Origin of the sequence: Streptomyces sp. A012304, from assembly GCF_026008495.1 — a bacterium.
In the GTDB taxonomy this organism is placed as follows: Bacteria; Actinomycetota; Actinomycetes; order Streptomycetales; family Streptomycetaceae; genus Streptomyces.
Window position 1 is genome coordinate 55,981 of the sequence record NZ_BQUN01000005.1, and the last position, 46,537, is coordinate 102,517.

48 protein-coding genes (1 of these 48 cut by a window edge) are annotated in these 46,537 nt (G+C 73.4%); 22 read left to right on the forward strand and 26 right to left on the reverse strand.

Translation table 11 applies throughout. From position 1 onward, the window contains the following. Window positions 1-510, reverse strand: the 5' portion of a protein-coding gene (locus tag ALMP_RS02275) for a type 1 glutamine amidotransferase domain-containing protein (protein WP_264924269.1). The gene continues 186 nt to the left of window position 1, outside the view; the window shows 510 of its 696 coding nt (coding positions 1-510); it begins with the start codon at window positions 508-510; its stop codon lies off the left edge, out of view. Window positions 511-638: 128 nt separating this feature from the next. On the opposite strand from ALMP_RS02275, the gene ALMP_RS02280 reads away from it, so the two are divergent. Continuing rightward, entirely contained in the window at window positions 639-1,583 is a 945-nt protein-coding gene (locus tag ALMP_RS02280) for a LysR family transcriptional regulator (protein ID WP_375803414.1), read from the forward strand. A 97-nt stretch (window positions 1,584-1,680) separates the two neighbouring features. Here ALMP_RS02280 and ALMP_RS02285 read toward each other — a convergent pair whose 3' ends face one another. Next, on the reverse strand, window positions 1,681-3,177 hold the full coding sequence (locus tag ALMP_RS02285) for a glycoside hydrolase family 6 protein (RefSeq protein WP_264924271.1): 1,497 nt from the start codon (window positions 3,175-3,177) through the stop codon (window positions 1,681-1,683). A 315-nt stretch (window positions 3,178-3,492) separates the two neighbouring features. On the opposite strand from ALMP_RS02285, the gene ALMP_RS02290 reads away from it, so the two are divergent. Continuing rightward, a complete protein-coding gene (locus ALMP_RS02290; RefSeq protein ID WP_264924272.1) occupies window positions 3,493-4,485 on the forward strand; it encodes a nitronate monooxygenase family protein in 993 nt (330 codons plus the stop codon). Between the two features lie 21 nt (window positions 4,486-4,506). Here ALMP_RS02290 and ALMP_RS02295 read toward each other — a convergent pair whose 3' ends face one another. Then, window positions 4,507-5,877 (reverse strand): deoxyribodipyrimidine photo-lyase, encoded by a 1,371-nt coding sequence (locus ALMP_RS02295; protein WP_264924273.1) that lies wholly within the window; start codon window positions 5,875-5,877, stop codon window positions 4,507-4,509. 177 nt (window positions 5,878-6,054) lie between these two features. Here ALMP_RS02295 and ALMP_RS02300 point away from each other — a divergent pair, with 177 nt between their 5' ends. Continuing rightward, window positions 6,055-6,255, forward strand: a complete 201-nt coding sequence (locus ALMP_RS02300; protein ID WP_264924275.1) for a hypothetical protein — start codon at window positions 6,055-6,057, stop codon at window positions 6,253-6,255. Window positions 6,256-6,343: 88 nt separating this feature from the next. Here the strand turns inward: ALMP_RS02300 and ALMP_RS02305 are convergent, their stop codons facing one another. Further along, a complete protein-coding gene (locus tag ALMP_RS02305; RefSeq protein WP_264924276.1) occupies window positions 6,344-7,381 on the reverse strand; it encodes an acyl-CoA dehydrogenase family protein in 1,038 nt (345 codons plus the stop codon). A gap of 400 nt (window positions 7,382-7,781) precedes the next feature. On the opposite strand from ALMP_RS02305, the gene ALMP_RS02310 reads away from it, so the two are divergent. From ALMP_RS02310 to ALMP_RS02325, 4 genes are read left to right on the forward strand one after another with little or no spacing between them, the layout of a single operon-like run. Further along, window positions 7,782-7,946, forward strand: coding sequence for a hypothetical protein (locus ALMP_RS02310; protein WP_264924277.1), 165 nt, complete (start codon window positions 7,782-7,784; stop codon window positions 7,944-7,946). Further along, window positions 7,943-8,509: a sigma-70 family RNA polymerase sigma factor gene (locus ALMP_RS02315; RefSeq protein WP_264924279.1), complete on the forward strand. Its 567-nt coding sequence runs from the start codon at window positions 7,943-7,945 to the stop codon at window positions 8,507-8,509. The genes ALMP_RS02310 and ALMP_RS02315 overlap by 4 nt, the downstream gene beginning before the upstream one ends. Then, entirely contained in the window at window positions 8,506-9,372 is an 867-nt protein-coding gene (locus tag ALMP_RS02320; protein ID WP_264924280.1) for a hypothetical protein, read from the forward strand. Before ALMP_RS02315 ends, ALMP_RS02320 begins: the two co-directional genes overlap by 4 nt. 52 nt (window positions 9,373-9,424) lie before the next feature. Continuing rightward, window positions 9,425-10,339 carry an aldo/keto reductase gene (locus ALMP_RS02325; protein WP_264924281.1) on the forward strand — a complete coding sequence of 305 codons (915 nt, stop codon included), beginning with the start codon at window positions 9,425-9,427 and terminating at the stop codon, window positions 10,337-10,339. Between the two features lie 93 nt (window positions 10,340-10,432). Here the strand turns inward: ALMP_RS02325 and ALMP_RS02330 are convergent, their stop codons facing one another. Then, a complete protein-coding gene (locus ALMP_RS02330) occupies window positions 10,433-10,891 on the reverse strand; it encodes a pyridoxamine 5'-phosphate oxidase family protein (protein ID WP_264924283.1) in 459 nt (152 codons plus the stop codon). 164 nt (window positions 10,892-11,055) lie between these two features. Here ALMP_RS02330 and ALMP_RS02335 point away from each other — a divergent pair, with 164 nt between their 5' ends. After that, window positions 11,056-11,451: a VOC family protein gene (locus tag ALMP_RS02335; RefSeq protein ID WP_264924284.1), complete on the forward strand. Its 396-nt coding sequence runs from the start codon at window positions 11,056-11,058 to the stop codon at window positions 11,449-11,451. A 33-nt stretch (window positions 11,452-11,484) separates the two neighbouring features. Then, window positions 11,485-12,549: an adenosine deaminase gene (locus ALMP_RS02340; RefSeq protein WP_264924285.1), complete on the forward strand. Its 1,065-nt coding sequence runs from the start codon at window positions 11,485-11,487 to the stop codon at window positions 12,547-12,549. On the opposite strand, the gene ALMP_RS02345 is transcribed toward ALMP_RS02340, so the two are convergent. Then, entirely contained in the window at window positions 12,531-13,046 is a 516-nt protein-coding gene (locus ALMP_RS02345) for a DinB family protein (RefSeq protein WP_264924286.1), read from the reverse strand. The genes ALMP_RS02340 and ALMP_RS02345 overlap by 19 nt on opposite strands. Window positions 13,047-13,071: 25 nt before the next feature. Continuing rightward, entirely contained in the window at window positions 13,072-13,953 is an 882-nt protein-coding gene (locus ALMP_RS02350) for a LysR family transcriptional regulator (protein WP_264924287.1), read from the reverse strand. A 125-nt stretch (window positions 13,954-14,078) separates the two neighbouring features. Here ALMP_RS02350 and mgrA point away from each other — a divergent pair, with 125 nt between their 5' ends. After that, on the forward strand, window positions 14,079-15,071 hold the full coding sequence (gene mgrA / locus ALMP_RS02355) for an L-glyceraldehyde 3-phosphate reductase (protein ID WP_309299415.1): 993 nt from the start codon (window positions 14,079-14,081) through the stop codon (window positions 15,069-15,071). Here the strand turns inward: mgrA and ALMP_RS02360 are convergent. Next, the gene (locus tag ALMP_RS02360) at window positions 15,061-15,348 is read right to left on the reverse strand and encodes a DUF1905 domain-containing protein (protein ID WP_264924289.1); all 288 of its coding nucleotides are present in this window, start codon (window positions 15,346-15,348) and stop codon (window positions 15,061-15,063) included. The genes mgrA and ALMP_RS02360 overlap by 11 nt on opposite strands. Before the next feature lie 290 nt (window positions 15,349-15,638). Between ALMP_RS02360 and ALMP_RS02365 the strand changes: the two genes are divergently transcribed. Continuing rightward, a complete protein-coding gene (locus ALMP_RS02365) occupies window positions 15,639-16,049 on the forward strand; it encodes a hypothetical protein (protein WP_264924291.1) in 411 nt (136 codons plus the stop codon). 57 nt (window positions 16,050-16,106) lie between these two features. Further along, window positions 16,107-18,443 (forward strand): FHA domain-containing protein, encoded by a 2,337-nt coding sequence (locus tag ALMP_RS02370; RefSeq protein WP_264924292.1) that lies wholly within the window; start codon window positions 16,107-16,109, stop codon window positions 18,441-18,443. 22 nt (window positions 18,444-18,465) lie between these two features. Here the strand turns inward: ALMP_RS02370 and ALMP_RS02375 are convergent, their stop codons facing one another. Further along, window positions 18,466-19,731, reverse strand: coding sequence for a streptophobe family protein (locus ALMP_RS02375; RefSeq protein ID WP_264924321.1), 1,266 nt, complete (start codon window positions 19,729-19,731; stop codon window positions 18,466-18,468). Between the two features lie 171 nt (window positions 19,732-19,902). Between ALMP_RS02375 and ALMP_RS02380 the strand changes: the two genes are divergently transcribed. Further along, window positions 19,903-20,370, forward strand: coding sequence for an ATP-binding protein (locus ALMP_RS02380; RefSeq protein ID WP_264924294.1), 468 nt, complete (start codon window positions 19,903-19,905; stop codon window positions 20,368-20,370). A gap of 33 nt (window positions 20,371-20,403) precedes the next feature. Here ALMP_RS02380 and ALMP_RS02385 read toward each other — a convergent pair whose 3' ends face one another. Beyond that, window positions 20,404-21,291 carry an RNA polymerase sigma factor SigF gene (locus ALMP_RS02385; protein WP_264924322.1) on the reverse strand — a complete coding sequence of 296 codons (888 nt, stop codon included), beginning with the start codon at window positions 21,289-21,291 and terminating at the stop codon, window positions 20,404-20,406. A gap of 47 nt (window positions 21,292-21,338) precedes the next feature. On the opposite strand from ALMP_RS02385, the gene ALMP_RS02390 reads away from it, so the two are divergent. Both ALMP_RS02390 and ALMP_RS02395 read left to right on the forward strand, forming a co-directional pair. Continuing rightward, entirely contained in the window at window positions 21,339-21,524 is a 186-nt protein-coding gene (locus ALMP_RS02390; protein WP_264924295.1) for a DinB family protein, read from the forward strand. A gap of 111 nt (window positions 21,525-21,635) precedes the next feature. After that, window positions 21,636-22,043, forward strand: coding sequence for a helix-turn-helix domain-containing protein (locus ALMP_RS02395; protein WP_309299416.1), 408 nt, complete (start codon window positions 21,636-21,638; stop codon window positions 22,041-22,043). 21 nt (window positions 22,044-22,064) lie between these two features. Here ALMP_RS02395 and ALMP_RS02400 read toward each other — a convergent pair whose 3' ends face one another. From ALMP_RS02400 to ALMP_RS02410, 3 genes are all read right to left on the reverse strand, one after another. Next, window positions 22,065-22,667, reverse strand: a complete 603-nt coding sequence (locus ALMP_RS02400; protein ID WP_264924297.1) for a ClpP family protease — start codon at window positions 22,665-22,667, stop codon at window positions 22,065-22,067. 1 nt (window position 22,668) lies between these two features. Beyond that, window positions 22,669-23,322 carry an ATP-dependent Clp protease proteolytic subunit gene (locus ALMP_RS02405; protein WP_264924299.1) on the reverse strand — a complete coding sequence of 218 codons (654 nt, stop codon included), beginning with the start codon at window positions 23,320-23,322 and terminating at the stop codon, window positions 22,669-22,671. A gap of 114 nt (window positions 23,323-23,436) precedes the next feature. Beyond that, on the reverse strand, window positions 23,437-24,645 hold the full coding sequence (locus tag ALMP_RS02410) for an epoxide hydrolase family protein (RefSeq protein WP_264924300.1): 1,209 nt from the start codon (window positions 24,643-24,645) through the stop codon (window positions 23,437-23,439). 123 nt (window positions 24,646-24,768) lie between these two features. On the opposite strand from ALMP_RS02410, the gene ALMP_RS02415 reads away from it, so the two are divergent. Then, window positions 24,769-25,251, forward strand: coding sequence for a VOC family protein (locus ALMP_RS02415; protein WP_264924301.1), 483 nt, complete (start codon window positions 24,769-24,771; stop codon window positions 25,249-25,251). Between the two features lie 16 nt (window positions 25,252-25,267). Here the strand turns inward: ALMP_RS02415 and ALMP_RS02420 are convergent, their stop codons facing one another. Beyond that, window positions 25,268-26,158, reverse strand: coding sequence for an aminoglycoside phosphotransferase family protein (locus ALMP_RS02420; RefSeq protein ID WP_264924302.1), 891 nt, complete (start codon window positions 26,156-26,158; stop codon window positions 25,268-25,270). A 171-nt stretch (window positions 26,159-26,329) separates the two neighbouring features. Here ALMP_RS02420 and ALMP_RS02425 point away from each other — a divergent pair, with 171 nt between their 5' ends. Both ALMP_RS02425 and ALMP_RS02430 read left to right on the forward strand, forming a co-directional pair. Continuing rightward, window positions 26,330-27,127, forward strand: coding sequence for a VOC family protein (locus tag ALMP_RS02425; protein ID WP_264924303.1), 798 nt, complete (start codon window positions 26,330-26,332; stop codon window positions 27,125-27,127). 29 nt (window positions 27,128-27,156) lie between these two features. Then, complete coding sequence (locus tag ALMP_RS02430; protein WP_264924304.1) at window positions 27,157-27,864, forward strand: ribonuclease H; 708 nt, start codon at window positions 27,157-27,159, stop codon at window positions 27,862-27,864. Window positions 27,865-27,879: 15 nt separating this feature from the next. Here the strand turns inward: ALMP_RS02430 and ALMP_RS02435 are convergent, their stop codons facing one another. The 3 genes from ALMP_RS02435 to ALMP_RS02445 all read right to left on the reverse strand — a co-directional run bounded on the left by ALMP_RS02435 (window position 27,880) and on the right by ALMP_RS02445 (window position 29,658). Continuing rightward, window positions 27,880-28,332 carry an SRPBCC family protein gene (locus ALMP_RS02435; RefSeq protein ID WP_264924305.1) on the reverse strand — a complete coding sequence of 151 codons (453 nt, stop codon included), beginning with the start codon at window positions 28,330-28,332 and terminating at the stop codon, window positions 27,880-27,882. A 76-nt stretch (window positions 28,333-28,408) separates the two neighbouring features. Continuing rightward, window positions 28,409-29,233: a tyrosinase family protein gene (locus ALMP_RS02440; protein WP_264924306.1), complete on the reverse strand. Its 825-nt coding sequence runs from the start codon at window positions 29,231-29,233 to the stop codon at window positions 28,409-28,411. A gap of 32 nt (window positions 29,234-29,265) precedes the next feature. After that, window positions 29,266-29,658 (reverse strand): tyrosinase cofactor, encoded by a 393-nt coding sequence (locus ALMP_RS02445; protein ID WP_264924307.1) that lies wholly within the window; start codon window positions 29,656-29,658, stop codon window positions 29,266-29,268. A gap of 356 nt (window positions 29,659-30,014) precedes the next feature. On the opposite strand from ALMP_RS02445, the gene ALMP_RS02450 reads away from it, so the two are divergent. Continuing rightward, window positions 30,015-31,226: an FAD-dependent monooxygenase gene (locus ALMP_RS02450; RefSeq protein WP_264924308.1), complete on the forward strand. Its 1,212-nt coding sequence runs from the start codon at window positions 30,015-30,017 to the stop codon at window positions 31,224-31,226. On the opposite strand, the gene ALMP_RS02455 is transcribed toward ALMP_RS02450, so the two are convergent. After that, window positions 31,227-32,954, reverse strand: a complete 1,728-nt coding sequence (locus tag ALMP_RS02455) for a cholesterol oxidase substrate-binding domain-containing protein (RefSeq protein ID WP_264924310.1) — start codon at window positions 32,952-32,954, stop codon at window positions 31,227-31,229. 136 nt (window positions 32,955-33,090) lie between these two features. Between ALMP_RS02455 and ALMP_RS02460 the strand changes: the two genes are divergently transcribed. Both ALMP_RS02460 and ALMP_RS02465 read left to right on the forward strand, forming a co-directional pair. Further along, on the forward strand, window positions 33,091-34,074 hold the full coding sequence (locus tag ALMP_RS02460) for an aldo/keto reductase (RefSeq protein WP_264924312.1): 984 nt from the start codon (window positions 33,091-33,093) through the stop codon (window positions 34,072-34,074). Between the two features lie 168 nt (window positions 34,075-34,242). Next, entirely contained in the window at window positions 34,243-34,674 is a 432-nt protein-coding gene (locus tag ALMP_RS02465; protein ID WP_264924324.1) for a DUF6328 family protein, read from the forward strand. A gap of 61 nt (window positions 34,675-34,735) precedes the next feature. Here the strand turns inward: ALMP_RS02465 and ALMP_RS02470 are convergent, their stop codons facing one another. Beyond that, a complete protein-coding gene (locus tag ALMP_RS02470) occupies window positions 34,736-35,707 on the reverse strand; it encodes an LLM class F420-dependent oxidoreductase (RefSeq protein WP_264924313.1) in 972 nt (323 codons plus the stop codon). Window positions 35,708-35,804: 97 nt separating this feature from the next. On the opposite strand from ALMP_RS02470, the gene ALMP_RS02475 reads away from it, so the two are divergent. After that, window positions 35,805-37,250 carry a serine hydrolase gene (locus tag ALMP_RS02475; protein WP_264924314.1) on the forward strand — a complete coding sequence of 482 codons (1,446 nt, stop codon included), beginning with the start codon at window positions 35,805-35,807 and terminating at the stop codon, window positions 37,248-37,250. A 12-nt stretch (window positions 37,251-37,262) separates the two neighbouring features. On the opposite strand, the gene ALMP_RS02480 is transcribed toward ALMP_RS02475, so the two are convergent. From ALMP_RS02480 to ALMP_RS02510, 7 genes are all read right to left on the reverse strand, one after another. Then, complete coding sequence (locus ALMP_RS02480; protein WP_264924315.1) at window positions 37,263-38,921, reverse strand: serine/threonine-protein kinase; 1,659 nt, start codon at window positions 38,919-38,921, stop codon at window positions 37,263-37,265. Window positions 38,922-39,178: 257 nt separating this feature from the next. Continuing rightward, window positions 39,179-40,147, reverse strand: a complete 969-nt coding sequence (locus tag ALMP_RS02485) for a threonine/serine dehydratase (protein WP_264924316.1) — start codon at window positions 40,145-40,147, stop codon at window positions 39,179-39,181. A gap of 108 nt (window positions 40,148-40,255) precedes the next feature. Beyond that, window positions 40,256-41,314 (reverse strand): polyprenyl synthetase family protein, encoded by a 1,059-nt coding sequence (locus tag ALMP_RS02490; protein ID WP_375803413.1) that lies wholly within the window; start codon window positions 41,312-41,314, stop codon window positions 40,256-40,258. Continuing rightward, window positions 41,311-42,384 (reverse strand): tetratricopeptide repeat protein, encoded by a 1,074-nt coding sequence (locus ALMP_RS02495; protein ID WP_264924326.1) that lies wholly within the window; start codon window positions 42,382-42,384, stop codon window positions 41,311-41,313. The genes ALMP_RS02490 and ALMP_RS02495 overlap by 4 nt, the downstream gene beginning before the upstream one ends. Window positions 42,385-42,567: 183 nt before the next feature. Then, entirely contained in the window at window positions 42,568-43,887 is a 1,320-nt protein-coding gene (locus ALMP_RS02500) for a CAP domain-containing protein (protein WP_264924317.1), read from the reverse strand. Window positions 43,888-44,013: 126 nt separating this feature from the next. Further along, window positions 44,014-45,273 carry a serine hydrolase domain-containing protein gene (locus ALMP_RS02505; protein ID WP_375803415.1) on the reverse strand — a complete coding sequence of 420 codons (1,260 nt, stop codon included), beginning with the start codon at window positions 45,271-45,273 and terminating at the stop codon, window positions 44,014-44,016. 145 nt (window positions 45,274-45,418) lie between these two features. Then, window positions 45,419-46,537 (reverse strand): response regulator transcription factor (locus tag ALMP_RS02510; RefSeq protein ID WP_264924319.1); only part of this gene is annotated, 1,119 nt, incomplete at its 5' end.

Below are 46,537 nucleotides of genomic sequence, written 5' to 3' on the forward strand. Positions count from 1 at the left end.
TTCCTCGGCGTTGGTGAAGGCGGCGACCCGATAGCCCGCGAAGGCGTTGAAGCCGTCCTCCGTCACCGCCGCCAGCAGCGCGGCGGGGCCGTGGCAGACGACGCCGAGCGGCTTGCCCGAGTCCAGCGCGTCGATCAGCAGCCGGCCGGAGGCGGCGTCGACGGCCAGGTCCTCCATCGGGCCGTGGCCGCCCGGGTAGAAGACGGCCGCGTAGTCGTCGAGGTCCACGTCCTCCAGCCGGATCGGGTGCTGGAGTTCGGTCATCCCGGCCAGCGCGGCGGCGACCCGGTCGGCGCCCTCCTGCCCGCCGTTCGCCTCGGCGGCGAGGCTGCCCTTGTCGACCGGCGGGACGACACCGCCGGGCGTCGCGACGACGACCTCGTGACCGGCCGCGCGGAACGCCTCCCAGGGGGCGACGGCCTCCTCGGCCCAGAAGCCGGTGGGGTGCAGGGTGCCGTCGTCGAGCGTCCAGTGGTCGGCGCCGGTCATCACGAAGAGGATCTTGGCCATGGTGTGTCTCCGAGGTGTCGTTCCTGACGCTCCGTGAGTGGGGCGTCAACGGGTCGGTGTTCTCGAACCTACGCCGTCGTCGGCATGGGAAACCAATGGGGATACCAATGGCAGGCATGGGAACGCCAATGCCGCCGGGTACGCGGGAGGGGATACTCGGTCCGGTGGAGCAAGCCCCTCACCTGGACCTCAACCTGCTGCGCACCTTCCTGGCGGTGTACCGCTCGGGCTCGTTCACCGGTGCCGCGCACCTCCTCGGCCTGTCCCAGCCCACGGTGACGACCCAGATGCGCACCCTGGAGCGGCAGACCGGACGCGAACTGTTCGAGCGGCTCCCCCGGGGGGTCGCGCCGACGGCCGTGGCGGACGCCCTCGCGGCCTCCGTCGCCGGGCCGCTCGACGAACTCGCCGCGGTGGCCGGCCCGGACCTCACCGCGACCCGCCGGGCCGACCCGGTGCACCTCGCCGGGCCCGCCGAGCTGCTGTGCACGCGCGCGCTGCCCGCCCTCGCGCCTCTGGTCGCGGAGGGTCTGCGGCTGCGGGTGGCGACCGGCCTGACCGACGCGCTGCTCGACGAACTGCGCGCCGGGCGCCACGACCTGGTCATCGCCACGGCCCGGCCGCGCGGTCGGGCACTGCCCTCGGTGCCCCTGACCGACGAGGAGTTCGTCCTGGTGGCCGCCCCGCTGTGGGCCGAGCGGCTCAGGGGGAGACCGGCCGCGGAGCTGCCCGTGGCGCTCCACTCCGTGCCGCTCGTCTCCTACGCGGAGGACCTGCCGATCGCCCGCCGCTACTGGCGGCACGTCTTCGGGCGGCGGCTGTCGGTCGTCGCCGCGGTGACCGTCCCGGACCTGCGGGGCGTCCTGGCCGTGGTGACCGCCGGCGCCGGCTTCACCGTGCTGCCCCGCTACCTCTGTCAGGACGAGCTGGCCTCGGGCACCCTGGTCGCGCTCCACGAACCGGACGACGCGCCCATCAACACGGGCTTCCTCGTCCAGCGCCCCGGCACCGTCGACAACCCCGACGTCACCCGCGTCCGCGACGCCCTGCTGGCCGACGCCCGGACCTGGTGAGACACGCGGCTCCCGACGACGGCGACGACGGCACCGGGCTCCCCGGCCGGGCGGACGCCCCGCCGGGGGATGTGGCACCCGTCGTTGGAGCGGCTGCTCAGGCGCCGTCGATCAGGGCCTCGGCCAGGTCGGGGGAGAAGCGGCCGGCCGGCGGGGAGCCCGCCGGGCACTGGTCCGAGTCGCCGTCCGAGTCGCCCGGGTTCTTGATCCACAGCTGGTACTCGGCCCCACCGGCGCTGCCGGCCCGGGAGGTCACGCCGAGTCTGCGCTGCGGCGGGTTGCAGAAGCCCACGTGGCCGCTGTCGGGCGAGCCGGGGACCACCCAGCCGCCGTTGCCGTTGCGGGAGGTGTCGACCACCCATCGGCTGGTGACGCCGAAATCGGACCGCAGCCGGGCGGTGAGCCGCGCCGCGTAGTCATCGGAGACGGGGGTGTCGTCGAAGTTGGACACGTTGACCGAGATCCCGCGCGCCATGGAGATCCCGGAACGGTTGAGCAGGTACGCCATCCGCTCCAGGCCGATGCCCTGCGTGCCGCTGAGGTCCGCGCCCAGCGTCCAGGTGGCGTTGCCGGCGTCCAGGTACGTCCGCACGGACGGGCCCTGCTGCTGGAGGTGCTGGGTGGCGTACCAGAGCATGTCGAAGCGCTGCTCGGCGGTGCCCTTCATACAGGCGTCGTCCGAGGCCTGGGCCACCGCGTCCGGCTCCAGCACGACGATCGCCGGACGGCCCGCGATGCCCTGGGTGAACTGGTCGATCCACGCCTTGTACAGGTCGGGGGACCCGGCGCCGCCGGAGGAGGCCCCGCCGCAGTCCCGGCCGGGGATGTTGTAGGCGACCAGCACGGGCAGCCGGCCCTGGTCGGCGGCGGCGCCGACGTAGTTCGACACCTCGGTCCGGATCGCGGTCGTGGGGTCGCCGTCGGCGTCCCAGTCGCCGAACCACTTCACCGTGTTGTGGTCCGCGACGGAGGCCTTGATCCTGGCGGCGCGCGGGTCCAGCGGATTGTCGCCGACCCAGGTCGCCGCGGTGTTGTCGGGGTCGGTGTAGAAGCCCTCGCGGGCGGTGGAGGTGGTCAGGGACACGTTGTCGAGGACGAAGTCCGTGGGCACCGGCTGCCCGCCCAACTGGAAGTTGAGCGCCCCGGTCGTGGTGTCGATCCCGGAGGTGAACGTCCAGGAGAAGCGCTGCGAGGTGGTCGTCAGGGCGACGGTCCGGTCCAGTGTCGCGGTGTACGGCTCGCCCCCGAGCTGCGCGGTCGCGCGCAGTGTCGCCGCCACGGAGGCCCGGGCGTCGAAGGAGAGCGTGTACCTGACGCCCGGCCGGAACCGGAGAGCGTCCTGGCCGACGATGGCGTCCCACGGGTCGGCCGTTGCGCCGTCGACGCTCGCGACCAGCTCTCCGCCGGTGGCGGTCATGGCGGCGCCCGAGGACCACCAGCCGGTGGTGCCGGCGGCGAAGGTGCCGTTGGCCGCCAGCTCGCCGTAGACCGGCTGGGGGTCGGCCGCGACGGCGGACGGGGCGGTGGGCGTCAGGAGGGCGAGGGCCAGTGCGGGGGCGGCGGCCGCCCGCAGCAGCCCGGATCTCATGATCATGGAGAAAGGGTCCTTCTTCACTCGTGAGGGGGCCGGCCGGGAAACGACACGGAGCCACGCCCGAGGAAGGTCCCCCTTCCGTACGGCCGATCGGCGAACGCACGGACCAACGCCTCATGATCCCCTGACAGTGGATCACGCGGCCATCGGGCGGCTGGAGTTGTGATGTGCACCATACCTCGTGCCGTCGTGGCCGGGACGGGACGCCCGGTCCCGCGCTGCGGCCGTGGCGTCGGCGGTGCAGGATGGGCGCGGACAGGCCCCCTCGACCGACGAGGGCATGTCCGTTCGAATCAGGCACCGACGGGAGGCGAAATGCTGCGGACCGCTCTGTGCGACCTCTTGGGCGTGGACGTGCCGGTCATCGGCGCGCCGTACGGCCCCTTCGAGCAGGTCGAGCTGGCCGCGGCGCTGTGCGGCGCCGGGGCCCTGGGCAGCCTCGGGACGGCGGTGCGTCCGCTGCCCGACCTGCGGCGCCAATGGGCGCGGATGCGGGAGCTCACCGACCGCCCGTTCGCCGTCAACCACACGCTGCGCCCGCTGAACGAGGAGGCGTTCCGGGCGACGATCGAGGAGCGCCCCGCCGCGATCTCCTTCCATCTCGGCGTCCCCGCCGACCTGGTCGCACGCGCCCACGACGCGGGCATCCTGTGGATCCAGCAGGTCATGGACGTGGAGCAGGCCGAGGAGGCCGTCCGGGCGGGGGCGGACGTCATCGTCGCCCAGGGCGGCGAGGCGGGCGGCAACGGCGGCGAGGTGGCCACCATGGTGCTGGTTCCGCAGGTGGTGGACATCGCGGGGGACATTCCCGTCGTCGCCGCGGGCGGGATCGCCGACGGCCGGGGTCTGGCGGCCGCGCTGGCGCTCGGCGCGCAGGGAGTCGTGCTCGGAACGCGGCTGCTCGCCTCGGTGGAGATGGGCATCGCCGAGGAATGGAAACAGCGGATCGTCGCGGCCGGGGCGACGGACACCGTCAAGCTGAGGCACGGCGACAGGGTCCTGCCCCCGTACTCGCGCCCCGGCCGCCACCCGGGCCGGCCCCGGACCCTGCGCACCCCCTTCCTCGACGAGCTCGAAGCGCATCCCGAACGGGTGGACCCGGCCGAGGCCGGGCCACGGCTGGTGGAGGCGGTGCTGTCCGGCCGGGGGCACGAGTTCCTGCCGTTCACCGGCCAGTCGGCCGCCCTCGTCCACGACGTCCTCCCGGCGGCCGAGATCGTGCGGGGGATCGTGGCCGACGCGGAGCGCGTCCTGCGCGGGATCACCGATGCCACCGGACCGCCGCGCCCCGCGGGGACGCCCCAGTAGTAGCCCGAGCGTGGCTCCCCGTCAGCGGTCCTGGACGCTCGCGGCCCGTCGGAACCGGGCGAGCCCCTCCGACAGCTCGATGATCCGATCCGGATAGCCGGTCGCCGCCCGCTCGGCGTCCGGCAGCTTCCACGGCTCGTGCACCGCCGGACCCCCGATCCCCGCCAGCTCGGGCACCCACCGCCGCACGTACGCCCCGTCCCGGTCGTGCCGCTTGGCCTGCGCGACCGGGTTGAGGACCCGGTTGGGCCGGGTGTCGCTGCCCGTCCCCGCCACCCACTGCCAGTTGAGCTGGTTGTTGGCCACATCCCCGTCCACCAGCAGCTCCAGGAAGTGGCGCGCGCCGATCCGCCAGTCGACGTACAGCGTCTTGGTGAGGAAGCTCGCGGTCAGTAGCCGGCCCCGGTTGTGCATCCACCCCTCGTGCCGCAGTTGCCGCATCGCCGCGTCCACCACCGGACAGCCGGTACGGCCCTCCCGCCACGCCTCGATGTCCGCCCGGGCCGTCCGCTCGGTCCGCCACCGGTGGCCGCGGCTCCGGTAGTCGGCGTGTGACGCCTCCGGGCGGGCCGCCAGCAGCTGGCGGTGGAAGTCGCGCCAGGCGAGCTGCCGTACGAACGCCTCGGCGCCCGGGCCGCCCGCCGCGCGCGCCCGGTGCACGAGTTCGACGGGGGAGACGGTGCCGAAGTGCAGATGGGGCGAGAGCCGGGAGGTGGCGTCACCGGCCAGGTCGTCGTGCCGGTCCTCGTAGGCGGAGATCCCCTGGCGCAGCCAGGCGGTCAGCCGTCCGCGGCCCTCCGCCTCACCGCCCGGGCCCAGTCCCGGCGACTCCCCCCGGTACGAGGGCGGCTCCAGCGAGCCGACAGCGTCCGGCACCCGTACGGTCCGGGGCGCGCCGAGCGGCTTGCGCGGGGTCTCGCCCGACCAGCGGCGTAAGTACGGCGTGAAGACGGCGAAGTGGTCCGCACCGGACGGGGTCACCGCACCGGGGGCCAGGACGGTCGTCACCGTGTCGTGGACGTGCAGCCGCACGCCCTGGGCCGCCAGGGCGTGCCGCAGCCGTTCCTCCCGGCGCTGCGCGTACCCGCTCACATCGGCCGCCAGGTGCACCGCGCCGGCCCCCGCCTCGGCGGCCACCCGGCACACCTCGGCGACCACGTCGCCCGAGCGCAGGACCAGCCGCCCGCCCCGCCGCCGCAGGCCCGCGTCCAGGTCGCGCAGGCAGTCGGAGAGGAACGCCAGCCGGTTGGGCGTGGCGAACCCGGCGCCGTCCACGGCCCGGTCGCGCACGAACAACGGGACCACCTCCCGGCTCGAGTCGAGGGCGGCGCGCAGCGGCGGATGGTCGTGCAGACGCAGGTCGGAGGTGTACAGGACCAGCGAGACGTTCATGGCGCTGACTTTCGGACGAGCGGTGGCGGCACACCTGCTTCGGTACCGCGGACCGCGTTCCGCCCCGGTGCCGCCGCGCCCGGCGCGGGTGCGGATCCCTCGGTCGGACGGGTGAGCCCCGGCGGGTGAAACATGAACATGTCCAGGCCGATCCGGGGCACACGACCTGTACGGGAAATGTCCGTCATACGACAGGAGGTGCCGACCGCTATGGGCGCGAGGGTGTTGGAGCGTTTTCCCGCTGGAGCTCCGCGCGGATCGTGGCCGGCGGAGGAGTACGCGGCACGGCGGCGGGCCGAGGGACTGCCGGCGACCGTGGTCATGGACCTCAAGTCGGACGCCTTCCTCGTCGTGGTGCGGTCGGGCGACGAGGAGTGACCCGCCCGGGGCCCAGGGTGCCCCGCACATCGTGCCGCCGGTCGGAAGTCACCGCCACTCGGAGCCGGCCTGATCCACGGCACACCGCCTAGCGCGGGCCACCCGTGAGCGCGTCGAGATGCGCCGCCCGGGACTCCGGGGTCTGACCCTGCACCAGGAGGAACAGTCCCTCCCTCGCCAGGCGCTGGGCCCTGCTCGTCAGCAGCATCGAGCGGCCGCCGCCGGCCACCACCGCCGCCGTGGTCGCCGCCCGCAGCAGCTCGTAGGACTGGATCCGCAGCGACAGGCGCTCCTCCAGGCGTTCGTCCGGCACCGGGTGGTCGGCCAGGGCGTAGGCCCGGCCGCGGACCTCGGTCAGGCGGGCGCGGAACGGGGCCGCCGTGTCCTCGTCCAGCAGGGTCAGGGCGGCCTCCGCGAGACCGAAGACCGCCGGACTGGCGCTCACCGCCTTGGTGCGGTCCGCCGCCGCCCACCGGTCGAGCGGCGTGCGCAGGGCCACCGCCTCCTCGGGCAGCCGGAAGCCGTCCAGGTCCAGGGAGACCGTGCGGGCGGCGGTGAGGGCCGCCAGGCGCAGCGGCCGTGAGGCGCGCAGACCCGGCTGCTCCCGCGACTCGGTGAAGGCGAAAAGGGCCTCGCCGGCGTCGGTGACCCCGGCGAGGAGCATCACGTCGTTCAGACCCCACCCCGTGTACCAGGGCACGGTCCCGTCGAACCGCCAGCCGTCCCGCTCCCGGGTCACCCGGACGGGGACGCGCGGGTACGCCCGCAGATGGGCGTAGGCCACCCCGGACAGCAGTTCTCCCCGGGCCAGTGGCCCCAGCAGCCGGTCGCGCACCGGACCCTCGCTCCGCGCCAGCGTCAGCACGGGCGTGTGGTGCTGGGTCTGGACGAACCAGGTCGAGCAGCAGGCCCCGGCCAGGATCTCCGCCGTCTCGCGCACCACCTCCGCCGGGGCCGCCGCACCGCCGTACTCCTTCGGCGCGTTCAGCCCCAGCAGGCCCGACCGCCTGATCTCCGTGAGGTGGCTCGCGGGAACCCCCTCCTGGTCGACGCGTTCCGCGTGGGGTGCGAGGAGGGTGTCGGCCAGGTGGCGGGCGCGGGTGACGAGGAGGTGCGGTGCGGTCATGCCCGCGATTCTCCCGGACCCGTCCGTCGAGGTCGGGAGCGGTGCGGAGCCAGCTCCGTGACCACGTCGAAGTCCAACCCGTCGTCCACCTACCTCACCCCGCTCGGCCAGGACCACTGGCGGCTGAGCCGGTGAACCGCTGGGCCCGTGATCGGCTGAGAGCCCGGCGGTGGGCGGACGCGGGCAGGAGCGGACGGAAGTAGTCCGCCAAGTGGCAGCAAAGGCGCGGCTCTTAGTCCGGAACGACAAGGTCCGTAGTCCGAAACGGCCAATTCCGGCGGACTTTCGAATCCGGCATGCACGAAACGGCACCGCCGGACGCCGTGGGGGCAGAAGGTGTAACCGTCGCCTTCCGGGGCTCAAGGGCCCCGAACAGCCAGCGGAGAGGACCGAAGGGTCCGTGAACGACCAGTTCGAACAGCTCGCCCGGGACGTGGCGTTGTCCCTGCTCGCCCTGCGGGTCTTCGGACCCGCCGCCGTCGCCCTCGCGCGCCGGGTCGTCGCCGCACTCGTGCGGGTCGGCGTCCGGGAGATGGATCACCGGCTCCCGGGAGGCGATCGGTGACCCAGGAGGAGTTGCGACCCGCCGGAAAACCCCGGGCGGCGGAGAAGCTGCCGCTGGACTTCACGGCCTTCCACCAGATGCATCGCCCGATCTACGTCCGCGAGGCCGAGCGCTGTCTGCGCTGCCGCGCGGACGCCGAGGAGGCCGTCGACGAGGCCTTCGTCCAACTCGCCCGCGACTGGGCGCAGATACTCCGGACCGAGAACCCCGCCGCCTACGCCTGGCGGGTGATGAAGAACCGCGTCATCGACCACGCCCGCGCCCGCGGCCGGCGCGCCACCCTCATGGACACCGCCGTCTTCGAGACGGTGACCCTCCAGGGCGCCGAGGACGCGTTCGAGGTGATCGAGCAGAACCTGCGGCTGTTCCGCGCGATCTCCGACCTCCCCGAGCGGCAGCGCGACGTCATCCGGCTGCGCTACTGCGAGGGGTGCAGCACCGCCGAGGTGGCGTTCCACCTGGGCATCACCGAAGCCGGGGTCCGCTCCATCGAGCGCTACGCCAAACGCCGGCTGCGGGAGATCTACGCATCGTGCGCCAAGGAGGAGGCGGAGCGTTCATGACCTTCGACACCACGAACGACATCGACCGCCTGCTGGCAGGGGCGCGTCTGGTGCCCATGGCCCCCTACAGCCACGCGGACATCGAGGCCGCCGAGGCCCGCGTCGCCGCCCGGGTCGCGGCCCGCGGCGGCGACGAGCCCACGGCCTCCGCCTGCCCCCGGCACGCCCTGGCGGCCCGCCGTCCCGCACGGCCCCACCCCGCGGCCCGGGACCTGAGGGTGCTGTGCGAGGCGCTCCTGACCCGCGCCGGCGCCCTGCACGGCCTCGGCAATTTCCTCGGCAGCGCGCTGCCCGAGCCGTCCGGCGCGCGGATCCTCGGTGCCCTGCTCTTCCTGGCCGGCTGCGAGGACAGCGCCCGCTTCTGGTGGCAGTACGGTGCCGGCGCCTCCGACACCGTCTCCTCGTACTGCCTCTACCTGCACCACCGGTCGGTCGGGGAGGACGAGGAGGCCGACTGGTGGCTGCGGCACACGGAGATCACCCCCGCCACGCTGAACCGGGAGGCCACCGAACTGGAGATCGCCACCGCCCTGCACGTGCTCACCGCCCTGCGACGCGGCCGCAAGGGGCTGCCGAAGGCGCTGCGGGCGCTGGTGGAGTACGTGCCGGCCGTGGTCGGCTTCGTCGACGACGACCTGGAACTGCCCCTGCCCGACGGTGATCTGGCCGACATCGTGGAGGAGGTCGTCGCCCATGGCACCCGGCCCGCCGCCGAGCGCCGGCGCACCCGGTCCGGCGCGCTGCCCGCCCGCCGGGAGCCGGCCGTGCACACGGTCTCGTCGGCCACCCCTTGGACGGTCCGCGAATGGAGCCGCGACGTCCAGGAGGCTTTGCGCAAGTGCGAGGAGACCGTGGCCTGTTGAGCCGCCCGCGGCTGCCCGTCCCGGTGCCCGCGGCGCGTGCGAGACTCCCCGGATGACCACCCACGCGATCACCGCGGACTCCGCGGGCACCTGGACCCTGGGCGATCTGCCCGTCAACCGCGTCGGTCTCGGCGCGATGCGGCTGACGGGCAGCGCCGCCTTCCACCTCGGGGCGCCGAGCGACCGGGAGCGCTCGATCGCCGTCCTGCGCAAGGCGATCGACCTCGGCGTCAACCACATCGACACGGCCGCCTTCTACTTCTCCTCCCTCCGCTCCGCCAACGAACTGATCAACAGCGCGCTGTCGCCGTACCCGGACGACCTGCTCATCGCCACCAAGGTCGGCCCGTTCCGCGACTGGTCGGGGGAGTGGGGCACCTCGGCCCGCCCCGAGGACCTGCGCGGTCACGTCGAGGAGAACCTGCGCCAGCTCGGCGTCGACCATCTCGACCTCGTCTACCTGCGCCGGATGCGCCAGGACTCGATCGCCGAGCACTTCGGAGCCCTCGCCGAGCTGCGCGAGGCCGGCCTGATCCGCCACCTCGGAGTCTCCGACGTCGAGTCCCGCCATCTCGCCGAGGCGCGGGCCATCGCCCCGGTGGTGAGCGTCCAGAACCGCTACGGGCTGGGCGACCACCGGCCCGGGACCGAGGAACTCCTGCGCATCTGCGGCGAACAGGGCATCGCCTTCGTGCCCTTCTACGCCATCGCCGGCGAGGCCGGACCGCAGGGCGCGACCACCGCGCACGACGAGGCGGTGCTCGCGGTGGCCGCCGCCCACGGGGCGAGCCCCGCGCAGGTCCGGCTGGCCTGGAGCCTGGCCCACGGCCCGCACGTGCTGGCCATCCCGGGGACGGGCGACCCCGACCACCTCACCGAGAACGTGGCCGCCGGCGCGCTGCGCCTGACCCCCGAGGAGCTGAACCGGCTGAACGAAGCCCACCGCAGGGCCACTCCGCCGAGCTGACGGAAACCCACCGCGGGGCCACGCGGCCGAGCTGATGGCGGCCACCGCAGGGCGGCCGTGCGGGCCGCGCCCTCCGGCCGGCCCGCGCCGGGCTCACACGATCCACGCCCCGTCCCGCATGATGTGCCGACGCGGCAGCTCCCGCGACTCGCACCAAGCCTGCACCGCCCACGGCCGCACCCGGAAGAACGCGTACGGTGCCGGGTCCGCGCGCGGGTCCCAGCCGGTCTTCGCGTGGAACGCGTCCGCCGCCGCCGACGGCACCTCGGACGCCGTGAACATCTCCACGGCGCCGTCGATGAGGACCACGTCCCGGGTGTCCCCGAAGGCCAGTCGGGCGCGTCCGCCGTCACGGAGGTTGCGGCCGGTGGGGTTGGCGGGCCGGGTGGCCAGCCACAGGTGCTTCCCGTCCCACACGAACCACAGCGCGACCAGACACGGCAGCCCCTCGGCGTCCGCCGAGGCCACCCACACGTCCATCTCCCGCTCCAGGCGTCCCAGGACGTCGTGCTTGCGCTGCGCGGCGGTTCGAGGCGGCTTGGTGATCTCCATGCCCGGGACGCTAACGGCACGGACGGACACCGCGCCTCGGGCCGCGGACCGACCCCCCGACCGACCCTCGACCTAGGCCACCCCCCGAAGCCCGGGCCCGAACTGGCGTCTGGGAAGTTTTACGTATAACCTCTCCCGTCAATCGCACGCTCCGAAAGGCACCGATGGCACACATCGCCCTGGTCACCCTCGTCGTCGACGACTACGACGAGGCGATCCGCTTCTACACCGAAGCCGCCGGCTTCCGCCTCGTCGAGGACGAGCCGCGGCCCGACGGCTCCCGCTGGGTCGTCGTGCGGCCGGGCGGCGAGGGCGCCGGGACCGGGCTGCTCCTGGCCCGGGCCAAGGGCGACGCCCAGCGGGCCAGGATCGGTGACCAGACCGGCGGCCGCGTCGGCTTCTTCCTGCACACCGACGACTTCGCCCGCGACCACGCCCGGATGCTCGCCGCGGGCGTGACCTTCCTGGAGGAGCCCCGCCATGAGGCGTACGGATCCGTCGCCGTCTTCCGGGACCCGTACGGAAACCGCTGGGACCTGCTCCAGCCCGCCACCGCCTGATCCACCGAACCACCCCTGCCGAGGAACCACGCCATGACCGCGCCCCGCATCGACACCCTCCGCCGCCTCCCCAAGGCCGTGCTCCACGACCACCTGGACGGCGGCCTGCGCCCCGCCACCGTCGTCGAGCTCGCGGAGGCCGTCGGACACACCCTGCCGACCACCGATCCGGACGAACTGGCCGCCTGGTACTTCGAGGCCGCCAACTCCGGCGACCTGGTCCGTTACATAGCCACCTTCGAGCACACCCTCGCCGTGATGCAGACCCGTGAGGGCCTGCTGCGCACCGCCGAGGAGTACGTCCTCGACCTGGCCGCCGACGGCGTCGTCTACGGCGAGGTCCGCTATGCCCCCGAGCTGATGCTGAACGGCGGGCTGACTCTCGCCGAGGTCGTGGAGACCGTCCAGGAGGGCCTCGCGGCCGGCATGGCGAAGGCGGCCGCGGCCGGTACGCCCGTCCGTGTAGGCACCCTGCTGTGCGGCATGCGCATGTTCGACCGCACCCGGGCCACCGCCGACCTGGCGGTCGCCTTCCGGGACGCGGGCGTGGTCGGCTTCGACATCGCCGGCGCCGAGGACGGCTTCCCGCCCGCCGACCACCTCGACGCCTTCGCGCACCTGCGCCGCGAGAACGTGCCGTTCACCATCCACGCCGGCGAGGCCCACGGCCTGCCCAGCATCCACCAGGCGCTCCAGGTGTGCGGCGCCCAGCGCATCGGCCACGGCGTGCGCATCACCGACGACATCGTCGACGGCAAGCTCGGCCGCCTGGCCGGGTGGGTGCGCGACCGCCGTGTCGCGCTGGAGATGTGCCCCACCTCCAACCTCCAGACCGGCGCCGCGACCTCCATCGCCGAGCACCCGATCACCGCGCTGAAGGACCTCGGCTTCCGGGTCACCCTCAACACCGACAACCGTCTGGTCTCCGGCACGACGATGACCCGTGAGATGTCCCTGCTGGTGGAGGAGGCCGGCTGGACCGTCGAGGACCTGCGCACCGTCACCGTGAACGCGCTCAAGAGCGCCTTCATCCCGTTCGACGAGCGCAACGCCCTCATCGAGGACGTCGTCCTGCCGGGTTACGCGGCCGCGCTCTGAAGCAGCCCGCGCACATAGGCGGCCTGTCCGACGTGCTGGAGATCGTCGGACAGGACGCTGACCAGCCGTACGCCCAGAGTGACCGGCGGATCCCAGCGCTCGTCCACGACGCGCTCCAGGTCCGCCGCCGTCACACCGCGCAGCGCCGTCAAGGTCCGGGCGTGCACGGCGTCGTAGTAGCCGGTCAGCAGGCCGCCCTCGGCGACCCGCACCTTCGCGACCTTCGCGGCGCTGTGCCCGTAGCCGGTGTCGTGCCGCGGCAGGTCCAGGTCGAACCGTTTCGCCCAGTCCTGCGACAGCCACACCTGGTCGAGCCCGAAGGCGTCCGCCACATGGTCGTCCTGGACCCGGGTGAGATGCCAGACCAGCCAGGCGACGGAGTTGGTCTCGGCGGTCGGGCGGGCGTTGAGGTCGTCGGCGTCCAGGCCCTCCACGGCGGCGTGGACCTCTTCCCGGATACGGCCGTAGCCGTCGATGAGGATGTCCTTGGCGTGCATAGGTCCACCATCGCGCACCCGCCGCTCAGCCGCCCCCCGATTCCAGCAGCGCCATCAGCGCCCGCGCCGCCGGACTGGTCGCCCGCTCCGGCGGCAGCAGGGCGACCGTCTCGTACACCACCTCGCCGGTGCCCTTGAGCGGCAGCGCGCACAGCGCCTCCCGCTTGTGCCGGAAGTGACGCGGTACGACGGCGATCCCGAGGTTCTCGTCCACCAGGTCCAGCAGGGTGTGCACGTCGTTGACCTCCAGGGCGACCGTACGGCGGACACCAGCGGCGGCGAAGGCGGCGTCGGTGGCCGGGCGCGGACCCCAGTCCGGGTGGAAGTCCACGAACACCTCGCAGGCGACGTCGGCCGGGGTCAGCGCCGCCGACCCGGACAGCCGGTGGTCGGGATGGCACAGCACGTACATCGGCTCACCGGCCAGCGGGGCCGAGCGCAGCTGGTCGTCGTCGGCCTGCGTGCGATAGGCGAAGGCGAGGTCGAGCCGGCCGGCCGCCACCTCCTCGGCGAGCGCGCCCGAGCCGGACTGGCGCAGCCGGATCTCCACATCCGGATGCCGCCGCCGGAACGCGGCCAGCAGCCCCGCCACATGCACCCCGGCGATGCACTGCTCGGTGCCCACCGTCAGCGTGCCCCGGACCACGCCCTGCACGGCGGCCACCGCCTCGTGCGCCGCCCGCACCTGCGCGAGGATCCGCTCCGCCTCCGCCAGCAGTGCCCGGCCCGCCTCGGTGAGCGTCACCCGGCGGGTGGTCCGCACGAACAGCGGGGCCCGCAGCTCCCGCTCCAGGGCCCGGATCGACGCCGACAGGCCCGACTGCGAGACCATCAGGCGTTCGGCGGCCCGGGTGAAGTGCTGGTCCTCGGCGACCGCGACGAAGTGCTGGAGGTGGCGCAGTTCCATGATTGAGAAGCCTATCCGCTGAATTCCATCGGATTCTTCTGTTGGACCACTACCCGCAGGTGGGGCCAGAGTGGGATGCGGTTCCGATGAACCGATCTTCCGTGCCAACCCTTCATGGAGTCGCGTTGTACACCGCACACCCCGACCGCTACTCGGCCATGCCCTACCGGCGCACCGGGCGCAGCGGCCTGAAGCTCCCCGCGCTCTCGCTCGGACTGTGGCACAACTTCGGCCCGGACCGCCCGGTCGAGACCCAGCGTGCCATCCTGCGCCGCGCCTTCGACCTCGGCGTCACCCACTTCGACCTGGCCAACAACTACGGCCCGCCGCCCGGCGCCGCCGAGTCCGCGCTGGGCGGGTTCCTGAAGGCGGACTTCGCGCCGTACCGCGACGAGCTGGTCATCTCCACCAAGGCCGGCTACCTGATGTGGCCCGGCCCGTACGGGGAGTGGGGCTCGCGCAAGTACGTGCTGTCCTCGCTGGACCAGAGCCTGAAGCGCATGGGCCTGGACTACGTCGACATCTTCTACTCGCACCGCCCGGACCCCGAGACGCCCCTGGAGGAGACGATGGGCGCCCTGCACTCCGCGGTGCAGCAGGGCAAGGCGCTGTACGTCGGCGTCTCGAACTACTCGGCCGAGCAGACCCGTGAGGCCGCCCGCATCCTCGGCGAGCTGGGCACCCCGCTCCTCATCCACCAGCCGCGCTACTCGATGCTCGACCGCCGCCCCGAGAGCGAGGGCCTGCTCGACACACTCGACGAGCTTCAGGTCGGTTCCATCGTCTTCTCCCCGCTGGAGCAGGGGCTGCTCACCTCCCGCTACCTTGACGGCATCCCCGAGGACTCGCGCGCCGCGAGCGACAGCCCCTTCCTGAACTCCGACGCCCTCACCGAGGACCTGGTGGCCAGGCTGCGCGCCCTCGACGAGATCGCCAAGTCCCGTGGTCAGTCCCTGGCCCAGCTCGCTCTGGCCTGGGTGCTGCGCGGCGGGCGCGTGACCTCCGCCCTGGTCGGCGCGAGCAGCGCCCGGCAGATCGAGGACAGCGTCGGCGCCCTGGACAACCTGGACTTCGACGCGGACGAGCTGGCCCGGATCGACGCGGTGATCAACGGCTGAGCCGCTCCGTCAGCCGGACGGTGACGACGTCGCCCTCCTCCTTCCCGACGGCCCCGCGCACCTCGGCCTTGACCGGGAGCTTGTGGGTGCCGTCCCCGAGGGCCATGAACGAGCTGCTGAACGGATGTCCGTCGATCGTCCCGCGGACCTTGACCAGTCCGCGGGTGCCGAAGAAGTCGACGGACTCCGGCCAGACGACATAGGTCCAGCCACCCTTCTCCGGGCTCTTGCGCAGCACCGCGGTGAATTCCGCTTCCACTCTCTGCGGCGTGGTCATGGTGTCCTCCGCTCGCGGCGGTCTTCCGCTCTTCCCAGGATGGACCGCCGCGCACCGCGGAATTCATCGCCGGGCCCGACCCCGGCCTTCCCCGGCGGGGACATTCCGGGCGAAGAGGGGTCGCTGACTTTCGGCCAAGAGTGGCGCCGAATATGCCAGGAGACTGGCCAAAAAGTCGTGGTGACACTGTTTCAGTAGTCAACATACTCGAACGACAGGGGGCAGTTCCCCCCACAGGAGCCGCACGGAAAGCGAGGCCGCACCGGCAGCGAGCGACGGGGGAGAAGCGCGTGCACGACGAATTCCTGTGCCATGTCACCGCATACGGGGTCTGCGACGGACGGCGCATCGGCGTACCGCTGGGCACCTACCGGGCCCCGACGCTGGCCCTCGCCCTGTGGTGGCTGCGGGACCGGGCCTCCTGGATCGCCGAGCGGCTCGACCCACGGCCCGACGGCCCGCACTTCCCGCCGAACGCCCTGGTCCCGGTCGCCGACACCGTGCCGGACGTGCCCGGGGTGCTGCGGTCCTGGTGCGCCGACATGGACCAGCAGGAACTGGTCGCGGACGAACTGGCCGCGGGACGTCTGGTGCGGATCGCCGCCAGCGACGAAACCACCGAGTACGAACTGCTCGCCGAGTCCGTCGACGCCCTGCGCATGCAGCGGACCATCCCGGCACTCGTCCTGCCCGTCGGCTGACCGGACCCGCGGCCCCGCACGCGGGCGTACAGGGGTGCGAATCTATAGAATTCCGTCATGGCGGAGCGGCCGGTCGCCTCGACTGCGCCCGAACTCGTGCTGGAGACCGAGACGGGTTCCACGGTGATGATCCCGCGCCACGCCTACCACGTCGGCCGGGACCCGCTCGGCGACATCGTCCTCGACGACCCCCGCGTCTCCTGGCACCACGCGGTGCTGCGGCCCGACGGGGACCACTGGACGCTGGCGGACAGGCACAGCACCAACGGCACCTACGCCGACGGCCACCGCGTCCACGAGTGGGGCGTCGGCCCCGGCACCGTCATCCGCTTCGGCAGCCCCGACGACGGGCCCCGCGCCGTCCTCACCGCCCGCCCGCCGCCCGCCCGGCGACAGCCGTCCACGGTGGCGAGCCCGGCTCTGACCGCGACGTTCCGGCGACCGACCACCGTCCACCCGCTGCCCACCCGCACCGTCCGCATCGGCCGCGCCCCCGACAACGACCTCGTCCTCGACGATCTGGTCGTCTCCCGCCGGCACGCCGAGCTGCGCGCCCTGCCCGGCGGCTACGAGATCGCCGACCTCGCCAGCCACAACGGCACCTACCTCAACGGCCTGCCCGTGACCGTCGCCCCCCTCCGCCCCGGTGACGTCGTCGGCATCGGCCACTCGGCGTTCTGCCTGGTCGGCGACCAGCTCCAGGAGTACGTCGACACCGGCGAGGTCTCCCTCGACGTGCAGGGCCTCACGGTCGCCGTCGACCACGGCCGCAAAGTGCTCCTCGACCACGTGTCCTTCCCGGTGGGGGAGAAGTGCCTGCTCGCGGTCGTCGGGCCCAGCGGCTCCGGCAAGTCCACCCTGCTGAACGCCCTCACCGGCCAGCGCCCCGCCGACCACGGCACCGTCGTCTACGACGGCCGCGACCTCTACCGCGACTACGCCGAACTGCGCCAGCGCATCGGACTGGTCCCGCAGGACGACATCCTGCACACCCAGCTCACCGTGCGCGGAGCCCTCGGCTACGCCGCCGAACTGCGCTTCCCGCAGGACACCGCGAAGGCGGAACGCCGCGAGCGCGTCGAGGAGGTCGTCCGCGAGCTGGGCCTGCACCAGCGCGCCGACCAGCCCGTGCACCGCCTCTCCGGCGGCCAGCGCAAACGCGTCAGCGTCGCCATGGAGCTGCTGACCAAACCCTCGCTGCTCTTCCTCGACGAGCCGACCTCCGGCCTGGACCCCGGCATGGACCGCTCGGTGATGCACATGCTGCGCGGTCTCGCCGACGACGGCCGCACCGTGGTGGTCGTCACCCACAGCGTCCTCAGCCTGGACGTCTGCGACCGCCTCCTCGTCCTCGCGCCCGGCGGCCGGGTCGCCTACTACGGGCCGCCCGGCGACGCCCTCGCCTTCTTCGGGTTCCGGCAGTGGCCGGAGGCCTTCGAGGCGTTCGAACACGACCGGCACCGGGACTGGGCGGCGGAGTACGCCGGCTCGCCGTTCCACCGCCGGTACGTCGTCGAGGCCGGGACCCAGCCGCCGCTGCCCCGCGCGGGCCCGGTGATCATGCTGCCGCCGGCCCGGCCCCGTAGCCGCGCTGCCCAGCTCGGCACCCTGGTCCGCCGCTACACCGCGGCGCTGAGCGCCGACCGCGCCTTCCTCGCCGTCATGATCGCCCTGCCGTTCGTGATGGGCGCCATGGCCCGCGCCCTCGCCGGCCGCGAGCTGACCCGGGACACCGCGATGAACGCGCTGCTGATCCTGTGCGTCGGCGGCGTCCTCACCGGGGCGGCCAACGCCGTGCGGGAACTCGTCAAGGAACGGGTGATCTACCGGCGGGAGCGGGCCGTCGGCCTGTCCAGATCGGCGTACCTGCTGTCGAAGGTCGTCGTCCTCGGCACGGTGACCGTCGTCCAGGCGGTCGTGCTGACCCTCGTCGCCCTGCTCGGCGTCGACCTGAACGCGCCCGACGGCCGGGGCGTGCTGCTGCCGCCGCTGGCCGAGATCACCGTCGCCGTCGCCCTGCTGGCCTTCACGGCGATGATGCTCGGCCTCGTCGTCTCCGCGCTGGTGCGCAAGGAGGAGGTGACGATGCCGCTGCTGGTGCTGCTCGCCATCGTCCAGGTGGTGTTCTGCGGCGCGCTGCTGCCGCTGGACGGCGTGCCCGGCCTGGAGCAGCTCGCCTGGCTCGTGCCCGCCCGCTGGGCGCTCGGCGCGATGGCCGCCACCCTCGACCTGTCCCGTCTGGTGCCCGGCGACATCACCGGCGATCCCCTCTTCGCCCACACGACCGCCGTCTGGCTGCTCGACGTGTCGATGCTCCTCGTCCTCTCGGCCGCCTTCGGACACGCCGTCACCCGCCTGCTGCGCCGCCAGGAACCCACCGTGATCCGCGGGTAGCGCACCGTCGGCGCGGGACCGCTCAGGGCACCCGCCCGTGCCCCGCCCCGCCGTGCGCCATCAGACCGCCCAGGAAGCCGGTGGCCAGGCCCCACAGTGCCGCAAACCCCAGGGACGTCCACAGCACGGGGCGCAGGAACAGCTCTCCGGACAGGCCGAGGCCGCCCAGGTCGCCGACGCCCAGCACGGACAGGCCGTATCGCGCGGAGATCCGGCCGACCAGGCAGATCATCAGCACGGTGAGGACCAGCGCCACCGCCATGCGCACCGCGTGCCGCCAGGCGGGTGTCCCGGCCGGTGAGCGGACGGCCATCACGAACGCCGCCGCCAGCAGCATCCCCGCGTCCGCCACCAGCAGCCACCACACCCGGCCGTCGTGCTCGGCGAGCGTGCCCAGGCTCAGCGTGGCGGTGTCCGGACCGCGCAGCACCTCGTCCAGGACGTGCGGCATCGGCAGCCCGAACGGGCCCTCGACCCGGCCCTCCCACCGCGCGCCCAGCCCGATCGTGAACGCGAGCCACACCAGGTTGGGCAAGCCCAGCAGCACCACCGCGAGGGTCTCGGCGGCACGGCCCCGCGTCACCGCCACCCCGAGGCCGATCAGCACGCCCAGGGCGACGCAGACGAGGAGCAGCACGACCATCGCGTACGCGGCCGGCCGCACCGACTCCTGGAAGCGCAGCAGACGCGGCGGAAGCGGCGCCCCGCGCGCGACCAGCAGCGCCAGCGCCAGCACCCCGGCCAGCCACACCAGGCCCACCAGCAGCGTCGGCGGCACGTCCGTGGTGAAACCGACCTGCGGACGCACCCCGAACAGATCACCCAGGTCGTCCAGCGTGTCGTCGCCGAGGGAGAGCGTGAAGGTCTGGCGCGCGGCCAGGGACAGACCCAGCAGGGCCGCCAGCCACACCACGGCGATCCGGGCCGCCCAGCCCGCCAGCTCCGGCCCGCCGGCGACAGCCCGGTGGCGCAGCGGCCGCAGGAACCCGGCGGCGGTCACCAGGGCGCCGACGAGCGTCACGGACAGCGGGATCACGGTCATCCCCGCCCGTGTCCCGGCGAGCCCGCCGGCGTCGCCCGACAGTTCGACGCGGCCCCCGACGGCCGTGACGACCGTCGCCGCGACCACCCGGGGGAACGCGCCGTCGGGCAGGTCCGCGGCGCCCGCCCCCCACAACCCGAGCGCCGCGGTCACGCCCATGGCGATCAGCGCGGCCAGTGCCGTGGCGACCGCCCGCACCCAGCCGTGACGGGCCGCCGCAGGGCCGGAGGGGGTGTGCGGAATCACCCTGCCCACGCTAAGCAGCGTCCGGTCGGCCCGCCCGCCGGGACGTCCGTCCGCGCCCGCTCGCGGCAGGCGCGGCCGGGCCCGCGAAGGCGGGGGACTGCCCGGCCCGGCACGGGGTACGAGCACTGGTGCAGCAGCGTCCGGCCAGTCCGGCCTCCGAGAGAGAAACGCATGACCGAGCACCTGGACGGGGCAGTGATACCGACCGGTTTCGACGTACCCGTGGAACCGCTCAGGCGAGCGGCGCACTACACCGGTGAACCCGGCTCCATCGCCGAGGCGCGCGCCTTCGCCGCGCACTTCGTCGAGCAGCTCAGGACTGAGTGGTGCGCCACCGTCGACGACCGGGTGAGCGGAGCGGTGATGCTGGTCGTCAGCGAACTCGTCACCAACGCCGACCGGCACAGCAACGGCCCGTACATCCTGGAACTGGAGGGCACCGACGCCTCGGTGACCGTCTCCGTCTACGACAGCAGCGACGCGCTGCCCCTGCGGTTCCCGAAGGACCCGCAGCGCATCGGCCGGCACGGTCTGGAGATCGTGCACGCGCTCGCGACGGAGGTCACCGCGGAGCGCGTCCCGGTCGGCAAGCGGGTCCGCGCGGTGCTCGGCTTCGAAGACGGGCCAGCGCACAGGTGAGCCGTGGAGCGGAGCGCCCCACGGCGTCCTGTCTCAGGCGCAGCCGAGTTCCCCCAGCATTCCCTTGCGCAGCCGGGTGATGATGCGCTTGATGAGCCGCGACACGTGCATCTGGGAGCAGCCGAGCCGCTCGCCGATCTCCGCCTGCGTCGCCTCCTCCACGAACCGCAGATGAAGGATCTGCCGGTCGCGTTCACTGAGCTCGGCCATGAGCGGGGCGAGTGACTGGAAGTCCTCCACGAGCCGCAGCCCGTCCTCCTCCACGCCGATGAAGTCCGCCAGCACCGCCTCGCCGCTCTCCGGCCCGTCGCCGGTGAGCGCGGCGTCCAGCGAGGAGGAGTTGTAGCCGTTGGAGGCGATCTGCGCCTCGACGACCTCGTTCTCGGAGAGGTTCATCAGGGTGGCCAGCTCCGCGACCGTCGGCTCCCGGTCCAGCCGGCTGGCGAGCTCGTCGCGCGCCTTGGCCAGCTCGACCCGCAGCTCCTGAAGCCGCCGCGGCACGTGCACCGCCCACGTCGTGTCCCGGAAGAACCGCTTGATCTCGCCGACGATGTACGGCAGCGCGAAGGAGGTGAACTCCACCTCCCGCGAGATCTCGAACCGGTCGATGGCCTTGATCAGGCCGATCATGCCGGTCTGGACGATGTCCTCCATGTCGTCGCCGCGGCCCCGGAACCGGCCGGCCGCGAACCGCACGAGCGACATGTTCATCTCGATCAGCGTATTGCGCGCGTACTGGTACTCGTGCGTGCCCTCCTCGAGCTCCGCCAGCCGCTGGAAGAACTGACGGGACAGCTCCCGCGCGTCGCGCGGGGCCACGCTCCTCGGGTCCTCGACTCCCGGCAGCGGTCCGCCACCCGTGCTGGTCCCGGCGGTGTCCTCGACGACCTGTGCCTCCGACCCGATCACGGCGGTGTGCATTACCTCTCCCACGAAAGTCACGGTTCGACGTCCTGCGGTCTCGTTCCGTGAGCGGACCGGACGCGCGCGTGCCCGCTCACCCGGCCGACTACCCCGACTTCGCCGGCCCATGCCTCCCTCGGTGCGCCGGCCTGGACGCCGCGGCGGTCGTACGCGTGATCGAGGAGTACGCCCGGCGCAACGGCCACGCCGACTTCCCGCGCGAACGTGTCGACGGACGGATCGGTCGGTAGGGCTCACCCGCGGCAGCCGTCCGCCCGCCGGGCTCCTGACCCGGGCCGGATTCCCCTGAGGGCGGAATGCCGCGCCCTTCCCGTGCCGGCCCGCGCTCCTAGGCTGGGAGGGTGAGCAACCAAGCGCCGAACCACGCCCGCGTGATCCCGCTGCGCCCCTCGGCCGAGCGCCCGGGACCCGTCCGCCCCGCCGACCGGCCGCCCGCCCCGAGGGAGCCGCTCTGGCGTGACCTGGTGGGCGACGTCCTGCGCCGCGAACGCCAGGCGCAGGAGCGCACGTTGAAGGACGTCGCCGACGCCGCCCGTATCTCCATGCCCTACCTGTCGGAGGTGGAGCGCGGCCGCAAGGAGGCCTCCTCGGAGGTCCTCGCGGCCGCCGCCCACGCCCTCGGCCTGACCCTCGGCGACCTGCTCGGCCGGGCCCAGGGCGAACTGGTCCGGCTCACCGGCCGACACCCCGTCAGCAGCCGTGCCTCGACAACCGGTTCGTCGTACGACGGGCTCTGCCTGGCCGCCTGACACGGGGCGCGGGCCGGCGTCTCACACCCGCGTGGGACGCCGGCTGAGCACCTCGTCGGCGAGGCCGTAGGCCACCGCCTCCCGGGCCGTGAACACCTTGTCGCGGTCCATGTCCGCGCGCAGCGTCGCCGGCTCGTGGTGGGTGTGCCGGGCCAGGACCTCCTCGACCTGGGCGCGGATGCGCACCATCTCCTTGGCCTGCAACGCCAGATCGGAGACCGTGCCCTGCCGGCCGCCGCTGGCCGGCTGCCCGAGCAGCACGCGCGCGTGCTCCAGCACGAACCGCCGCCCGGGATCGCCGCCCGCCAGCAGCACGGCCGCCGTCGAGGCGGCCTGCCCCACGCAGAACGTCGAGATCGGCGCCTGCACGAACGTCATCGTGTCGTAGATCGCCATCAGCGAAGTGAACGAGCCGCCGGGCGAGTTGATGTACAGCGCGATCTCGCTCTCCGGAGCCGCCGACTCCAGATGGAGCAGCTGCGCGATGACCACATTGGCGACGCCGTCGTCGATCTCGGTGCCGAGGAAGATGATCCGCTCGGCCAGCAGCCGGCTGTACACGTCGTAGGACCGCTCGCCCTGCGGGGTGCGCTCGACGACGTTCGGAATCGTGTAGGTCCCCATGTCACAACCCCATCCGTCGCTTCGAGGCGGCCGGCCGGACGTCGGCCAGCGACCGGACGACCTGGTCGACCATGCCGTACTCCTTGGCCTCCTCGGCGGTGAACCAGCGGTCGCGGTCGCCGTCGCGGGAGATGGTCTCCACGCTCTGTCCGGTGTGCTCGGCGGTGATCCGCTCGATGGTCCGCTTGGTGAACTCCAGGTTCTCCGCCTGGATCTCGATGTCCGCGGTGGTGCCGCCGATCCCGGCCGACGGCTGGTGCATCATGATCCGCGCGTTCGGCAGCGCGTACCGCTTGCCCGGCGCGCCGACGCTCAGCAGGAACTGGCCCATGCTGGCCGCGAATCCCATGACGAGCGTCGAGACGTCGTTGGGGATGAGCCGCATGGTGTCGTAGATGGCGAGGCCCGCGTGGACCGACCCGCCCGGGCTGTTGACGTACAGGCTGATGTCGGTGCGCGGGTCCTCCGCCGACAGGATCAGCAGCTGCGCGCAGACCCGGTTGGCGGACACCTCGTCGACCTGGGTGCCGAGCAACACGATGCGCTGGCCGAGGAGTTGGGCGGCGAGCTGGTCGTCGAAGCGGGAGGCGGGGGTGTCGCCCTCCTCGGCCCGGGGCAGCCGGGCCGGCGCGGGACCGGCGGTCAGTGGGGTCATGGACACTCCTTTTCGGACGTGGCGCGTGCGATCGCGCTCGTCCCCACCATCGGCCCGCAGCCGGCCCCGCGGCGGTTTTCCCTGCCCTCGGCAGATTCGCCGAGAGCAGAGCGGTCAGGCCCCCTGCTCGCGCAGTTGCCGGAAGAACGCCCGCACGTCACCCACCAGCAGGTCCGGCTCCTCCATCGCGGGGAAGTGCCCGCCGCGGTCGAACGACGTCCACCGCACCAGGTTCTCCGTGCGCTCGGCCTTGCGCCGCAGCGGGATCTGAGGCTCCGCCGGGAACAGCGCGAGGGCCGTCGGCGCGCTCGACGGCTCCTGCGGCGCGGCGACCCGGCCGGTGGTGGTGTGCTGCCGCTCGTAGTAGATCCGCGCGGACGAACCGGCCGTCCCCGTCAGCCAGTACAGCATCACGTTGGTCAGCAGCAGGTCCCGGTCGACGGCCTCCTCCGGCAGCTCCTCGCAGTCCGTCCACTCGCGGAACTTCTCCACGATCCAGGCTAGTTGACCGACCGGCGAGTCGCTCAGCCCGTACGCCAGGGTCTGCGGCCGGGTGGCCTGCTGGTAGTAGTAGCCGATGCCCTCCGTCGAGTACGTGGCCCACCGGCGCCAGGAGGCCAGCGTCCGCTCCCGCTCCTCGGGGCTCAGCGCGTCCAGTTCCTCCGTGGTGGGCTCCCGGGTGGCCTGCGCGCCCGGCAGCAGGTTGAGGTGGACGCCGATCACCCGGTCCGGGTGGGCGCGCCCCAGCTCCCGGGAGATCGCCGCGCCCCAGTCGCCGCCCTGCGCCCCGAACCGCTCGTACCCGAGCCGCGACATCAGCTCGGCCCACGCGTCCGCGACCCGGCCCGCCTCCCAGCCGCCGCCCGTGACCGGCCCGGACAGCCCGAACCCCGGAACGCTCGGCACGACGACGTGGAAGGCGTCGGCCGGATCCCCGCCGTGCGCCGCCGGATCCGCCAACGGGCCCACCACGTCCAGGAACTCGACGATCGACCCCGGCCAGCCGTGGGTGATCACCAGCGCGGTGGCGTCCGGCTCGGGGGAGCGGATGTGCGCGAAGTGGACGTTCGCCCCGTCGATCGTGGTCTTGAACTGCGGCCACGCGTTCAGCCGGGCCTCCGCCGCCCGCCAGTCGTAGTCGTGCCGCCAGTGGCGCACCAGCTCCCGCAGGTAGTCCGTGGGCACCCCGTATGCCCAGCCGGTGGGCGAGGATCCCGCGGGCCAGCGGGTCCGGTCGAGACGGTCGTGGAGGTCGTCGAGATCGCTCTGGGGCACGTCGAGGCGGAAGGGCCGGATGCCGTGGCCGGCGGTGGATGACGTCATGGACCGGATGCTAGTTCGGCGCGCCCGCGCGGCCATTCGGAGCAATCCGCGGTGCGAGCGATGAGTTTCGGGGCCCCGGCCGGTCGACACTGATGACCGCGCTCCACCCTCCAGGAGGAACCCATGACCACCGACGGATTCACCACCTACCTCTGGTTCGACGGCCAGGCCGAGGAAGCCGCCCAGTTCTACGTGTCGGTCTTCAAGAACTCCAGCGTCGGCGGCGTTCTGCGGTACACCGAGGCCGGGCCGGGCCCCGCCGGGACCGTCGTCACCGTGGACTTCACGGCCAACGGCCAGAGGTTCGTCGCGCTCAACGGCGGTCCGGCGTTCACCTTCAACGAGGCGATCTCCTTCCAGATCGACTGCGCCGACCAGGAGGAGATCGACTACTACTGGACCAGGCTCACCGAGGGCGGCGGCGCCCCCGGCTCGTGCGGCTGGCTCAAGGACAGGTTCGGCGTGTCCTGGCAGGTCGTGCCCACCGCACTGATCGAGATGATCGCCGACCCCGACCAGGAGAAGGCCGCCCGCGCCACCAAGGCCATGCTCTCCATGGGCAAGCTCGACCTCGCCGCCCTGCGCAAGGCCTACGACGGCGCGTAGGCGCCTGCGGCGCGGCTCACCCCGTCTCGGCCAGGATCTCCTTGATCACATGCCGGGAGTTCTCCGCCAGCGGCGGATTGGTCTCCCAGTAGAACGGCAACTGGATCAGGGAGATCGACAGCGCCCAGCCCCGGCCGCGCGCCCACTCGGCGTCGCCCGCGCCCACCGCATCCCGGAAGGTGGCGCGGGCCGACGCGGGCAGCAGGTTCCACGCCACGATCAGGTCGACGGCCGGGTCGCCCACCCCCACACCACCGAAGTCGATCACCGCCGTGAGCCGGCCGCCCTCCACGAGCACGTTTCCGGGCGAGAGATCGCCGTGCGCCCAGACGGGCGGCCCCGTGCGGGCCGGAACCCGCAGCGCCTCCTCCCACAGGGCGGTGACCGCGCCGGTGTCGATCCGCCCCTCCAGCCGGCCGATCGCCGAACGCGTGTCCGCATCCCGTTCCGTCAGCGGTACACCCCGGCCGTTCGGCGGCCCGTCGCGCGCGTCGAGGCCGCGCAGCCCGGCGACGAACGCCCCCAGGTCCGCCGCCAGCGCCCGCGGGTCCTCCATGGCGCCGGCCACCGGGTTGCGGCCGTCCAGCCACCGGTAGACCGACCACGGCCAGGGGAACCCCTCGCCCGGCTCGCCGTGCTCCAGCGGCACCGGTACCGGGACGGCCAGACGCGGCCCCAGCAGGGCCAGCCACCGCTGCTCGTGCGCCACGCTCTCCACGGCACCGGGATGCCGGGGCATCCGCACGACCTTGTCGTCCCCGAGCCGGAACATCGCGTTCTCGGTCCCGGAGGACGCCAGTCGCTGCACCGGCAGCGACGCCCAGCGGGGGAACCGCGCCGCCACCAGCCGTCGCACCAGCGCCGCGTCGATGTCGATCTCGTCCGCACGCATCCTCATGGCACACATGGGGGTCATTCGATGGGACCAACACGCCGCGCGTCCAACGAAATTCACGTCGCGCGACACGGCGGACCCGGGCGCCCGCGGGCCGGACCCGGCCCGTTCGACGCGCGGGGCGGCGAGTGGATGACTAGCGTGAGGAACCGGACGATTCCTCTCACCGGAAGGGCCGCCGTCATGGCCGTGCAACCTGAGGGAGCCCCCTGCTGGGCCGACGCGATGTTCGGCGACGTCGAAGGGGCCAAGAGCTTCTACGGCGACGTCCTCGGCTGGACCTTCGGCGAGGCGTCGTCGGAGTACGGCAACTACACCGAGGCCTACGCGGGTGGCACCGCGGTCGCCGCCGTCGTCCCGCCGATGCCCGGGCAGGAGGGCCCGTCCCAGTGGTGTCTGTACTTCGCCTCCGAGGACGCCACCGCCACGGCCACGAAGATCCGCGAGAACGGCGGTGAGGTGCTGATGGGGCCGATGGAGGTCGGTGAGTTCGGCACCATGTGCCTGGCCCGGGAACCCAGCGGCGCCGTGTTCGGTGTGTGGCAGGCGGGCACCCACGAGGGTTTCCAGACGATGGGCACCCCCGGCGCCTACGCCTGGGCCGAGGTCTTCACCCGCGAGCCCGAGAAGGCCGACGCGTTCTTCGTCGGCGTCTTCGGCTACCGGCAGAAGCAGATGGAGGACGAGGCGATGGACTTCCGCCTCTACGACCTGGGCGAGCGACCCCTGCTGGGCCGGATGACCATGACGGACGACTTCCCGCCCGAGGTCCCCTCCTACATCAACGTGTACTTCACCGTCCCCGACTGCGACGACGCCGTCGCCAAGGCCACCAAGCTCGGCGGGACGCTACGGTTCGGACCGATGGGCACCCCGTTCGGCCGGTTCGCCGCCCTCACCGATCCGCAGGGCGCGAACTTCTCGGTGATCGACGTCACCACCACCGAGGGCGAGCTGCCGCGGACCACGGACGTCCCCTAGCGCGATCCTCGGGGTCGGGTGCCCATGGCATGATCGTGCGCATGCGTGAACGTGTGGTGGCCGCCTGCGACGGGGCCTCGAAGGGCAATCCGGGACCGGCGGGCTGGGCCTGGGTGATCTCCGACGACCGTACGGCCCCGGCCCGCTGGGAGGCGGGGCCGCTCGGCAGGGCCACCAACAACGTCGCCGAACTCACCGCGCTGGAACGCCTGTTGGCCGCCACCGACCCGGACGTGCCGCTCGAGGTCCGCATGGACTCGCAGTACGCCATGAAGGCCGTCACCACCTGGCTGCCCGGCTGGAAGCGCAACGGCTGGAAGACCTCCGCGGGCAAGCCGGTCGCCAACCAGGAGCTGGTCGTCCGTATCGACGAGCTGCTCGACGGCCGTGACGTCGACTTCCGCTACGTACCCGCCCACCAGGTCGACGGCGACCCGCTCAACGACTTCGCCGACCGGGCCGCGAGCCAGGCGGCGAGCGTCCAGCAGCCCGCGGGCAGCGACCTCGGCTCGCCCGAGCCGCCGCCCTCGCCCGGCACCCCGCCGGCCGGGAACACGCGCCGCCGGACCGCCGGGGCCAAGGCACCCCGACGGTCCGGCGGTGGTCCGGCCCGCACGATCAAGGCCAAGTTCCCCGGCCGCTGCGTGTGCGGGCGTTCGTACGCGGCCGGGGAGGCGATCACCAAGAACGATCAGGGCTGGGGTCACCCGGAGTGCCGCACGGCGGCCGCCGGCTGACCGCGGCGGCGTCGGTCAGGTGACCACGCCGCGCCAGCCGCCGGTCTCGTGACCGCGCTCCTCGATGAACTCCTTGAAGCGCTTGAGGTCACCCTTCGTCTGCCGCTTCACGAACCCCAGCTTGTCGGCGACGGTCTCCGCGAGGCCCTCCGGCTCGAAGTCGAGCTGGAGCATCACCTTGGTGTGGTCGTCGTCGAGGCGGTGGAAGGTCACCACGCCGGCCTGCCGGGCCTCGCCGGAAACCGTCGTCCAGGCGACCCGCTCGTCCGGGATCTGCTCGGTGATCTCCGCGTCGAACTCGCGGTGCACGCCGTTCACGTCCGTGACCCAGTGGGTGAGTGTGTCGGTGCGCTGCTCGACCCGCTCGACCCCGCTCATGAACTCCGGGAACGTCTCGAACTGCGTCCACTGGTTGTAGGCCGTGTGCACGGGGACACCGACCTCGATGGATTCCTCGACCTGCGTCACGGTCGTCTCCTCCTTCGCTCTCTTCGGTATGTGCCGCCCGGGTACCCGTGACCTGCGGGGCGAACCGTAAGGGCGGTCAGTCGGTGTCGAAGGTGTAGTGGGCGGTGTGGTCGAGCAGGTCGGCGGGCGAGGTGTCGTTCCAGGGCTTCATGGTCTCGTTCAGGTCGACCACGTCCGGCGTCCCCGAGGCCGGCAGGTAGGCGGCTCCTGGATGCCGGCGCTGCCACCGGGCCCACAGCTTGTCGACATAGGCGTGGTGCAGCCAGAACACCGGATCGTTGGGGGAGACGCCGGTGGCCATCTGACCGCCGACCCAGACATGCACCCGGTTGTGCAGGTTCACGCCCCGCCAGCCCTCCAGGTGGTTGCGGAAGCCGTCCGAGGCGCTGTTCCAGGGCGCCATGTCGTACGTGGCCATCGCCAGCACCGACTCGACCTCGGCCGGTGTCGGCAGTTGCCGGACGCTCGCTCCCAGCGCGCGCCGCAGATACGTCCGCCCGTCGACCCGCACACTGATCGGCCAGTTCCCGGCGGACGCGGCGAACGGGCCGTCCGTCACCCGGCCGTCCCGGCTGCGCCCGGTGCCGCCGAGGAAGTCCGGCGCCCACAGCGAGGACCGCGCCGTCCGGTCCACCGTCCAGTCCCAGTACGGCAGCGCCACGGAGGCGTCCACCGACTGCAGCGCCCGCTCGAACTCCAGCAGGAATCTGCGGTGCCACGGCAGGAAGGAGGGCGAACGGTGACCGGTGCGCTCGCCGTTGTCGGTGTCCCCGAGGATGAAGGCGTTGTGCGTGGTGACGAAGGTGTCGTAGCGGCCGCTGCGCTTGAGTTCGAGGAGGGCGGCGACGAAACGCCGCTTCTCGTCGGCGGTCAGGGATGCCTGGTTCTTGCGGACGGTCATGTGCGGTGGCTCCAAGTGTGCTGTGCGGGCGGTCAGTTGGCGGGGAAAGGCAGCAGCTTCGCGCCCTGGAGTTCGTCTACGGCGGCCCGTGCGGCGGCGCGCGGCGAGGAGACCGGGTCGTAGTGGCTGACGACGCTGATCCAGGTGCCGTCGGCGTTGCGCATCAGGTGCAGTTCGACCCCGTCGACGAACACGGCGTAGCCGGCGCCGTGATGACCGCCCCCGTGGTGACCGCCTCCGGCCGTCGGCCGGCCCTGTATCCGGCGGCCCTTGTAGACCTCGTCGAAGGAGGCGGGGGAGCCGTGGTCGTGGCCGCCGGCCGCGCCGGCGGCGGTGGTGGCGGGGGCGGAGACGGTCTGGACACCGACCGTGGCGGTCAGGGCGGCCGCGGCGGTGAGCGCGCGGCGACGGCTGAGTTCCGGCATGCGGGACCTCCTGGGATTCGTTCGAACGGACGACCCCGCATGCCTATCGGCCCCCGGGAGAGCCGGAGAAATCCGCTCCGACGGGTTGGCTGCGATCCGGACAATCAATCACATGTCATGTAATATTGAACGAAGATGATCTTGCCGTCGACGGGGGCCGACATATGCCGGAGGCGGCAATTCCTTTCCGTGGGAGCGGTCCTTTCGGTGGTCTTTGCCTCACCCCCGCGCGGCCGGTGGCGCGCCTCACGTGCGAAAAGTGACGGAATCCGGGAGGCGGCGCACCCGGAGCGGCCCCCAACGACTGCTACCCTGCGTCGTCAAATGACCACGGCTGGTAACTCCTGGGGGTGTGCGTGAAGGTCGCCTGCGTCGGCGGCGGGCCCGCCGGCCTGTATCTCTCGATCCTGCTCAAGCGGCAGGATCCCTCCCACGACATCACCGTCCACGAGCGCAACCCGGAGGGCTCGACCTACGGTTGGGGCGTCACCTACTGGCGGGCCCTGCTGGACGAACTCCACGCCCGTGACCCCGAGTCGGCGCGCGCCGTCGACGAGAGCTCCGTCCGCTGGAACCAGGGCGTCGCCCACATCCGGGACACCCACACCTGCCGGCCCGGCGACCAGGGACACGGCATCGGCCGGCACCGCCTGCTGGAGATCCTCGCCGACCGCGCCCGATCCCTCGGCGTGCACCTGGAGTTCGAGCACGAGATCACGGCCGAGGACCTGCCCGACGCCGACCTCGTCGTGGCGGCCGACGGCGTCCACAGCGCCCTGCGCACCCGGCACGCCGCGCACTTCGGCAGCGAGCTGACCGAGGGCCGCAACCCCTACGTGTGGCTCGGCACCACCCGGGTCTTCGACTCGTTCACGTTCGCCTTCGTCGAGACCGAGCACGGCTGGATCTGGTGCTACGGCTATCCCTTCAGCTCCGAGCGGAGCACCTGTGTCGTCGAGTGCGCCCCCGAGACCTGGACCGGCCTCGGCCTGGACCGGGCGAACGACGCCGATGGACTGGCCCACCTGGAGAAGCTCTTCGCGCACATCCTCGACGGCCACCCCCTGATCGGCCGTTCCCCAGCCGACGGCAGCAGCCCGTGGCTGACCTTCCGCACCCTCACCAACCGCACCTGGCACCGCGACAACCTCGTCCTCCTCGGCGACGCCGCCCACACCACCCACTACTCCATCGGCGCCGGCACCACCCTCGCCCTGGAGGACGCCTTCGCGCTGGCCGACGCCCTGGGCGAGGACACCGACCTCCCGCGGGCCCTGGCGTCCTACGAGCGGCGGCGCCGGTCCGCGCTGCTCTCCCCGCAGAGCGCCGCCCGCCACAGCGCCCAGTGGTACGAGAACCTCACCCGCTACATCGACCTCCCCCCGGAGCAGATGTTCGCCCTGCTCGGCCAGCGCCACTCGCCCCTGCTGCCGTACGTCCCGCCCCAGCTGTACTACCGGCTCGACCAGGCCGCCGGACGGCTGGAGGCCCTGCGCCGCCTCAAGCGCTGGCTGGGCCCGAGGATCGCCCGCACCACGCACGCCCGGGCGCTGACCGCACGCAAGTGATCACGGGCCGGGGAAGAGCCGCTCGTGCAGCGGCGCCCGGAACACCCCGTGCGGGTCCAGCCGGTCCAGCGTCCCGGCGGCCTCGGGCCAGGCCCCGCCGTACGACGCCGGCACCACCGCCCCCAGCACCTCCTCGTCGCTCCAGGCGGCCTCGTCCGTGTACCCCCAGCCCTTCGACCACTCGACCCGGGTGAGGGCGTACGTGCCGTCGTACGCCGCGAGCAGGAACCGCTCCAGCTCGCGGAAGAACGCCGCGGTGTGCGGCGTGCCCGGCAGGGTCAGGACGTCCAGCCAGACCGCGGTGTCCCACTCCGGGTGGTCCGGGTCGGGGCGCAGCGCGGAGAGCGACGGCACGCGGGCGCCCGCGAACCGGGCGTCCGCCGGGTCGTCCAGGCCCGTCACCCGGATCTCCACCGAGCCGTTGACGGGGAAGCGGCCCCGGGCGGCGTACGCGTCGAGCCGCTCCCGGTAGAAGGCGGCGAACTCGGCCACCACGTGCTGCACCCGGTCCCTGCCGGTGAGCACCGCGTACCCGTTGGCGTGCACCCGCAGCGTGGTCGGCCGCAGGTACAGCAGCGTGTTCTTCGAGGGACCCCACAGGTCCGCCGACAGCGTCGCCACCAGCCCCAGCGCGGCCGCGTCGAACTGAGCCTCCCCCAGCACCGGCGCCAGGTACCAGGCCGCGTCCGCCACGATCCGCCCGGCCAGCTCCGCCACCGGCGTCGGGACGTTGTCCGAGAAGGGGTAGTTGTACGGCGCCGTCACCCGTCGCGAGGTCAGCGGCTTCGTCGGCGCCACCGACCACACCTTGAACCACGGGACCTCGGTGAACGCGAACCAGATCGCCTCGACGCGTCCGTCCGACTCCAGGAAGCTCGCCAGGGTCCGCCCACCGGATCCGGGCGCCGCGAACAACTCGCTCGCCGGGATGTCCGTACGGCTCACGCACCGCAGATGGCTGTTCGCGCCCACCCGCAGCACCACCTCGGTGACCAGCGAGCGCCCGAGATGGGTGAGCAGGGCCGCGCAGTCGGCCTCGTCACGGGTGAACGTCCGCAGCGCGTAGCCGCCGCGGGCGGCGTCCCACACCACGGCCGTGAGGGAGAGGACGAGGTTGCTGAGGGAGCCGTAGGTGTGCCCCGGCAGCCGTTCCTCGCCCCGCGCGGGGACGGCGGTCCCGTGCGCGTCGACGGCCAGCGCGCCGCCCAGCGTGAGGACGCCGGGCGCCGGACTGGCGGTGACGCCGAGACCGTGCTCCTCCAGGAAGGTGAGCAGGGCCTCCAGGGTGACACCGGTCCCGGCACGCACCGTGTCGGCCGACTCCAGGGCCAGCCCGGTCAGGTGCGGGGTGGTGTCGAGCAGCAGGACCCGCGCGTCCGGGGGCGTGCCCTCGGACACCGTCAGCGGCGCCCAGCCGTGCGCGGCCCCCCGGGGCCGTACCGTCCAGCCGTTGTGCCACGCCCAGTTGACGACGGCGACCACCTGGTCCGGGCCGTCGGGCGCGCACGCCCACAGCCCGGTGACGGTGATCTCGCCGTCCCAGTTGCGGTACGCCGTGCGGGAGAGGGCCACACCGGCCGGGAAGCCCGGCAGCTCCGCCGCGGCGGCGGCCAGGTCCGCGGCGATCAGACAGGGGACGGCGGTCAGGGCGGCCGCCGTGCGCAGAAAGCCGCGGCGGGACCAGGAGGAGTCGTCCGACGGAAAGTTGCTCACTGAACGATCGGTCACGGCCCCACGCTAGGCGCCCGTCGGCGGCGCGGCCCCGGCCGTCGAACGGCATCACCCGTGCGAGTGAACGCCACACCGGCGGAAGAGCGGAGCGGCCGGGTCCGCGCACGGCTGCCGCAGGTGACAGACTGACGCCATGGACGAACGCGAATTCGGTAGATCTGGTCAGCACGCATCCGTCGTCGGTCTGGGCACCTGGCAGCTGGGCGCCGACTGGGGAGACGTCGACGACAAGGAGGCCCTGAGGGTTCTGGAGGCGGCGGCCGAGTCGGGAGTGACCTTCTTCGACACCGCCGACGTCTACGGCGACGGTCGCAGCGAGCAGACCATCGCCGCCTTCCTCAGCGGCCGGCCCGACCTGCATGTCATGGTCGCCACCAAGATGGGCCGCCGCGTCGACCAGATCCCCGAGAACTACGTCCTGGACAACTTCCGCGCCTGGAACGACCGTTCCCGCCGCAACCTCGGCGTCGACCGCATCGACCTGGTGCAGCTGCACTGCCCGCCCACCCCCGTCTACTCCAGCGACGAGGTCTTCGACGCCCTCGACACGCTGGTCGAGGAGGGGCGCGTCGCCCAGTACGGGGTCAGCGTGGAGACCTGCGCCGAGGCCCTCACCGCGATCGCCCGCCCGGGCGTGGCGAGCGTGCAGATCATCCTCAACCCCTTCCGCATGAAGCCCCTGTACGAGGTGCTCCCGGCGGCCCGGGAGGCCGGCGTCGGCATCATCGCCCGCGTCCCGCTCGCCTCCGGCCTGCTGTCCGGCAAGTACACCAAGGACACCGTCTTCCCCGAGAACGACCACCGCACCTACAACCGGCACGGCGAGTCCTTCGACCAGGGCGAGACCTTCTCCGGCGTCGACTACGCCACCGGTGTGGAGGCCGCCGCCGAGTTCGCGGCCCTCGCCCCCGAGGGGTACACCCCGGCCCAGCTGGCGCTGCGCTGGATCATCCAGCAGCCGGGCGTCACCACCGTGATCCCCGGCGCCCGCTCTCCCGAGCAGGCCCGCGCCAACACGGCCGCCGCCAGGCTGCCCGACCTCCCCGAGTCCACCTTGTCCGCGATCCGGGACCTGTATGAGCGGCGGGTCAAGGACCAGGTCGAGTCCCGCTGGTAGCCGCCCGGGCGGACCCGGGAGACCCGGAGAGAAACGCCGCCGCGGGGGTACCCGCCGGGGAGAGAAACACGGCTCACTCGACCCGGGAGGAAACAGGTGGCGGCCATCCACGACGGCTCGGAGCGGCGCAGAGGGCGCAACGAGACCGAGGAGGAGAGAGCGGACCGGATGTGGGGGGAGCTGATACAGGAGGTCCGCGTCGCCCAGACGGGCGTCCAGATCCTCTTCGGTTTCCTGCTCACCGTGGTGTTCACGCCTCGCTACGCCGGGCTGGACGACACCGAACAGGCCATCTACATCGTCACGGTCGTGCTGGGAGCCTGCGCGACCGGGGCGCTGATCGGCCCGGTCTCGCTGCACCGGCTGGTCTCCGGGCGGTGGGTCAAGCCGCAGGCGGTGCGCTGGGCGTCCCGGCTGACGTTCGTCGGCCTGATCCTGCTGCTGGCCACGATGACGGCGGCGCTGCTGCTGATCCTGCGCGTGGCCACCCACGACGGCTATGTGCCCTACCTGGTCGCGGGCGTCGTCCTGTGGTACCTGCTGTGCTGGTTCGTCCTCCCGCTGTGGACGCGGCGCCGCTACACGTCCCGCTCGGACTGATCGGACCGATCGGGCCGATGGGACCGATGCCGGCGACGTGCAGCGGCGCGGGAGCGGGAGGTCAGCCGAGCGCCTCGCGCAGCGCGGGCAGCAGCGTGGACTTCGACCAGTCCAGGAAGGCGTCCTGCGACTCGCCGCCGATCTGGACCAGGGCGATCTCGGTGAACCCGGCGTCGGCGTAGGGGCGTACGGCCTCGACGAAGTCGTCCGGGTCGTCGCCGCACGGGATCGAGGAGGCCACGTCGTCCGGGGTCACGAACTGGGTGGCCGCCTCGAAGGCGTCCGGGTGCGGCAGTTCGGAGTTGACCTTCCAGCCGCTGCCGAACCAGCGGAACTGGGCGTGCGCCCGCTTCACGGCCGTGTCCCGGTCGGGGTCGTAGCACACCGGCAGCTGTCCGACCCGGGGCTTGCCCTCGCCGCCGTGCCGGTCGAACGCCTCCAGCAGCCCGGCCTTGGGTTCGGTGGCGATGACCAGGTCGCCGAGGTGGCCGGCGAGCTTGCAGGACTGCTCGCCGGAGACGGCGATGCCGATGGGCGGCGGCTCGTCGGGCAGGTCCCACAGCCGGGCCGACTCGACGTCGAAGTGCGCGCCGCGGTGGTTGACGTGCCCGCCCTCGAACAGGGCGCGGATGATCTCGACCGCTTCCTGGAGCATCTCGTGCCGCACGTCCACGGACGGCCAACCGCCGCCCACGATGTGCTCGTTGAGGTTCTCCCCGGAGCCCAGACCGAGCCGGAACCGTCCCTCGGACAGCAACTGGATCGTCGCCGCCTTCTGCGCCACCACCGCCGGGTGGTAGCGGAAGCTCGGACACGTCACGTACGTCATCAGCGGGATGCGGGACGTGGCCTGGGCGGCGGCGCCGAGCACGCTCCACGCGTACGGCGAGTGCCCCTGGGAGCGCAGCCACGGAAAGTAGTGGTCCGAGGTCACGGAGAAGTCGAAGCCGGCGGCTTCGGCGCCCACCAGATGGCCGACCAGTTCACGAGGGCCGGCCTGTTCGGTCATCATCGTGTATCCGATTCGCACCATGGGGCCCGAGTCCCCGGCGGGCGGGGGAGGAAACAGGCCGGCGATGGCCGGGCGAAACCCGTCGATGGGCGCGACACCCATGGGGCAGGATACGGGCATGCACGCGCGTCCCCTGCCCACGAGCACCCCGTCCGCCCAGGGCGTCGACGCCTCGGGCGTCCTCGCCTTCCTCGACGCCGTCGACGCGGCGGAGAACATCGAGCCGCACAGCCTGATGCTGCTGCGGCACGGTCAGGTCGTCGCCGCCGGCTGGTGGGCGCCGTATTCCGCCGAGCGTCCGCACCTGCTGTACTCGCTCAGCAAGAGCTTCACCTCGACGGCCGCCGGGTTCGCCGTCGCGGAGGGGCTGATCGGGCTCGACGATCCGGTGATCTCGTACTTCCCGGAGTTCCGGGCCGACATCACCGACCCGCGCAGCCGGGCGATGCGGGTGCGGGACGTGGCCTCGATGGCCAGCGGGCACGAGGCGGAGACCTACGAGCGGGCGGCGGCGCTCGACCCGGAGGAACTCGTCCGGGGCTTCCTGCTGCTGCCGCCGGACCGTGACCCGGGCACGGTGTTCGCCTACAACCAGCCCGCCACCTACACCCTCGCCGCGATCCTCCAGCGCGTCACCGGCCAGTCGCTCACCGCCTACCTGCGGCCCCGCCTGCTCGACCCGCTCGGGGTCGGGGAGGTCGCCTGGCTGGCCGACCGCCACGGCCGCGAACTGGGCTACAGCGGACTGCACGCCACGACCGACGCGGCAGCCCGCCTCGGTCAGCTCTACCTCGGCGAGGGCGCCTGGGAGGGCGAGCGGCTGCTGGCCCCGGAGTGGATCGCGGAGGCGACCCGGGCGCACATCCCGACGGCGGGCGCCATGGGCGACGCCGACCGGCAGGACTGGGACCGCGGCTACGGCTTCCAGTTCTGGCGTTCCCGGCACGGCTACCGCGGCGACGGGGCCTACGGGCAGTTCTGCCTGGTCCTGCCCGAGCAGGACGCCGTGATCGCCCTGACCTCCGCCACCGAGGACATGCAGGGCCTGCTGAATCTCGTCTGGCGGCATCTGCTGCCCGCCTTCCACCCGGACCCGCGCCCCGGCGCGGACGCCGCCGACGCGGCCCTCGCCGAGCGCCTCACCCGCCTCGCGCTGCCACCGGCCGGGGGCAAGGCCGCGCCACCGGATCGGGCCGGCACATGGGCGGCGGCGGAGTTCACCCCGTACGGCGGCGCCTGTCCCGACCAGCCCGGACTGACCGGCGCGACGGTCACCGCCGGCGCCGACGGCTGGACCCTGTCCCTCACCGAGCGCGGCCACCGCCTGGACCTGCGCCCGGGCGCGGGCGGCTGGCAGGTGACCGAGGACCCGCTGCCCACCGCGGTCAGCGGCGGCTGGGCCGACGGGGACACCCTCGCCGTGGACGTCGTCTTCCTGGAGACCCCGCACCGGCTGCGGGTGACGTGCGCGCTCCCCGACCGGACGTTCACCGCGCGCTGGGCCACCGTGCCGCTGCACGGCGGCCCGCTGCGGTCGCTGCGCGCACCACGCCGGCCGGCCTGAGCCGCGCGCCGCTCAGGCGGTGTCCGGCCGGAAGGTCTTCAGGAACGTCTCCAAAGTCTGCCGATTCGTGTCGTCGTCCCAGTCCGCGGCGGGTGTCGTCCAGCGCAGCGAGAAGCCGCGGTGCCCGCCGAGCAGGAACCCGCGGCCGAACGTCCGCACGCGCTCGCCGTCGACGTCCACCACCCACTCCATGTCGGCGGCCTCGTACCCCAGGTACGTCGTCGCCTCGATGGCGCCGATGCGCCGGAAGCCGTGGAGTTCCCGCAGGCCGGGCTCGACGTCGTCGCGCCAGACGGCGACCGGGTCCGGACCGACGCGCTCGCTGTAGGTCACCGCGAGGGTGCGCGGGTCGTCGTCCGCGCCGAAGGTGACGCGGTAGGAGCGGTCGGCGGCGCGTGAGGTGTCCAGACGCTTCCAGTCCTTCGGCAGGGCGACGGAGAAGCCCTCGGGCGCCCGGTACACGCGGAAACCGGCCGGCAGCGCCTCGGTGGAGGCCGTGGCGGAGGGCCTCGGCGGCGCGGCGGGCGGCGACGCGGAAGCGGACGGCGTCGGGGTCGGGGTCGGGGGCGGGGCCGGGGTGCCGGGCTGGGTCGGCGTGACGGGCACTCTGTCGCCGACCTCGTCACCGGGCGGGGCGGGGGAGACGGTGGGCTGGGCCTGCGCGCCGCCGGAGCCGGTGTCGTCGGTGCCGGGCAGCTGGCCGGTCGCGGCGAGCGCGGCGACGACCACCGTGACGACCGCCAGCGCCGTCCCGGCGGCCATCGCCCGGCCGCTCCACCGCGGCCCGACGAGCCGGGCGAGGGCGTACGTACGCCGCACCCCGGGCGCGGCCGCCGCGTGCGGGTCCTCGTCGAGGACCCGGGTGAGGGCCTGGCGGACCACCGGACGGGTCAGGCGCTCCCGCGAGTCCTTGCGCAGCAGCCCCTGCACCGTGGCGGTGAGTGAACCGGTGCGCAACGGGGTGCGCAGCGGCAGCCGGTCCACGCCCTTCAGCGTGGCCTCGGGCCGGTCCCGGTCCCGGTACGGCGGCCGTCCCTCGACCATCGTGTAGAGGATCGCGCCCAGCGCCCACAGGTCGGCCGCGGGCCCGATGCGCTCGTCGCGCGCCTGCTCGGGGGAGGCGTACGACGGGGCCGTCAGGCGGGGCGTGAGCGTCGCGCCGGCCAGCCCGAACCCGGTGACGACGACCGGTCCGCGCGCCCGCACGAACACCTGGCCGGGGCTGAGTTCGCCGTGGGTGATGCCCTCGCCGTGCGCGGCCTCCAGCACATCGAGCAGCTCCAGCGCGATCGTGGCGGCCCGGGCCGGGCTGAAGGCGCCCTTCTGCTCCATGAGCTGGCCCAGCGGCAGGCCGTCGATCCACTCGGTGACGGTCCACAGGGAACCGTCCTCGGCCACGGCGTCGAGGACGGTGGCGACCCGGCCGGGGCAGACCTGCGCCATGGTCTCGGACATCCGTGCCACCCGGTCGGCGGCCTGTCCGGCCTCCTCCGGGCCGAGTCCGGCGGGCAGTCCGATCCGGGTGACCAGGCATGGCCGTGCGCCCAACGTCTCCTCGACGTACTCGCCGTACCAGCTGACGCGGTTCGTCTCCCGGTGGACGACGTCGAGGAGCCGGTATCGCCCGGCGACCAACTCGTGCGTGGAGACGTGCGCCTTGACCATGGTCATCCCTCGCTGAACCACCGGAACCTTTCCCAGTGGTACGACCGGCGTGAGGGGGTCCGTTCAAGGGAACCGCAACTCCGGCGCGATTCCTGTCTTTCATTCAAAAACACCGAGTGCGAGTGCGAGCATATGTGCGAGAAAAGAAATTACTTCGGGCCGTCCAGCAGTGTAACCAGCGGTAAACGGCCCTGCCGGATGGCTGGAACGGGTCCCCGCGGGCGGTGGTCCATTGCGCGCGGGAACCGCTTCCCGGTGTTTTCCTAATCCCCTTCGCGCAGCCCGAAGCGTTCCACCCACGTCATCATGTCCGCGCTTGTCGCATTGCCGCCGCAGACCACCAGACCCAGCCGGGCGCCGGCCCCGACCCGTTCGACGACCCGACGGGCGGCCGGCAGGAGGCAGCCCGCCGCCGGCTCGGTCCACACCTTCGCGTGCTCGGCGAGTTCCAGACAGCCCCGCACGGCCTCCCGGTCCGGCACCACGAGCACCTCCGTCACCAGGGCGCGGACATGGTCGTACGTCAGCGGCGCGACGGCGGGCGCGCTCAGCGTCGAGACGATGGACGACAGCCGCACCGGCACCGGCCCGCCCGCCGTCAGCGCCTGCGACATCGCCTCCGCGCCCTCGGTCTCCACGCCCCAGATCCGCACGTCCGGCCGACGGGCGCGCAGCGCGGCCGCCACCCCGGCGACGAGTCCGCCGCCCCCGATGCTGACCAGTACGTCCGTCAACTCGCCCGCGTCGTCGGCGAGTTCCAGTCCGACCGTGCCCTGACCGGCGACGACCACCGGGTCGTCGAAGGGGTGCAGCAGCGTCAGCCCCTCGTCCCGCAGCCGGCCGACGAGTTCGAAGGCGCCGCCCATGTCCTCGGTGATCCGCACCGACGCGCCCGCCTCCTCGGCGATCTGTACGGCACGGGCGGGCGCCGAGCTCGGCATCACCACGGTGGCCTTGACGTCGAGCGCGGCGGCCATGACCGCGACGGCGATCCCGTGGTTGCCGCCGCTGACCGCCACCACCCCGGCCGCCCGCTCGGCCTCGCCGAGCGACAGCAGCTTCGCCGTCGCCCCGCGCGCCTTGAAGGAGCCGGTGCGCTGCAACAGCTCCAGCTTCACGGTGACCGGGACACCGAGCAGTGCGGACAGCCCCGGGCTCGGGAGCGTGGGGGTACGGACCACGTGCCCGGCGATCCGCTCCGCCGCGCCTTCGATGTCCGAGATGCCGATCACGACGACCACCTTTCCGGCGCGCGCCCTGATCGCGCGCCACTACGCACCCTTTCCCGTGCGGTGGCCAAGGTCAACAGCAGGGGTTCGCACCGGCCGGACAGGACGTGCTCACAGGTCACGGCGCACCAGGAAGTCCAGCAGCGCCCGGAGTTCCTCCGCCGGGCCCGGCCGCAGGGCCAGTCCGGCCAGGGCCGACTCCGCCGCCGTCACCTGGCGGCCCGCCTCGGCGAGGGCCGCCGTGCGGCCGCCGGCCCGCTCGATCAGCGTGGCCGCCTCGGCGGGGTCGCTCTCCGGGGACTCCAGGAGCGCGGCCAGGCGGCGGGCCTCGGGCGCCGGGGACTCCAGTGCGGCCAGGACGGGGTACGTCTTCTTGCGGGTGCGCAGATCGCCGTGGACCGGCTTGCCGGTCACCGCCGGGTCGCCCCAGACGCCGAGCACGTCGTCGACCACCTGGAAGGCGACCCCGAGATGCCGCCCGGCCCGGTCCAGCGCGGCGACGTCCGGCTCGGGCGCACCGCCGAGCGCGGCCCCGAGCGCGACCGCGCAGCCCAGCAGGGCACCCGTCTTGCCCTCGGCCATCGCCCGGTAGGCGTCCGGCCGTACCCGCCGCGGACCCGACCACGGCCGGGTGGCGAACAGCAGGTCGTCGGCCTGACCGTGCACGAGGTCGGCGAGGGCCGCGCTCAGCAGGCGCACGCCGGCGGCACCGCCCGGGCTCGCGGCGAGCGTCTCGACGGCCAGTGCGAACAGGGCGTCGCCCGCGAGGACGGCCGGCCCCGTCCCGTAGGCCTTCCAGACGGTCGGGCGGCGGCGCCGGGTCGGGTCGCCGTCCATGATGTCGTCGTGGAGCAGCGAGAACGTGTGCACGAGCTCCACCGCGACCGCGGCGGCGACCCCCGCCCGTGCGGGCGCGCCGGCCGCCCGGGCGCCGAGCACCGCGAGGGCCTGCCGCAGCCCCTTGCCCTCGGACGCGACGACGGGCGCCCCGCCCACCTCGCACCAGCCGAAGGAGTACGCGGCCATCTCGCCCACCCAGGGGTGCAGCCGTCCGACGGCCTCGGCCAGCGCCGGACGCACCAGCGCGCGGCACCGCTCGAGGACCTGGGGCGCGGAGACCGTCGCGCCCGCGGCGGGGGCGGCCGCCGGGGGAGTGGACAGCGCCGTCACCGTACGGCCTCCGCGGCCGCCGTGGCGCCGGACCCGCCGGTGTCCGCCCCGATGCCCAGCTCCTCCTGGGCCCGCGCCACCATCTCCCGTGCGTGCCGCAGCCCGATGCGCTCCAGCACCGCCGCCAGGTCGGCGAGTTCCGCCGCCGTCTCCGCCCGATCGCGCCCCAGGCGGGCCAGGGACTTGGCGAGGCCGAGCCGGGCGAGCGCCTCGCCGCGGGGCTCACCCATCCCGCCGAACTCCGCGAGCGCCCGCTCGTACAGCTCCCGCGCCTCGGCGTACCGGCCCGCCCGGTACAGGACGTTGCCGCGCATCTTGTGGTTGTAGGCCAGCGCGCTGGTCAGGTTCATCGCCCGGCACGTCTCCTCCGCCTCCGACAGCAGGGCGAGCGCCCGCTCGGTGTCGCCGTCGCGCACGGAGACGATGTCGGCCAGCCCGCGCAGCGCCCACGCGTGCCCGCGCCGGTCGTCGGCGCGCCCGGCGATCTCTGCGGCCTCCTCGAACAGGGCGTACGCGGTGTCGTGGTCACCGGAGTTGCGGTGCATCTGCGCGATGCCCTCCAGCGCCCACACCGTGTGCCGGGCCTCGCCGCGCCTGCGGGCCTCCGCCAGCAGCTGCTCGTGCAGCCTGCCGACCGCCTCGTAGTCGCCCTGGATGCGGCCGGTCTCCGCGAGGCCGGCCAGCGAGTAGCCGCGGACCACGACGTCACCGCCGCGCTCCCCGAGGTCGGCGGCGAGCCCCAGCAGCCGCCGGGCCAGCCGGAACGCTCCCCGCTGCCGGGCCAGGGTCCCGCCGCTCCACAGCGCCCAGGCCATCGCCGCGACGTCTGCGGCGTCCCGGGCCGCGCGGTAGCTCGCCTTCCAGGCCAGGTCCGCCTCGCGCACCTGTCCCAGCCGCCGGTGTGCCTCGGCCACGGCGAGCCCGGAGCGGGCCGCCTCGGCGCGCTCCCCGGCCCGCTCCGCCGCCTCTAACCGCTCGGTGCCGGCGGCCAGTACGTCGACCAGGGAGGAGTTCACGGACAGGGTGGTGAGGGTGCCCTGGTACTCCGGGGCGAATGCTTTGCCGTACATCGCGTCCTTTCCCGCCATCATGTATGCACTCAGCGTATACATGGTGTGTATAGTCCGCCGGATTCCGGCCACTGCCGTTCCGTATGCGGGGGGTTTCGTGATCCGCTGTCGCCGGTCAAGACGCGGGTGCGCACGGCCGGGTTGCCTGTGAGGCGTAGATCACGTGCTGGAACCGACGGTGCGTCAGGCGCCGAAGAGCTGCGTCCAGTACGTGCCCGCCGGGCCGCCGCCCGCGAAGCCGACGCCGAGGTGGGTGAAGGCGGGCTTGAGGATGTTGGCGCGGTGACCGGGGCTGTTCATCCAGCCCTCCACGACCTCGGCGGGGGAGCGCTGGCCGCAGGCGATGTTCTCGCCGATGGTCCGCCGTGTGGAGCCGGCCGCGGCGGCCCGGTCCCAGGGTTGGCCGCCCTCCGGTGAGGTGTGGGAGTAGTAGCCGCGCGCCACCATGTCGGCGCAGTGCCCCCGCGCGGCGGTGGCCAGCAGCGGATCGGCGGCGAGCGGCGGCAGCCCCGCCCGGGCCCGCTCACGGTTGGTCAGCTCGACGACCTCCGCCTCCGTCCGCGCCAGAGTGTCCGGAGTGAGCGGGCTCGCCCACAGGGCGGTCCAGTACGTTTCGCCGGTGCGGGGGTCCGTGCCCTGCCCCAGGCCCGCGTGTGTGAACGCCGGGTCGTGCAGGGTGCGCCGGGCCTGCTCGGTGCGCAGGCAGTACGCGACCAACTCGGCGGGCGTGCGCGGTCCGGAGACCAGGTGCTCGCCCACGCGCAGATAGGCGTAGCCCGCGGCCGTGACGCGCTGGTGCACCGAGACGCCGTCCGCGCCCTCGCCGCCGAGCCGTCCGGCCGCGGCCATGGCGGCGGCATGCCCGCGCGCCGCGGTGGCCAGACGGGCGTCGATCCGGACGGGCGGCGAACCGGCGGCCGCCCGCGCGGGGTTGACCAGCCCGAGGAATCCGTCCGGATCGGGGCCCGGAGCGTGGGCGGAGGGCGGCGCCGAGACGCCTGCCGGAGCGGGCGCGGGCGGGTCGTCCTCGACGACGTCCACTCCGAAGTCGCGCGCCAGGCCCGCCAGTCCGTCCGCGTACCCCTGCCCGAGCGCCCGCAGCTTCCAGGCCGGCCCCCGCCGGTAGACCTCCGCGAGCAGCAGGACCGTCTCCTGTCGCGCGGGCGGCGGCACGAACCGGGCCAGCGGACGGCCGCGCGGATCGGTGACGTGCAGGACGGGCGAGGGGAGGCGGGCCAGCGGGATGCCGGGCTCGGCGGCGCTGACGACGACCGTCACGCGGGTGGCGCCGGACCGCAGCCCGGCCGGGTCCAGCGTCAGGGTGTCGCCGTGCAGCCGCGCTCCGGGCGCCGTGGGCTGGTTGTAGAACACGAAGTCGCCGTCGCCCCGCACTCTGCCGCTGTCGTCCGTGACCAGCGCGCAGACGTCGAACGGGCCGGGCACCCGGACGGCCAGGGCGCCGCCCGGCAGGGGCACATTGCCCCCGGGGACCAACTCGCTCATCCTGCCGCCCTGATGTCGTCACCGGCCCCCGAGGGGCCTTGCCCGGAGAACGCCCGACGGGACCTGCGGGTTCCCGGTGTCGGCCCGCGGCCTTGGGCCGACACCGGCGCCTGCCCGTGAGGACTCCTAAGGCCGCAGGTCCTCGGCCTGCTCGGCCGGCAGGACCGTCCCCCTGCGCGCTCCCTTCGCCGTCCTCGTGCCGCAGAACGCGGACTCCAGCGTGCGCAGCATCGTGGTGTGCAGGCGGGCATTGTTGGAGGCGTTGGCGAGCGCGGCCAGGGAACGCCGGCCGCCCTGCGAGGCGAACGCGTACGTGTAGTAGCCCTGCACGGCGCCCGTGTGCCCGTACACCGACACCCCGCACGACAGCACCCGCCGCCGCAGCCCCAGCCCGTACGCCTGCCCGGTGCCCGCCGGGACCCAGCGCCGCATCTCGGTCAGCGACGCGGCCGAGGTCAGCCGGCCGCGCAGCAGCGCCGAGAGGAAGGTGTTCAGGTCCCTGGCACTGGAGACGAGGGCGCCCGCGCTCTGCGCCCAGGACACCGTCTGCCGGGTCGCGTCCACCAGGGCGGAGCCGGACCCGCCGGACGTGAGGTAGCCGCGCGTGTGACGGCCCGGCAGCGCCGTGTCCGGGTGGACGTAGAAGGTGTCCCGCAGCTTCAGCGGCTCGATGATCCGCTCGCGGTACTCGGCCGCCACGGAACGCCCCGTGAGCTTCTCGATGAGCAGGCCCGCGACGACGAAGTTGGTGTTGGAGTACGCGTAGCCGCCGCCGGGGGCCGTCGTGCGCGGCCGGCGCAGCGAGCGGTCGATCAGCTGTCGGTAGGTGAAGACCTTCGTGCGCACCGCCTCGAAGCCGGAGACCGAACGGGCGAACATGTCGTGCGTGTAGTCGTACAGACCGCTGCGGTGGCCCAGCACGTGCCGGACGGTGACGCGCCGGTCGTTCAGGAGCCTCGGCACGTACCGGTCGACCGGGGCGTCGAGGACGAGCCTGCCCTCGTCCGCGAGTTGCAGCACGACGACGGCGGTGAAGATCTTGGTGACGCTGCCGATCCGGAAGCGGTCGGTGGTGCGCAGCGCCCGGCCCGTGCGCCGGTCCGCGACGCCCGTGGCGAGCCGGTGGACCGTGCCCCGGTCGACGAGCCGGGCCATCGCCCCGGGCGCGCCCCGCTTCACCGCCGTACGCAGCACACCCCGCAGCCCGACGACGTCGGGCCCGGGCAGTGCGACGTCGGGCCCGGGCAGTGCGACGGCGACCGCGGGGTGGTGCGAGCGAGCCGTCGCGGCGGGCACGGCGACCACCAGCAGCGACAGCAGGGCCACCCCCAGCACGGCTCGGGCGGCCCGTCCCGGCCGGCCCTTCGCTGACACGCGGTCGGTCACGCTCACCCGAGGCACCCTCTTCCGTCCCGTCACATCGCGTGGGCGACGCACGGTCGGCGATCCGCCGATCACCGTGCGACGCGGTCGGCCAAGTATCGCCGCGAAAGAGTGCGAAACGGGTGATTCAGGGGCCATACGGCACGTCTCAGGGCGTTCCCGCCTCGATCAGCCCCTCGCGGTAGGCGATCGCCACGGCCTCCGTACGGCTCGCCGCGCTCAGCTTGGCGAGGATGTTGGAGACATGGACGCTCGCCGTCTTGCCGCTGATGAACAGCTCCTCCCCGATCTGCCGGTTGCTGCGGCCGAGGGCCAGCAGCCGCAGCACGTCCTGCTCCCGGGCCGTGAGGACGGCCGACGTCTCCCGCCCGGGCGGGGTGTCGGCGAGGCGGCCCCGCCGGATCAGGGCGTCCACCCGCTCCCGCAGCGGCCCGGCACCCAGCCGGACGGCCGTCTCCCGCGCGGCGCGGGCCTCGACGGCGGCCTCCTCGCGCCGGCCGGCCGTCAGCAGGGACTCGGCCGACCGCAGCCGGCAGCGCGCCCGTTCGTAGACATCGCCCTGCTCGAACGCGGCCACCGCCGTCGCCCAGGCCGCCGCGTCCGGCTCACCGGCGGCCCGCGCCCGCTCCGCCTCGGCGCGGGCCATCCAGGCCCGCCCCTCCGGCCCCTGCGGCACCCCGGTCCTGCCGTTCTCGGCCACGCTCCGCGCCAGATCCCGCAGTTCGACGGCGACGGCCGTCCAGTGGCGGGCGGTCGCCTCGTCGCCCGCGGCCCGGGCCCGGACCGCGGCGTCCGCGACGGGGGCGAGGCCGAGCGCGCACAGCCGGACCGTGACGTCGGGGCGGCTGCCGCTTTCGTCGGTGAGCACCTCCACCGAGGACCGCACCTGCGCCACCGCCGCCTCGGCGTCACCCCGCAGGGCCGCCGCGTCGGTCAGCACGATGCCCGCGATGAGCGTCGCCATCCAGTCGAACGGTCCCTCCAGCAGCGCCCGGGCCCGCTCGACGGCCTCCGCCTCCCCGCGCGCCAGCCCCACGTACAGCGCGGGCCCGACGGTGTACCCGCCCGCCGAGGGAAGCGCGGCCGGCTCCGTCGCCGCCGTCTTCACGCACTCGTCCCAGCGGCCCAGCGTGTACAGCAGCAGCACCTGCAAGTACCGCATCTCCAGCGGGTACAACGACGACAGCAGCCCCGCCCGGCGGGCCCGGACGCTGTTGGTAAATCCGGTGCGGGCGTGACGGCGGCCTGTACGACTCCGTTGGGGTGG

What these genes read in the sequence shown, in the direction of transcription:
- ALMP_RS02280 (WP_375803414.1), top strand. Translation starts at nt 639, where the DNA reads ATGCCGCCGGGTACGCGGGAGGGGATACTCGGTCCGGTGGAGCAAGCC.
- ALMP_RS02285 (WP_264924271.1), bottom strand. Translation starts at nt 3,177, where the DNA reads ATGATCATGAGATCCGGGCTGCTGCGGGCGGCCGCCGCCCCCGCACTG.
- ALMP_RS02290 (WP_264924272.1), top strand. Translation starts at nt 3,493, where the DNA reads ATGCTGCGGACCGCTCTGTGCGACCTCTTGGGCGTGGACGTGCCGGTC.
- ALMP_RS02295 (WP_264924273.1), bottom strand. Translation starts at nt 5,877, where the DNA reads ATGAACGTCTCGCTGGTCCTGTACACCTCCGACCTGCGTCTGCACGAC.
- ALMP_RS02300 (WP_264924275.1), top strand. Translation starts at nt 6,055, where the DNA reads ATGTCCGTCATACGACAGGAGGTGCCGACCGCTATGGGCGCGAGGGTG.
- ALMP_RS02305 (WP_264924276.1), bottom strand. Translation starts at nt 7,381, where the DNA reads ATGACCGCACCGCACCTCCTCGTCACCCGCGCCCGCCACCTGGCCGAC.
- ALMP_RS02320 (WP_264924280.1), top strand. Translation starts at nt 8,506, where the DNA reads ATGACCTTCGACACCACGAACGACATCGACCGCCTGCTGGCAGGGGCG.
- ALMP_RS02325 (WP_264924281.1), top strand. Translation starts at nt 9,425, where the DNA reads ATGACCACCCACGCGATCACCGCGGACTCCGCGGGCACCTGGACCCTG.
- ALMP_RS02330 (WP_264924283.1), bottom strand. Translation starts at nt 10,891, where the DNA reads ATGGAGATCACCAAGCCGCCTCGAACCGCCGCGCAGCGCAAGCACGAC.
- ALMP_RS02335 (WP_264924284.1), top strand. Translation starts at nt 11,056, where the DNA reads ATGGCACACATCGCCCTGGTCACCCTCGTCGTCGACGACTACGACGAG.
- ALMP_RS02340 (WP_264924285.1), top strand. Translation starts at nt 11,485, where the DNA reads ATGACCGCGCCCCGCATCGACACCCTCCGCCGCCTCCCCAAGGCCGTG.
- ALMP_RS02345 (WP_264924286.1), bottom strand. Translation starts at nt 13,046, where the DNA reads ATGCACGCCAAGGACATCCTCATCGACGGCTACGGCCGTATCCGGGAA.
- ALMP_RS02350 (WP_264924287.1), bottom strand. Translation starts at nt 13,953, where the DNA reads ATGGAACTGCGCCACCTCCAGCACTTCGTCGCGGTCGCCGAGGACCAG.
- ALMP_RS02360 (WP_264924289.1), bottom strand. Translation starts at nt 15,348, where the DNA reads ATGACCACGCCGCAGAGAGTGGAAGCGGAATTCACCGCGGTGCTGCGC.
- ALMP_RS02370 (WP_264924292.1), top strand. Translation starts at nt 16,107, where the DNA reads ATGGCGGAGCGGCCGGTCGCCTCGACTGCGCCCGAACTCGTGCTGGAG.
- ALMP_RS02380 (WP_264924294.1), top strand. Translation starts at nt 19,903, where the DNA reads ATGACCGAGCACCTGGACGGGGCAGTGATACCGACCGGTTTCGACGTA.
- ALMP_RS02385 (WP_264924322.1), bottom strand. Translation starts at nt 21,291, where the DNA reads ATGCACACCGCCGTGATCGGGTCGGAGGCACAGGTCGTCGAGGACACC.
- ALMP_RS02400 (WP_264924297.1), bottom strand. Translation starts at nt 22,667, where the DNA reads ATGGGGACCTACACGATTCCGAACGTCGTCGAGCGCACCCCGCAGGGC.
- ALMP_RS02405 (WP_264924299.1), bottom strand. Translation starts at nt 23,322, where the DNA reads ATGACCCCACTGACCGCCGGTCCCGCGCCGGCCCGGCTGCCCCGGGCC.
- ALMP_RS02410 (WP_264924300.1), bottom strand. Translation starts at nt 24,645, where the DNA reads ATGACGTCATCCACCGCCGGCCACGGCATCCGGCCCTTCCGCCTCGAC.
- ALMP_RS02415 (WP_264924301.1), top strand. Translation starts at nt 24,769, where the DNA reads ATGACCACCGACGGATTCACCACCTACCTCTGGTTCGACGGCCAGGCC.
- ALMP_RS02420 (WP_264924302.1), bottom strand. Translation starts at nt 26,158, where the DNA reads ATGTGTGCCATGAGGATGCGTGCGGACGAGATCGACATCGACGCGGCG.
- ALMP_RS02425 (WP_264924303.1), top strand. Translation starts at nt 26,330, where the DNA reads ATGGCCGTGCAACCTGAGGGAGCCCCCTGCTGGGCCGACGCGATGTTC.
- ALMP_RS02430 (WP_264924304.1), top strand. Translation starts at nt 27,157, where the DNA reads ATGATCGTGCGCATGCGTGAACGTGTGGTGGCCGCCTGCGACGGGGCC.
- ALMP_RS02440 (WP_264924306.1), bottom strand. Translation starts at nt 29,233, where the DNA reads ATGACCGTCCGCAAGAACCAGGCATCCCTGACCGCCGACGAGAAGCGG.
- ALMP_RS02445 (WP_264924307.1), bottom strand. Translation starts at nt 29,658, where the DNA reads ATGCCGGAACTCAGCCGTCGCCGCGCGCTCACCGCCGCGGCCGCCCTG.
- ALMP_RS02460 (WP_264924312.1), top strand. Translation starts at nt 33,091, where the DNA reads ATGGACGAACGCGAATTCGGTAGATCTGGTCAGCACGCATCCGTCGTC.
- ALMP_RS02465 (WP_264924324.1), top strand. Translation starts at nt 34,243, where the DNA reads ATGTGGGGGGAGCTGATACAGGAGGTCCGCGTCGCCCAGACGGGCGTC.
- ALMP_RS02470 (WP_264924313.1), bottom strand. Translation starts at nt 35,707, where the DNA reads ATGGTGCGAATCGGATACACGATGATGACCGAACAGGCCGGCCCTCGT.
- ALMP_RS02475 (WP_264924314.1), top strand. Translation starts at nt 35,805, where the DNA reads ATGCACGCGCGTCCCCTGCCCACGAGCACCCCGTCCGCCCAGGGCGTC.
- ALMP_RS02480 (WP_264924315.1), bottom strand. Translation starts at nt 38,921, where the DNA reads ATGACCATGGTCAAGGCGCACGTCTCCACGCACGAGTTGGTCGCCGGG.
- ALMP_RS02495 (WP_264924326.1), bottom strand. Translation starts at nt 42,384, where the DNA reads ATGTACGGCAAAGCATTCGCCCCGGAGTACCAGGGCACCCTCACCACC.
- ALMP_RS02500 (WP_264924317.1), bottom strand. Translation starts at nt 43,887, where the DNA reads ATGAGCGAGTTGGTCCCCGGGGGCAATGTGCCCCTGCCGGGCGGCGCC.